46 protein-coding genes (1 of these 46 running past the window's edge) are annotated in these 52,735 nt (G+C 56.8%); 27 read left to right on the forward strand and 19 right to left on the reverse strand.

What is annotated here, in order from left to right; translation table 11 throughout:
- The 5 genes from astE to G565_RS0110830 all read right to left on the reverse strand — a co-directional run.
- Positions 1-276 carry the start of a succinylglutamate desuccinylase gene (gene astE / locus G565_RS0110810; protein ID WP_037338806.1) on the reverse strand. The gene continues 729 nt to the left of window position 1, outside the view, so the window shows 276 of its 1,005 coding nt (coding positions 1-276); it begins with the start codon at positions 274-276; the stop codon falls past the left edge of the window.
- A 78-nt stretch (positions 277-354) separates the two neighbouring features.
- A complete protein-coding gene (locus G565_RS0110815; protein WP_028670940.1) occupies positions 355-1,068 on the reverse strand; it encodes an ABC transporter permease in 714 nt (237 codons plus the stop codon).
- A gap of 2 nt (positions 1,069-1,070) precedes the next feature.
- The gene (locus tag G565_RS0110820; protein WP_028670941.1) at positions 1,071-1,781 is read right to left on the reverse strand and encodes an ABC transporter permease; all 711 of its coding nucleotides are present in this window, start codon (positions 1,779-1,781) and stop codon (positions 1,071-1,073) included.
- A gap of 208 nt (positions 1,782-1,989) precedes the next feature.
- Entirely contained in the window at positions 1,990-2,748 is a 759-nt protein-coding gene (locus G565_RS0110825) for a transporter substrate-binding domain-containing protein (protein WP_028670942.1), read from the reverse strand.
- Positions 2,749-3,006: 258 nt separating this feature from the next.
- On the reverse strand, positions 3,007-3,780 hold the full coding sequence (locus G565_RS0110830) for an ABC transporter ATP-binding protein (RefSeq protein WP_028670943.1): 774 nt from the start codon (positions 3,778-3,780) through the stop codon (positions 3,007-3,009).
- A 138-nt stretch (positions 3,781-3,918) separates the two neighbouring features.
- On the opposite strand from G565_RS0110830, the gene G565_RS26765 reads away from it, so the two are divergent.
- From G565_RS26765 to G565_RS0110855, 6 genes are all read left to right on the forward strand, one after another.
- Positions 3,919-4,221 (forward strand): hypothetical protein, encoded by a 303-nt coding sequence (locus tag G565_RS26765; protein WP_157600051.1) that lies wholly within the window; start codon positions 3,919-3,921, stop codon positions 4,219-4,221.
- Positions 4,222-4,871: 650 nt separating this feature from the next.
- Positions 4,872-6,467, forward strand: a complete 1,596-nt coding sequence (locus G565_RS0110835; protein WP_028670944.1) for an ABC transporter substrate-binding protein — start codon at positions 4,872-4,874, stop codon at positions 6,465-6,467.
- A gap of 245 nt (positions 6,468-6,712) precedes the next feature.
- Positions 6,713-7,723, forward strand: a complete 1,011-nt coding sequence (locus tag G565_RS0110840; protein ID WP_028670945.1) for an ABC transporter permease subunit — start codon at positions 6,713-6,715, stop codon at positions 7,721-7,723.
- Between the two features lie 17 nt (positions 7,724-7,740).
- Positions 7,741-8,634: a dipeptide ABC transporter permease DppC gene (gene dppC / locus G565_RS0110845; protein ID WP_028670946.1), complete on the forward strand. Its 894-nt coding sequence runs from the start codon at positions 7,741-7,743 to the stop codon at positions 8,632-8,634.
- Positions 8,635-8,643: 9 nt separating this feature from the next.
- Positions 8,644-9,639, forward strand: a complete 996-nt coding sequence (gene dppD / locus G565_RS0110850; RefSeq protein WP_028670947.1) for a dipeptide ABC transporter ATP-binding protein — start codon at positions 8,644-8,646, stop codon at positions 9,637-9,639.
- On the forward strand, positions 9,636-10,673 hold the full coding sequence (locus G565_RS0110855; RefSeq protein WP_425413974.1) for a peptide ABC transporter ATP-binding protein: 1,038 nt from the start codon (positions 9,636-9,638) through the stop codon (positions 10,671-10,673). Before dppD ends, G565_RS0110855 begins: the two co-directional genes overlap by 4 nt.
- Before the next feature lie 61 nt (positions 10,674-10,734).
- Here G565_RS0110855 and G565_RS0110860 read toward each other — a convergent pair whose 3' ends face one another.
- Positions 10,735-11,208: a tetratricopeptide repeat protein gene (locus G565_RS0110860; RefSeq protein ID WP_157600052.1), complete on the reverse strand. Its 474-nt coding sequence runs from the start codon at positions 11,206-11,208 to the stop codon at positions 10,735-10,737.
- Complete coding sequence (mrcB, locus tag G565_RS23825) at positions 11,187-13,553, reverse strand: penicillin-binding protein 1B (RefSeq protein WP_051207774.1); 2,367 nt, start codon at positions 13,551-13,553, stop codon at positions 11,187-11,189. Before mrcB ends, G565_RS0110860 begins: the two co-directional genes overlap by 22 nt.
- Positions 13,554-13,920: 367 nt before the next feature.
- Between mrcB and G565_RS0110870 the strand changes: the two genes are divergently transcribed.
- Both G565_RS0110870 and G565_RS0110875 read left to right on the forward strand, forming a co-directional pair.
- The gene (locus tag G565_RS0110870) at positions 13,921-14,922 is read left to right on the forward strand and encodes an adenosine kinase (RefSeq protein ID WP_028670950.1); all 1,002 of its coding nucleotides are present in this window, start codon (positions 13,921-13,923) and stop codon (positions 14,920-14,922) included.
- Positions 14,923-15,111: 189 nt separating this feature from the next.
- Positions 15,112-15,672 carry a DUF4124 domain-containing protein gene (locus tag G565_RS0110875; RefSeq protein WP_028670951.1) on the forward strand — a complete coding sequence of 187 codons (561 nt, stop codon included), beginning with the start codon at positions 15,112-15,114 and terminating at the stop codon, positions 15,670-15,672.
- Between the two features lie 59 nt (positions 15,673-15,731).
- Here G565_RS0110875 and G565_RS0110880 read toward each other — a convergent pair whose 3' ends face one another.
- Complete coding sequence (locus G565_RS0110880) at positions 15,732-18,056, reverse strand: DNA polymerase II (protein WP_028670952.1); 2,325 nt, start codon at positions 18,054-18,056, stop codon at positions 15,732-15,734.
- A 43-nt stretch (positions 18,057-18,099) separates the two neighbouring features.
- Here G565_RS0110880 and G565_RS0110885 point away from each other — a divergent pair, with 43 nt between their 5' ends.
- The 4 genes from G565_RS0110885 to G565_RS0110900 all read left to right on the forward strand — a co-directional run bounded on the left by G565_RS0110885 (position 18,100) and on the right by G565_RS0110900 (position 21,906).
- A complete protein-coding gene (locus tag G565_RS0110885) occupies positions 18,100-18,879 on the forward strand; it encodes a Crp/Fnr family transcriptional regulator (protein WP_028670953.1) in 780 nt (259 codons plus the stop codon).
- A gap of 642 nt (positions 18,880-19,521) precedes the next feature.
- A complete protein-coding gene (locus G565_RS0110890) occupies positions 19,522-20,967 on the forward strand; it encodes a protein adenylyltransferase SelO (RefSeq protein WP_028670954.1) in 1,446 nt (481 codons plus the stop codon).
- Between the two features lie 199 nt (positions 20,968-21,166).
- A complete protein-coding gene (locus G565_RS0110895; RefSeq protein ID WP_157600053.1) occupies positions 21,167-21,610 on the forward strand; it encodes a hypothetical protein in 444 nt (147 codons plus the stop codon).
- Positions 21,607-21,906, forward strand: coding sequence for a hypothetical protein (locus G565_RS0110900; protein WP_028670956.1), 300 nt, complete (start codon positions 21,607-21,609; stop codon positions 21,904-21,906). Before G565_RS0110895 ends, G565_RS0110900 begins: the two co-directional genes overlap by 4 nt.
- A gap of 143 nt (positions 21,907-22,049) precedes the next feature.
- Here the strand turns inward: G565_RS0110900 and G565_RS0110905 are convergent, their stop codons facing one another.
- From G565_RS0110905 to G565_RS0110915, 3 genes are all read right to left on the reverse strand, one after another.
- Entirely contained in the window at positions 22,050-23,660 is a 1,611-nt protein-coding gene (locus tag G565_RS0110905) for a methyl-accepting chemotaxis protein (protein WP_028670957.1), read from the reverse strand.
- Positions 23,661-23,946: 286 nt separating this feature from the next.
- Positions 23,947-25,713 (reverse strand): acyl-CoA dehydrogenase C-terminal domain-containing protein, encoded by a 1,767-nt coding sequence (locus G565_RS0110910; protein ID WP_028670958.1) that lies wholly within the window; start codon positions 25,711-25,713, stop codon positions 23,947-23,949.
- Positions 25,714-25,997: 284 nt separating this feature from the next.
- Complete coding sequence (locus tag G565_RS0110915; protein WP_028670959.1) at positions 25,998-27,779, reverse strand: acyl-CoA dehydrogenase C-terminal domain-containing protein; 1,782 nt, start codon at positions 27,777-27,779, stop codon at positions 25,998-26,000.
- Between the two features lie 499 nt (positions 27,780-28,278).
- On the opposite strand from G565_RS0110915, the gene G565_RS0110920 reads away from it, so the two are divergent.
- A complete protein-coding gene (locus tag G565_RS0110920; RefSeq protein ID WP_037338811.1) occupies positions 28,279-28,761 on the forward strand; it encodes a fasciclin domain-containing protein in 483 nt (160 codons plus the stop codon).
- 106 nt (positions 28,762-28,867) lie between these two features.
- Here the strand turns inward: G565_RS0110920 and G565_RS23830 are convergent, their stop codons facing one another.
- From G565_RS23830 to G565_RS0110945, 5 genes are all read right to left on the reverse strand, one after another.
- Positions 28,868-29,794 carry an NAD(P)-dependent oxidoreductase gene (locus tag G565_RS23830; RefSeq protein WP_051207775.1) on the reverse strand — a complete coding sequence of 309 codons (927 nt, stop codon included), beginning with the start codon at positions 29,792-29,794 and terminating at the stop codon, positions 28,868-28,870.
- A 64-nt stretch (positions 29,795-29,858) separates the two neighbouring features.
- Positions 29,859-30,644, reverse strand: a complete 786-nt coding sequence (gene nagB / locus G565_RS0110930) for a glucosamine-6-phosphate deaminase (RefSeq protein ID WP_028670961.1) — start codon at positions 30,642-30,644, stop codon at positions 29,859-29,861.
- Between the two features lie 242 nt (positions 30,645-30,886).
- Positions 30,887-32,119 (reverse strand): N-acetylglucosamine-6-phosphate deacetylase, encoded by a 1,233-nt coding sequence (gene nagA, locus G565_RS0110935; protein WP_051207776.1) that lies wholly within the window; start codon positions 32,117-32,119, stop codon positions 30,887-30,889.
- 40 nt (positions 32,120-32,159) lie between these two features.
- Positions 32,160-32,936 (reverse strand): GntR family transcriptional regulator, encoded by a 777-nt coding sequence (locus G565_RS0110940; protein WP_037338816.1) that lies wholly within the window; start codon positions 32,934-32,936, stop codon positions 32,160-32,162.
- Complete coding sequence (locus G565_RS0110945; RefSeq protein WP_028670964.1) at positions 32,936-33,817, reverse strand: glucosamine kinase nucleotide-binding domain-containing protein; 882 nt, start codon at positions 33,815-33,817, stop codon at positions 32,936-32,938. The genes G565_RS0110940 and G565_RS0110945 overlap by 1 nt, the downstream gene beginning before the upstream one ends.
- Positions 33,818-34,066: 249 nt before the next feature.
- Between G565_RS0110945 and G565_RS23835 the strand changes: the two genes are divergently transcribed.
- From G565_RS23835 to G565_RS0111000, 11 genes are all read left to right on the forward strand, one after another.
- Positions 34,067-35,944, forward strand: a complete 1,878-nt coding sequence (locus tag G565_RS23835; RefSeq protein WP_051207777.1) for a beta-N-acetylhexosaminidase — start codon at positions 34,067-34,069, stop codon at positions 35,942-35,944.
- Positions 35,945-36,111: 167 nt separating this feature from the next.
- Positions 36,112-37,365 (forward strand): ABC transporter substrate-binding protein, encoded by a 1,254-nt coding sequence (locus G565_RS0110955; protein WP_028670965.1) that lies wholly within the window; start codon positions 36,112-36,114, stop codon positions 37,363-37,365.
- A 252-nt stretch (positions 37,366-37,617) separates the two neighbouring features.
- Positions 37,618-38,607, forward strand: coding sequence for a carbohydrate ABC transporter permease (locus G565_RS0110960; protein WP_245584167.1), 990 nt, complete (start codon positions 37,618-37,620; stop codon positions 38,605-38,607).
- Positions 38,608-38,614: 7 nt separating this feature from the next.
- Positions 38,615-39,457: a carbohydrate ABC transporter permease gene (locus G565_RS0110965; protein WP_028670967.1), complete on the forward strand. Its 843-nt coding sequence runs from the start codon at positions 38,615-38,617 to the stop codon at positions 39,455-39,457.
- A gap of 511 nt (positions 39,458-39,968) precedes the next feature.
- The gene (locus G565_RS23840; protein ID WP_051207778.1) at positions 39,969-42,323 is read left to right on the forward strand and encodes an efflux RND transporter permease subunit; all 2,355 of its coding nucleotides are present in this window, start codon (positions 39,969-39,971) and stop codon (positions 42,321-42,323) included.
- Positions 42,323-43,135 (forward strand): outer membrane lipoprotein-sorting protein, encoded by an 813-nt coding sequence (locus tag G565_RS0110975; protein WP_084649335.1) that lies wholly within the window; start codon positions 42,323-42,325, stop codon positions 43,133-43,135. The genes G565_RS23840 and G565_RS0110975 overlap by 1 nt, the downstream gene beginning before the upstream one ends.
- The gene (locus G565_RS0110980; protein WP_028670969.1) at positions 43,135-44,490 is read left to right on the forward strand and encodes a DUF1302 family protein; all 1,356 of its coding nucleotides are present in this window, start codon (positions 43,135-43,137) and stop codon (positions 44,488-44,490) included. The genes G565_RS0110975 and G565_RS0110980 overlap by 1 nt, the downstream gene beginning before the upstream one ends.
- An 89-nt stretch (positions 44,491-44,579) precedes the next feature.
- The gene (locus G565_RS26015; protein WP_051207779.1) at positions 44,580-45,260 is read left to right on the forward strand and encodes a TetR/AcrR family transcriptional regulator; all 681 of its coding nucleotides are present in this window, start codon (positions 44,580-44,582) and stop codon (positions 45,258-45,260) included.
- A gap of 47 nt (positions 45,261-45,307) precedes the next feature.
- The gene (locus tag G565_RS0110990; RefSeq protein ID WP_051207781.1) at positions 45,308-45,604 is read left to right on the forward strand and encodes a 2Fe-2S iron-sulfur cluster-binding protein; all 297 of its coding nucleotides are present in this window, start codon (positions 45,308-45,310) and stop codon (positions 45,602-45,604) included.
- A gap of 336 nt (positions 45,605-45,940) precedes the next feature.
- Complete coding sequence (locus tag G565_RS0110995) at positions 45,941-47,338, forward strand: AlkA N-terminal domain-containing protein (RefSeq protein WP_028670971.1); 1,398 nt, start codon at positions 45,941-45,943, stop codon at positions 47,336-47,338.
- The gene (locus G565_RS0111000; RefSeq protein WP_028670972.1) at positions 47,335-47,814 is read left to right on the forward strand and encodes a methylated-DNA--[protein]-cysteine S-methyltransferase; all 480 of its coding nucleotides are present in this window, start codon (positions 47,335-47,337) and stop codon (positions 47,812-47,814) included. The genes G565_RS0110995 and G565_RS0111000 overlap by 4 nt, the downstream gene beginning before the upstream one ends.
- Here the strand turns inward: G565_RS0111000 and G565_RS0111005 are convergent.
- Entirely contained in the window at positions 47,773-48,234 is a 462-nt protein-coding gene (locus G565_RS0111005) for a GNAT family N-acetyltransferase (RefSeq protein ID WP_028670973.1), read from the reverse strand. The genes G565_RS0111000 and G565_RS0111005 overlap by 42 nt on opposite strands.
- A 260-nt stretch (positions 48,235-48,494) precedes the next feature.
- On the opposite strand from G565_RS0111005, the gene G565_RS0111010 reads away from it, so the two are divergent.
- Together G565_RS0111010 and G565_RS0111015 are read left to right on the forward strand one after the other, a co-directional pair.
- Positions 48,495-49,673, forward strand: coding sequence for a hypothetical protein (locus G565_RS0111010; protein WP_028670974.1), 1,179 nt, complete (start codon positions 48,495-48,497; stop codon positions 49,671-49,673).
- A gap of 70 nt (positions 49,674-49,743) precedes the next feature.
- Positions 49,744-50,643, forward strand: coding sequence for a DMT family transporter (locus tag G565_RS0111015; protein ID WP_211227162.1), 900 nt, complete (start codon positions 49,744-49,746; stop codon positions 50,641-50,643).
- Positions 50,644-50,884: 241 nt separating this feature from the next.
- Here G565_RS0111015 and G565_RS0111020 read toward each other — a convergent pair whose 3' ends face one another.
- Positions 50,885-51,403 carry a GNAT family N-acetyltransferase gene (locus G565_RS0111020; RefSeq protein WP_028670976.1) on the reverse strand — a complete coding sequence of 173 codons (519 nt, stop codon included), beginning with the start codon at positions 51,401-51,403 and terminating at the stop codon, positions 50,885-50,887.
- Entirely contained in the window at positions 51,400-51,879 is a 480-nt protein-coding gene (rraA, locus tag G565_RS0111025) for a ribonuclease E activity regulator RraA (RefSeq protein ID WP_037338821.1), read from the reverse strand. Before rraA ends, G565_RS0111020 begins: the two co-directional genes overlap by 4 nt.
- Before the next feature lie 173 nt (positions 51,880-52,052).
- Between rraA and G565_RS0111030 the strand changes: the two genes are divergently transcribed.
- Positions 52,053-52,589 carry a GNAT family N-acetyltransferase gene (locus G565_RS0111030; protein WP_028670978.1) on the forward strand — a complete coding sequence of 179 codons (537 nt, stop codon included), beginning with the start codon at positions 52,053-52,055 and terminating at the stop codon, positions 52,587-52,589.
- Positions 52,590-52,735 lie beyond the last annotated feature (146 nt).

A 52,735-nucleotide genomic window follows, 5' to 3' on the forward strand; every position in this document is an offset into this window, starting at 1 on the left:
CATGACAAACAATACCCTCTGCCCGGCCTTCTGCTCTTCATCCAGAATATCGCGCACCATATCCCGCACCAGTTCAATCGGTGCGGTCTCGTTGCCATGTACAGCGCAGGAAATAACCAGCGACGTATCGCAAGCCGTATTGGGTTCAACACGCAACACACCACAGTCGAGCAGGGTCACTTCAGTGCCTGCCGACAGCACTGAGAACTCCGGTGTGACGGCATCATCGGCCGTAGCCAGGGTGTGTTGCAAGAAATCGGCGTGGGGGCCAAACATGGGGTCAGTGCTCCGGTTCATTACCAAAAAAAGGCCGCTTAAGGCGGCCTGTACATACCATTCATTGTGCTTACAACGCTAGCGGGGGCGCAAGTGGCCCAGCAAGCGTTTTTCGAGTTGCTTGAATACACCCAAAATACCGAACGTCAGTATCAGATAGATACAAGCCACAAAAATAAACGCAGGGAATGGCGCATAGTACTGAGCGTAGATGTTTCGGGCTGCACCCAGCAAATCAATGATAGTGACCACTGACGCAATGGCGCTGGCATGCAACATGAAAATCACTTCATTACTGTAAGCCGGGATTGCACGGCGAAAGGCACTTGGCAAGACGATTCGGCGCATCCTTTGAGCCCAACTCATCCCGTAGGCTTTGGCCGCCTCAATCTCACCGCGTGACGTTGCCTCAATGGCACCACGAAAGATCTCGGTGGTATAGGCGGTGGTGTTGAGCACAAACGCGATCAGGGCCGGGTAAAACGCCCCTCTGAAAATCTCCCACCAAAAGGTATCCTGAATACCATCAATCAGGGTTACCCCGTAATAAATCATATAAAGTTGAACCAGCAGGGGGGTGCCGCGAAACACATAGGTATAGACCCACACCGGACGACTGAGCCAGGGGTTTTCCGAGGCACGCATGATCGCCAGTGGAATGGCGATCAAACCACCAATAATCAGTGACAGAAACACCAGTTGCACAGTCGTTACAAGGCCACCCCAGTATTGCATCAGCGTAGCCGGGGTAAAAATATCATTGCGTTCAAGCAAGGCAATAATGGCTTCCATAATCAGCTGCCTCCCTTAACAACGCCAGCGCTGTATTTGTTGTTCAACAGTTTGAAAATGATGTCTGACAACCCAGCGATAGCCAGGTACACGATGGCAACAGGTATGAAGAACTTGAACGGAGAGCCGGTCGACTTTGCCGCCTCGCTGGCCAACCTGACCATATCGGCCAGGCCGATCACACTGACCAGGGCTGTGGTTTTCAGCAACACCTGCCAGTTGTTGGCGATACCGGGAATGGCGTGGCGCATCATCTGCGGAAACATGATGCGTTTGAATACCTTCCAGCCACTCATTCCGTAGGCTTTACCCGCTTCAATCTGTCCGTTTTCAACGGCCATGAAGGCACCGCGAAATGTTTCAGACATGTAAGCGCCGAAAATAAAGCCGATGGTAAAGACCCCCGCCATAAACTCGTTGAACTGAGGGTAAGGCAAATCAAAACCGAGGTCGTAATTCAGATAGTCAAGAATGGTGTTCAGTGCGATCTGGCCACCGAAAAACAGCAGCATCATCCAGACCAGATCGGGGACACCCCGAATCAGCGTGGTGTAAAAAGTGGCCACGCCTTTGGCCAGTCGATTGCTGGACATTTTACCCCAGGCCCCCATTAACCCCAGAAATACAGCGAGGATTAATGAAAACACAGCCAGCTCTAACGTAATAATGGCACCGCCAAAAATGGACGGTCCATAGCCCTCGAAATCAAACACAGGCTCTACTCTCGTTATTGTTTAATTGACTGAGTTGCTTGGTCTGCCTACGCGACTGCACGGCAGACAACAAAGCGCAGTGTGAAGCAGGCCGAGTAACACAGAACCTAAGGAGCGGCTGAACAGTCCCCGGGGGCAATCATTCAGCAACACCTTAAGGGGCCGGACGAGTCCGGCCCCCGATCAAACGTTCAACGAATCGAATTCGTTACAGCTTGATGTCGATATCAAAGTACTTCTGCATGATGGTGTCGTAGGTTCCATCATTTTTCAGTTGCTCAAGCGCAGCACTGACCTGTTCTTCCAGAGCGGCGTCACGCTTGCGAAAAGCAGCGCCTACGCCTTCGCCGAAGATACGAGTCGGTTCTTTAATGAAGTCGCCTACCTGAGTGACGCTGTCGTTGCCATCCAGCATTTCAATGCCAACCGGAGCGTCGATGAACATGGCGTCCAGACGACCGCCTTGCAGATCTACAATCATGTCATCGGCAGTGGTGTAACGGACCACTTCAGCACCGGTCAGAAACTCGGTTACGTAAGTATCCTGAATGGTGGCACGCTGAACACCGACGCGCTTGCCATCGGCGCTGCCCGGCATAAAGCCATTACCGTTAGGTGCAAAGAATGCAGACGGGGTAGTGTAGTAAGGCTCTGAAAACAGAACGCGCTTCTGACGCTCTTCGTTGATCGACATAGAGGAGAAGATCATGTCGTATTTACGAGCCAGCAAACCCGGGATGATACCGTCCCAAGCCTGAACGACCCATTCACAGTCGCTTCCGGAAACGATCTGGCAGACTTCGTTGCCCAGTTCGATTTCGAAACCGGTCAGCTCACCATCGGGTGAACGGTATTCAAACGGTGGGTAGGGTGCGTCGACGCCTACACGAATGTTGTCCCAGCTCTCAGCGGTTACAGCAGAGGTCATTGCGAGCATACCCGCAACAGCAATTAACGTTTTTTTCATTATGGTTGACTCCAGTGTTGTCATTCGATCAGGTGGTTCCTGATTCCTAGTATGAGGGGGCTGATGCCACCCCTTTTTCATCATCCCGTCGTCCATAACGTTGGGCACAACCGGGTAGGTTGAATTGGTATCCGGCGCGATCGGATACCGGACACGTCCTGTGTCCATACCAGCTAACGCTGATCATACGGCTTGGCCGCCCCCGAATGCGGGGTCCGGCCAAGGGATTCCAGGGTCTGCAATGAGCGACGCCTGCAATCAATAGCTCGGTGCAATAAACTGTTTGAAGCGTTCCGACTTGGGGTTGTTAAACACCTCTTTCGGATCGCCGTATTCTTCAATTTTTCCCTGGTGCAGGTACATCACCTTATTGGAAACATCCTGGGCGAACGCCATTTCATGCGTCACCACCACCATGGTGCGCCCTTCTTCCGCCAGCGCCCGCATGACTTTCAGCACCTCACCGACCAGTTCAGGGTCCAGTGCCGAGGTTGGCTCATCAAAGAGCATCACCTCAGGGTTCATTGCCAGAGCCCGGGCAATGGCGGCCCGCTGCTGCTGCCCACCTGACATGTGTGCCGGGTAGTAATTGCGTCGATCGTACAACCCAACCCGGTTCAAATGCTCTTCGGCGCGCTCTATGGCTTCTTTTTTACTGATGCCGAGCACATGAACCGGCGCCTCGATGATGTTTTCCATCACCGTCATGTGGGCCCAGAGGTTGAACCCCTGGAACACCATGGACAACTGGGCACGCATCTTTTCAACCTGTCTAATGTCGGCAGGTTCCCGAACACCACGGCGATTGGTCTTGAACGCAACTTTCTCACCATGCACCTGAATGTCACCTGAAGTGGGGATCTCAAGCATATTGATGCAGCGTAGAAAGGTACTTTTACCCGACCCGGAAGAACCAATGACGGAGATAACATCGCCTTTATGTGCTTCCAGTGAAATGCCCTTGAGGACTTCAAGCTCACCAAAACACTTGTGTATGTCGGTGGCTATCAGCGGGGCTACTTGCTGACCCATTGTGGTCTCCTGATCCGTTCCTGCCTGCGGTACCTGCCGAATGTCCGTACACTGTTGCCACTGGACACCTGAGGCCGGCAGAACTGATTACTTTTTATGCGTTTTTGTTGCTGGCATTTTGAATAAGCCCGAGTGCATATGCAAAACATAATCGCACCCGGGGTTGTGGTTGTGCGACATGCGCTTGACTTCGGGGGATTCACCGGCCTGTTCAGCGACAGCCAGACCAGCGTAGACAAGGCTACTCGTTACACCATTCGCTCAGCGCATGCCGGGAGGCTGCGTAGAAGCCGCGCTGGCTGGTCCAGCCATCGGCCGTGGCGACGCCTGCATCAGGATAGCAGGACCGGGCCGACGCTTTATGCACTGATTGATGCCGCAATGGATTCGCCTCTTGAACGCTGTGCATTATCTTACAACACGATTATTCGGGCACTCTGACTGCAAAGTCACCCAAGCGTCGTTACCGACCGGGGATCACTATGGTCCCAACCACGGCGAGAAAGAGCAATGGCAGCCCAGTGTCTGTGGAGTCAGTACGCTGTAAACCCGGGTCAATCGAAATGAATATTTGACACTATGGCCAAAAATTCAACGCTGACGGTCTGCTACTGACCGACCCCGCCTCAGACAAAGCAAAGTGCGGACCACTTCCCAGACCTTTTAACCTTAGTCGAAAATTGGCCGCTAAAACACTGCACAGCCCCTTAACTTTTACAGCTTTGAGACATAAGGGCGGCAATCTGACGTGACGGCTATCGCAAAAATTTAGCATTTCCTGACTGGTTGCCCTATTTTAAACCCTGCTTTATGCTCAAGCACCACAGTTGACCATAAGTACGGTTATATCGGAGTCAGGGCACGGGTCAGGCTTTGAGGTGTTAGGTACACCTCAAAGCCTGACCCGTGCAGATTGCGGGGACCTGTACTGTGGCGGCAACGCCAACTGTCGGCCTGTGCCTCAGCGTGGTCTCATTCTTGCTGAAGCGATGGCTCCCCGCTGCTCTTCCTCACTGAGCATCGGGCCAAAGGCCTCTGATGAGCATTTTATGTACAACAGAGGCTTACATAATAAAAGGAGAGATATAACAATGAAGAAAAGTCTGTCACTTTTTGCTGGCGCAGCGCTTGCGACGGCAATGGCTTCAACCGCTGTTGCGGACACCTTTGTGTTTTGTTCGGAAGCGAGCCCTGAAGGCTTTAACCCCGCATTTTACACGTCTGGCACAACCTTTGATGCCTCTTCGCGCACCATGTTCAATCGACTGGTTGAATTTGAGCGCGGCGGCACCTCAGTTGTACCCGGACTGGCTGAAAGCTGGGAAATTTCCGAAGACGGCCTGACTTACACCTTCAACTTGCGTGAAGGCGTGAAATTCCACGCGCGGTCAGACTTCCGTCCAAGCCGTGAATTCAATGCCGAAGACGTTGTGTTCAGCTTTGAACGTCAAATGAATCCGGATCATCCGTTTCATGGCGTCAGCAACCAGGACTATGCCTACTTTGGTTACATGGGCATGGCCGACGCGATCGACTCGATCTCTGCGCCGGATGACTACACCATTGTCTTCAACCTGAGCGCTCCGAACGCCACCTTCCTGGCCAACCTGGCCATGGATTTCGCCTCCATTCACTCGGCTGAATACGCTGACGCCATGATGGATGCCGGCACGCCGAACCAGGTCGACATCACGCCTATCGGTACCGGCCCGTTCATTCTGGCTCAGTATCGCAAAGACTCTGTGATTCGCTATGTACGTCACAATGCGTACTGGGAAGGCGCTGCAGACATCGAACGTCTGGTGTTCTCAATCACGCCTGATGCCAGTGTGCGTTATGCAAAACTGCGCGCCGGTGAGTGTCACCACATGGTGTATCCGAACCCTTCCGATGTTGCAGCCATGCAAGACGACCCGAACATCAACGTGCTGTCTCAGCCCGGTCTGAACGTCGGTTACCTCGCGTTCAACACCAACAAAGCACCGTTCGACAATGATCTGGTACGTCAGGCGCTGAACATTGCGACCAACAAAGAAGCCATTCTGGATGCGGTTTACCAGGGCGCTGGTCAGGTTGCCAAGAACCCGATCCCACCGACAATGTGGTCTTACAACGAGAACGTGGTCGATTATGACTACGATCCCGAGTATGCCCGTCAGTTGTTGGCCGAAGCCGGCTTTGAAGATGGCTTTGAAACCGACATCTGGGCAATGCCGGTACAACGCCCTTACAACCCGAACGCTCGCCGCATGGCTGAGCTGATTCAGGCTGACTGGGCTGCGGTTGGCGTTGACGCTGAAATCGTTTCTTTCGAGTGGGGCGAGTACCTGGAACGCACCCAGAACGGTGAGCATGAAACCATGATGCTTGGCTGGACAGGCGACAACGGCGACCCGGACAACTTCCTGAACACCCTGCTGGGCTGTCAGGCGGCTGAAACCGGTGGTAACCGCGCTTTCTGGTGTGACGAAGAGTTCAACTCTCTGGTAGACCAGGCACTGCGTACGCCAGTCGTAGAAGAACGCACAGCTCTGTACGAAGAAGCTCAGGTTGTATTCAAGGCGGCAGCGCCCTGGATCACCATTGCGCACTCCGTCGTATTCGAGCCGGTACGTCCGGAAGTAGAGGGATACGTCATGAGCCCGTTCGGTTCGCACTCCTTCTACGGGGTTAGCCTCGCAGACTGAGTCAGAATCTGACCCTCCAAACGTCCCTATCAGGGCGGCAGACTATCTGCCGCCCTTTCTTGTTTATAAACCGCCGACATCATCGCTGGGTGATGCAGGCACCGGCGCCTATCCGGTACCGGCTCAAGCACTGCACCGGGCCGTGATCCCCGGTTCGATGCATTAGCAGAAACCAGGTCGCCTGACCCTACTGGTTTCAGTCCCGAAATGGCACATCAACCATTTCAGGTTGGAGAAAAGACTCAATGCTACAATTTTTAATACGCCGTCTGGGCATGGTGATTCCCACCTTTATCGGGGTCTCACTCTTCACCTTCGCGTTAATCTACCTCATCCCCGGTGACCCCATCACCATCATGGGGGGCGAACGCGGGTTTGGCGCTGAAGAGCGCGCTGAACTCGAGGCCATGCTGGGTCTGGACAAGCCCATCTGGCAGCAATATTTCATCTATCTGGGCAATGTACTTCAGGGTGATCTCGGTACATCCTATGTGACCCGTCAGCCGGTGATGTCTGAATTCATGACACTCTTCCCGGCCACCGTGGAATTGACAGTCTGTGCGGCTATCTTCGCGGTGATTACGGGCCTTACGCTGGGTATACTGGCCGCCATCAAACGGGGTGGCATACTCGATCACACGGTGATGACCATTTCGCTCGCCGGTTATTCAATGCCCATTTTCTGGTGGGCTCTACTGCTGATTCTGTTCTTTTCCGTCAACCTGGGCTGGACACCGGTCTCGGGGCGGCTCGACGTCATGTTCTGGGTAGATGAAGTCACCGGGTTCATGCTGATCGATACGCTACTGTCCGATGAAGACGGAGCCTTCCTGTCTGCGCTGAGCCACCTGGTACTGCCCTCTATTGTTCTGGGCACTATTCCGATGGCCGTCATCGCACGGATGACCCGATCTTCCATGCTGGAAGTGCTCGGTGAAGACTACATTCGCACCGCCCGTGCCAAAGGCCTTTCCAAGCGGCGCATCATCGTTAAACACGCCTTGCGTAACGCCCTGATTCCGGTGATTACCGTGATGGGCCTGCAGGTCGGTTTGCTGCTCAGCGGCGCCATTCTGACCGAAACCATCTTTGCCTGGCCGGGTATCGGCAAATGGCTGGTTGAATCGATTGGCCGGCGCGACTACCCCGTGGTTCAGGGTGGGCTGTTGCTGATTGCCACCATCATCATTCTGGTCAACCTGCTGGTCGACCTCATGTACGGCGTGGTTAACCCGCGCGTACGTCACAGCAAGTAAGGAGCCAGCACATGACAATGACTTCCGAAACCCAGACGACGGTGCGCATGCCACAAACACCGCTTGCCGAATTCTGGTCGTACTTCATTCAAAACCGGGGCGCGCTGATCGGCTTCTGTTTTATCGTCTTTATCGTCCTACTGGCGATTTTTGCCAATTTCGTTGCACCGCATCACCCGCACGAACAGTTCCGGGACTTTATTCTGGTGCCACCGGCCTGGGCCGAGGGTGGCAATGCCCAGTTCTGGTTGGGTACCGACGGCGTTGGCCGGGACATCCTGTCGCGTCTGATTCATGGTGCGCGCCTGTCACTGCTGATTGGCCTGGTGATTGTGTCGGTATCGCTGGTACTTGGCATTTGCCTGGGGCTGATCGCTGGCTACTTTGGTGGCTTTGCAGACGTCGCTATCATGCGCTTTTCCGACATTCTGCTGTCGATGCCGGCCCTGTTGCTGGCCATCGCCATTGTCGCCATTCTCGGCCCCAGCATCGTTAATTCGGGGCTAGCGCTGTCGCTGGTGTACTTACCGCACTATGTGCGACTAACGCGTGCTTCGGTGCTCACCGAGATCAATAAGGACTATGTGATTTCCTCACGGGTAGCCGGTGCAGGTGCCTTACGTCTGATGTTTATCGTCATTCTGCCGAACTGTCTGGCACCGCTGATCGTTCAGGCAACGCTTGGTTTCTCCAACGCCATTCTCGACATGGCAGCACTCGGTTTCCTCGGTCTCGGCGCCCAGCCACCTTTGCCAGAATGGGGCTCCATGCTGGCGACAGCACGGGAATTCATTCAGAGCGCCTGGTGGGTAGTGACCTTTCCCGGCCTGATCATTCTGGTAACAGTACTGGCCTTCAACCTGATGGGTGATGGCTTGCGCGATGCCCTCGACCCGAAACTGAAACAATAGGAGACCGACATGACAGAGACTGATAAGAGCCTCCTGGTCGTACATAACCTGTCGGTGGCCTTTGGTACCAAAGACAATCCGTTCAAGGCGGTCGACCGCGTTAGCTTCCATGTTGAAGAAGGCGAAGTGCTGGGCATTGTTGGTGAATCCGGCTCGGGCAAAAGCGTCTCCTCGCTGGCACTGATGGGGCTGATTGATTTCCCCGGTCGGGTAACCGCCGATGAACTGCGCTTCAAAACCACCGATTTGCAGACACTGAACGAGAAAGCCCGGCGCAAGATCACCGGTGACGAAATTTCGATGATCTTTCAGGACCCGATGACCTCACTGAACCCCAGTTACACCGTGGGCAATCAGATAATGGAGGCTATTGAAGTCCACCAGGGCGGCAGCAAAAAAGAGCGCATGACTAAGGCCATCGACTTACTTCGCCAGGTCGGCATCCCTGCGCCGGAAAGCCGCATCAACAGTTACCCGCATCAGCTCTCCGGTGGCATGAGCCAACGGGTGATGATCGCCATGGCGATTGCCTGTGACCCAAGACTGCTGATTGCCGATGAACCGACCACGGCACTCGATGTCACCATCCAGGCCCAGATCATCGAGTTACTGCTCAAGCTGCAACGCGAAAAGCAAATGGGCCTGGTGCTGATCACCCACGACCTGGCGCTGGTTGCCGAAGCCGCCGACCGGGTGGTGGTGATGTATGCGGGACAAATCGTTGAAACCGGGCCGGCCAGCGAGATTTTCAAGGCACCCAAGCACCCCTACACCCAGGCTCTAATGAACTCCCTTCCCGAGTCGTCCGAAGGTAAAGACCGGCTCAATGCGCTGCCCGGTGTTGTACCTGGCGCCAACGATCGGCCACAGGGCTGCCTGCTGAACCCGCGCTGCCCATATGCGACTGATCGCTGCCGGGTTGAAGAACCTGAGCAATATGGCCCGCGGGGTCGTCAGGTGAAATGTTTCTACCCGCTGGATGAATCCGGGAGACCGACGGTATGAGTGAACCGATAATGAACCAGACTGCTTCCGCTGAATCGACCAAAAAAGCACCGATCATGAGCGGCGTTGGCCTCAAGCAACACTATCCAGTTAAACAGGGGTTTATGAAGCCCCCTGGCCTGGTTAAGGCTTTGGATGGTGTCAACTTCTCGGTGGAAGCAGGGAAAACACTCGCCGTTGTTGGTGAATCCGGTTGTGGCAAATCAACTCTGGCGCGCTTGCTGACCATGATTGAGCTGCCCACCGAAGGCGAACTGAACTTCGAAGGCAAAAACCTGCTGACTCTGGACCGGGAAACCCGCAAGGAACTGCGCCAGCGTATTCAGATTATTTTCCAGAACCCTTACGGGTCACTGAACCCGCGCAAAAAAGTCGGGTCCATTCTGGAAGAGCCTCTGGTGATCAATGGCAAGCTGACCAAAGCAGAGCGCAAAGAGCGCGCACTGAATTTGCTGCAGAAAGTGGGGCTGAAGCCTGAGCACTACGATCGCTACCCGCACATGTTCTCGGGCGGCCAACGTCAGCGCATCGCCATTGCCCGCGGCCTGATGATGAACCCCAAGGTTGTGGTTGCCGACGAGCCGGTATCGGCGCTGGATGTTTCAGTTCAGGCCCAGGTGTTGAACCTGATGATGGACCTGCAGCAGGAGCTGGATCTGGCCTATGTGTTCATCTCACACGATCTGTCGGTGGTCGAGCACATCGCCGACAAGGTCATGGTGATGTACCTGGGCAAAGTGGTGGAATACGGCGCGACCGAAGACATCTTCACGCACCCGCAGCACCCCTACACCCGGGCACTGCTGTCGTCGACGCCGCGCATTGATCCGGAACACCGAATCGAGAAAATTCAGCTAACCGGTGAACTGCCCTCGCCCCTGAACCCGCCCAGTGGCTGTGCATTCCATGGCCGGTGCGAATTCGCCAATGAGCGTTGCAAAGTTGAAACTCCGGCCCTGAAGGACAAGACGGGAGAATCATCCGTCGCCTGCTTCGGTATCGATGAGAACCGACTTCCATACATCGATCGTTGATCCGACGGGCCGCAGTCTCATGGCTGCGGCCCGCTTTACTCCTCACGGCTGTTCAATAACACTATTGGGTAAGGACAGCACCGGATTGCACATACCGTTGCAACTCTTCAACAACGCGACTGCCCGACTCCGCGTAGGTTAACCCCTTGCGAGCGATCGCTTCAGCACCGGCCGTATTCCCCTGGCGAGTTCTGAGTTCCGCCAATTGCAAATACAGGTCAGGCGCTTGAGGCTCAATTCGCAGTGCCCTCAACACCAATTCCCCGGCCTGGTCCCACTGGCCAACCGCGGCTCGCTCCCGAGCAGACCGCTGTAATGAATCCACCAGGCTGCTTCGGCTGGGCGGCGCCATATCCGGCGAACTTCCGAGTTGCTCTTCCTGTCGCTCCCAAGTGCTCAGACGAGTATCGTTCGGCTGATCGACCGGCACCGATACACAGCCAGCGAACCCAAGCACCGATGCCAGCACACAAGCCAGTCGTCGGTTACGCACGGCTGCCCTGCCGACACCCATTAATTGAACAGTCGCTGCCACCAGCCACCTCCGTCTTCGCTATCGGTTGTGCCAGGCTGAGCATCACAGCCTCGACGCTGCGGAGGTTCAGATCCGGTAATAAAGGGTAATTCGCGCGCACCGTCACATCGCACGCTGACCTGAGCACCCCCGGCGTTCACCGGGACTCTGACCACCGCCGCTGGCTGCCCGCGTCGCTCCTGGTTCGGATTCAACCCGGCCATGATGTCTGCCCAGATAGGCAATGCGCCGGTCGATCCAGTCAGTGGCGTAGGCTCGTTACCATCACGGCCGACCCAGACAACCGCCTGTCGATCGCTGCTATAGCCTGCGAACCAGGCATCCCGGCTGTCATCTGTCGTACCGGTCTTGCCCGCTAACCACCAGCTCCCGGGCAGTCGCCACTGTAGGCTGCGCGCGGTGCCTTCCAGCGTAACCCGGTGCAGCGCTTCCTGAACCAGATACATTTGCTCGGGGGCAAAACGCTGCTCAACCCGCAAATCAAACCGCTGCAGCACACCATTGTCGGGGTGTACCACCGCTCGAATGGCGTTCAAGGGGCTGTAAAAGCCGTTGCCGGCGATGGTTTGATACATCTGCGCAATGTGAAACGGCGACAAATCCACCGCACCCAGCATGACCGAGGGCACCCTCGGCAAGCGTTCATCCACACCGAGACGATCGATCACGCCGAATACCTCGGGCAGCCCGACTTCCATACCCAGGCGCGCAGTAGCCTGGTTATAGCTGTTGGCAAAAGCGTCCAGGAGTATCGGTGTGCCGTGGCTTTCCTTGTCGTAGTTTTTGGGTTCCCAAAGATCGCCATCAGCCGAGGCCACCTGCACCGGTGCGTCACTGATTGGCGTCGCCAGGGTGTAGCCTGCTTCCAGTGCAGCCAGATAGACGGCCGGTTTCATCAGAGAACCCACCTGACGACGCGCATCCAATGCCCGGTTGAACCCGGCCAGTTCAGGTCGTCGGCCACCGGTGATGGCCAGTACATCGCCGGTGGAGGGGCGTGTAACCACGGCGGCGCCTTCCAGGGTGTTATCCGCCAGGCTATGGTTCCGCTCCAGCTCGGCCAGGCCTTGCGGCAGTACTTTCTCCAGGTGATTTTGAGCCAATGGGTCCAGCGTGGTGAACACGGTTAACCCTTCGGCCAACAGATCCTGCCGCCGGTATCCCTGATCGAGCTGCCTGCGCACCAGGTCCATAAAGGTCGGGTAGCTGGCATCGCCCGGTACATTGCTGATATCCAGACCGGCCGCCACTGCGCGATCGTACTCGGCCTGGGTTATGACGCCGGCATCACGCCAGACCGATAACACCACGTTGCGCCGGGTCATGGCCTGCTCCGGGTTGCGTCGCGGGTTGTAATAGGAGGGCCCTTTGATCAAACCCACCAACAACGCTTGCTGGTGAATGTTGAGTGACCTCAGCGGGCTGCCAAAGAAGAACTGGGCGCCCAGCCCAAAACCGTTGATCGACCGGCGCCCTTGCTGGCCAATGTAGATTTCGTTGACATAGGCCTCGAGGATCTCTTCCTTGCTGTAATGCCACTCCATCAGCAGCGCCATCAGGGCTTCGTTCCCTTTGCGCCAGAGTGTCTGATCGGCGGTCAGGAACATATTCTTAACCAGCTGTTGCGTCAGGGTACTGCCGCCCTGGGCGATGGACCCGGAACTGACATTGGCCCACAAGGCACGGGCGATGCCGACCGGTGAGATGCCCCAGTGCTGAAAAAACCGGCGATCTTCAACGGCAATCAGTCCTTCAAGAAGCGAAGCGGGCACTTCAGTCAATGGCAGCAGCAAACGGTCTTCACCACTGCCCGGGTAGATCTGGCCAATGTAGAGCGGGTCGAGCCGGGCCACCATAACCGACTGCCCGGCCGGGGTGACCATATTCACCAGGCTGCCCTGGCTGAAGTCCAGCTCCAGTCGACGGGCGGGTTCGGGGTTGTCCCAGAAATCAAAACCGCGCGTGTGCACCGAGAGCGTCTGCCCCCGGCGCAGGTACCGGCCCGACTGGCCCAACTGACCGGTTTGGCGGTACCCCAGCGCCTGCAGCAATGATTCCACCTGATCGGCACTGACCGGCGCGCCGGCATAGAGCTCCTGAGCTTCGCTGTAGACCCGGGCGGGTACGGTAAACCGCTGACCTTCGAAGCGCTCACGCACGACGGCATTCAGATAAAACATCCAGGCGATCAGCACAGCAGCGCCAATTGTGCTTAACTGAAACAGTCGCCAGCGCCATAGGGCACCGCGGCTTTGCTTGCGAGCCTTGCTGCGGCGGCTGGAACGGGATTTGGGTGCTGCACGGCGGGTAGTGCCGGCGCGGGATCGAGTTGGTTTCTTTGCCATGGCGCGGGAGTATAAAGGGCGAAACGGTCGCTGTCTTTGGCCGTGTTGGCAGAATGAACAACTCAGGTTTCGGGGTTCGTTGCCATCTTATTGGCAGGAGTCCGTACCAGGCACCGGGTATGCCTAGCAGGGGTCGGCGTGAACCCATCCGTGGGGCCTAGACCGCAACATCCATGTTGCGGACTTCCCCTGCTAGGCATACCCGGCACCTGGCACTCAGCTGGTCGGCAAACTTTGGGTCTGTCAATTGACTGAATGATCAGGATCAGTACACTGCCCCGCCCCACCCGGTCGCCGACGTTGTCTGACAGACGCTGGCCGTTCGTCAGTCTTCCGGCATCTGCCGGACTAACAGGTAGTTATGCGAATGAGTCATCTGGATATTTACGCCGTCGGCCAGGCGCTGGTAGATGAAGAATACAGTGTCGATGAAGCCTTTCTTGCCACCCTGGGTGTCGCTAAGGCGCACCGGACTCTGATCGATTTCGAGCGCAGCCAGACTCTGCGCGCTGCCGCATCGCAAGAGGGCACGCTGCTCAAACGCATGAATGGTGGTAGTGGCGCGAACAGCCTGACCGCCAGTGCCCAGCTGGGTGCAAAGTGCCACTTTTCCTGCCGGCTGGGGGATGACGCAGACGGCGATTTCTACATTCAGCAACTGACTGAATCCGGCGTGGCTACCGACCCGCACGATCGGGTTAAAGATGGCCATACGGGCGTCTGCCTGATCATGGTGACGCCGGATGCCGAGCGCACCATGAACACCTACATTGGCATTACCGACGACATTGGCATCGACAACGTCAATTTCGAGGCCCTGGCAGCGGCCGACTGGCTGTTTCTGGAAGGCCACCTGTCTATTTCCAGCCTGGGGCACCAGGCGGCGCTGGCCTGTCGCAACCGGGCACGCAAATTGGGCAAAAAGATTGCCGTCAATTTCTGCGACCCGGCGGTAGTACGTCTGTGTCGCGAGGAAATGACCGAACTGCTCAGCGACCGCTGCGACTTGCTGTTCTGCAACGAGGAAGAAGCCCGAATCTGGAGCCACAAACCGGATCTCGAGGACGCACTGTCCAGCCTCGACGACCTGGCCGATACCTGGGTCATGACGCGGGGCGACCAGGGTGCCATAGCCTTCGATGGCCACACCCGCTTTGAAATTCCCGCCCACAAAGTCCGGGCGATCAACACCACAGGCGCCGGCGATACCTTTGCCGGTGCCTTCATGTATGGCTTGTCGCAGGGGCACAGTTACCAGACATCCGGGGCGCTGGCGAGTCTCGCCTCGGCCGTGAAGGTTCAACATTCCGGTGCCCGGCTCGACCAGGCTCAATTACTCGACTGCCGGAAACGCATTCTGGGCCATTGAACAGTGGTTCAACCGCACCGGACAGTCGTTTTTCGTCGTCTGTTAGGAGAAGTGTCGAGCGGGTCACAGCAAAACATTCACTTTCTGGAAGCCACAGGGTTACACTAGCTTTCACAGATGTTGCACTCGCTGTTGAGCGCCTATTCACAGGCGCCGGTGTAGCCAATGATCAAAGTGTAAGGATGTCCCATGAAACAAGGTTTCCTGTTCTCTGCCACTCAACAGGTGGCTTCCAAAATAGCACGTCCGACGGTGTCATTAACGCTGGCTGTTCTGCTGTCTCTGTCGGCCGGCTCCACTCTGGCTGAGAGCAAGATCTACACCTGGACCGATGCCGAAGGCACTGTTCACTACGGTGACCGCCCCCCACGAGACACCCAGTCCGAAGAAGTCAGTATTCGCGGTCAGCGCCAGGCAGCGGTTGAAGTCAGTGCCGCCCAGTTGAATGGCACCTGGTTTGGCCGTGGCCCGAACGGCGGTGAAACCCGCATTCGCATTCAGGAAAACGGCGCCATCCGCTTCACCCAGACCCGCCCGGACCAGTCAATCTATACCTATCAGGGCATCTGGCGCCTGGAAGACCGAACGCTCAGCGTCATCACCGAGTTTATTGAAGAAGGCGGCGGTGGCACCGGCATGCAGCGGTCAGTAGAACCGGTGCAGCTCACCTATACCTTCACCTCGTTCAACCCGGAAAGCTTTACCCTGCGCAGCCAGGGCGAAGACATCAACGTAAGCCTGGTGAACTGATCCGCAGCACACACCAAAACCACACACGCCGGCTCAACGGCGTGTGTGGTTTTGGGCGTTTAAAACAACGTCATTTGTTCATCCACCAGGGCTGCGAAGTCCATTCCCAGAAAATGCAGAATGCCGTCGGCAATGGGGGCCAGCTGCTTGTCGAGGTAATGCTCGTAATCCAGCGGTGACTCAATAAACGGCTCGGGCTCTACGCCATTCAACGTCACACGATACCGGATTTCTCGCCCGCTCCACTGTGGCTGTCGTTCCTTGCGTTTCAACGCTGCCTGAACATGCGGCGGTTTCTGTTTCTCGTAGGAGGCCAGCGAGCGGCGCAACCGTCGGCGATAGGTAAGGTCGTCATCGCGCTCACCCGCCAGCAGGGCAGCGACTTCGGCTTTAACGTAACCGGTTACGTCTTCATGCATGAACACCCGGCGGTAGAGTTCCCGCTGAAAAGTCTTGGCCAGCGGCGTCCAGTCGGATCGCACGACCTCCAGCCCCTTGAATACCAGCTCAGGCTCCCCGTCACGCACGATCATCCCCGCATAGCGCTTTTTCGAGCCTGTTTCCTGACCACGGATCGTGGGCATCAAAAAGCGGTGGTAATGGGTCTCGTATTCCATCTCAAGATGGGATTCCAGATCAAATTCATCGCGCAAGCGGGCCTGCCACCAGGTGTTCAACTGGCTGGCCAGACCCTTGCCCAGCGCGGCCGGATCCTGATGCCGGTCAACCCAGACAAACACCGAGTCGGTGTCGCCGTATATAACCTGGTGCCCCTGTCGTTCAATGTAATCCCGGCTCTCATTGAGAATCTGGTGACCTCGCAGAGTGATTGAGCTGGCCAGGCGTGGATCAAAAAACCGGCACAAATTGCTGCCAAGTACGCCATAGAAGGAATTCATCAGAATCTTGATCGCTTGCGACAGCGGCGCGTTGCGGGCTTTTTTGGCCTCGTCCCTGGCAATCCATAGCTGGTCAATGACGCCCGGCAGCAAGTGACCGGTGCGATGAAAACGCGCGCCCAGAAAACCTGGCACTGAATCCGGTTCGGGCCCCTCAAGACCCAGGTGCAACCCAAGGGGATCGATCAGAAAGGTGCGAATGATGCTGGGGTACAGGCTCTTGAAGTCGAGCACCAGCACGTTGTCGTAAAGGCCTGGCTTGCTGTCCATGACAAACCCGCCCGGACTGTGCTCAGTCAGTTGTTGATCACCCACGGAAGGCGCCACACGGCCGGCGCGGTGCAGCCTGGGCAGATACACATAACTGAAAGCGGCGGCAGAAGCACCGATACGATCCAGCGAAAGCCCCGTCAGGTGCGCCCGTTCGACCAAGAAACCCCAGAGGTCTGCGGTTCTAAAAATGTCGAGCACCAGTTGGGCGTCTTCCCGGTTGTAGGTGTAGAGCGCAACCGGGTCGTCACGGTAGAGTCGCTCAATTTCACCGACACGATCATCGCTGTTGGCAATGGCTTTACCCCGGCCCAGCAAGGCGCGCGCGACCGCCTCCAGCGAATAACTCTCAAGTGACCAGGCCGCCGAGCGCAACGTGCCGGGGCCATCCACAACCTGGCGACCCTCCAGCTCTATGCGCTGACGGCCCGATTCGCGTCCCTGCCAGCGAGCAGCTTGGCGGTCACGACCGATCGCCATGGGTATCCCCAGTTGGTCACAATGTTGCTGCAACACCCACAGATCAAAGTCGACCACCGCCCAGCCCACCAGCACGTCGGGGTCGGTGCGCTGTACGAAATCGAAGAAAGCTTCCAGTGCTGCTCGCGGCGTGGCAACCCAGTGAAAATCATCCGCCGTCTGCAGGGGTTTATCCTGCCCCCGGTCGACCACCCAGACGGCGCTGGCAGAGTCGGTAACCGCCGCAATGCTGTACAAATCCGGGGCTTTTCCGGGAACAAACCAGGCGGTTTCGATGTCCAGGGACAGGACACTCAGCACCGGTCTGGCCCGGGCCGGACGTGGGCGCTGACCATCCAGTTGCACGCCAGCCGTAATCAGCCGTTCCATCAAAAAGCGATCGGCCGGCAGTATATCGTCTTCCCAGACACGCAACTGCTGATCCCGGCCACGGCGAACCCATTGCCGCTGAGCACTGAACTGGTGAGAGTAAACGGGCACAACGGGCTCGCCACTGAGCAGTTTCAGCTCAGCATAACCGACCTCGGGCACTGACCCGACGGCAGACCAGACCCGGCCCCAGGCAGCGCGTTCGGCGACCGGTATAAAACAGACTGAACGCTGGTTAGCAACTTGCCAGCACTGAACCTGATCACCGGTTTTCAGCCAGTAACGCAGCTGTATACCCTGATCGTTTTCCGACCAGTGTCGGCTGAGCACAAATGCCGACGGTAATGACTGGCTGTTCTGAGGCATGGCAATTGCTATACTAACGGAAGTGACTTCGAAGGAATTGTATATGCTTTTACTGGGTGAGCGGTCGCCTGTTACCGATCAATTGCAGGAACGCCTGAAAATTCTGGCGGACAAGCTGTTTGAAGACCGACCGGAAGGCCAGTTATTGTCGCTGGATTCCGTCAACGACCTCTACGCCAGCCACACCCGTGAGACCTTGTTCATTCTGCGCAGTGGCACACTGCAAGGGCATCAGGATGAGCGTCACTGCCTCTACTACGAGCCCGGTGATGTCGTCGGGCTGTCCGACTGTTACCAACTGCCTTCGTTTCGAATCAGCAGCGATGGGCCGGTCGAGCTTGAAGCGTACGCCGCCGACACTCTGCTCCAACACTGCCTCGAGAGTCGTCAGCGGCAATCGATCTGGACCAGCTATCTGATCTCACTGTCTGCCCTGTTCATGCACGCCTTTGGCCGCTACCTGAGCGAGGCCGAACAACAGCCGCTAACCGGGTTTTTAAATTTTACCGCCGGTGAAACCATCATCGCCGAAGGCGACCCGGCCCACGAGGTATTTACCATACTGACCGGCCGGGCGAAGGTCACCGTCGCCGGCGCCCCGGTCGGGGAAGTACTCAAGGACGAGATATTTGGCGCCATGGCCGTGTTTACCGGCGAGCCCCGCTCAGCCACCGTAACCGCCGCAGAGCCCTGCACCGTGCTGGCCGTGCCCAAAGACCAGTTCATCTCCCTGATCAAATCTCACCCCGATACCGTACTGACTCTGATAGAAAACATGGCGCGCAACATTCAATCGCTGAACACTCAGTTGACCGACAAGTGACCTCTTGGCGGTGAGCCCTCCTGGGCCAAGAGGTGCAAACCCAGGAAGCCACTGACACCAACCTCCGTCAATCGCTTGATTCACCGGCCAGGTGTCTCCTCTGCGTCGCCCACAGATGACCTCACAGACACAACTCAATAGAGCCAGTTGCAAACGCAGAGGTGACCTGTGTAGTCAATTTCCTACACAGGGTGTCACTGATGACGCCTTTCTCTCACACCCTGGCCTCTGCATAATGCACTCATTGCTCAGGACGAGCTAGGGTACATCGGATGCACCCGGTGCAGGACGCCAAGACCACATACTGGTTTTCAGAACCTGTTTCCGGTTTTTAAAACCTGAAGTAAGGTTTTACAGACCTGAATGCAGTACCCAAAGGACTCCTCAGTGGGCAGCTGAGTCGGCCAAGGCAGGCTGTTTCCCTACCCGGTTACCCTTCATCCGAGATGGGAACGGTTTTGCCTCCAGGCTGGTGAAGCCGCGACTTGTCGCATCGGCTGGCCACCGACCTGTTGCCCGCAACCCGACCTGAACTTAGCACCCTTTCTCAACCTACTCAGACTCAGGGCCTTAGAACCGCTGGCTTGACTTCCTTCCCGTGTGCCCCATCCTCATACGATCATCTGCACACATCGAGCACTCATGTCTGACGACGTTGCAACCACCGCTCATTTTGAGAACCGCTATCAGCGAGAACTGCCCGACACCTATGCCCGGGTTTCACCGACTCCCTTGAAGAACCCTCGCTGGGTGGCCTGGAACAGTGCCCTGGCGCATGATCTGAATTGGCCACACCCGCCGGATAACGATTTACTGCACGCCTTTGCTGGCCATGGCCTGCTCGAAGGTACCAAGCCCATCGCCCAAAAATACGCCGGCCACCAGTTTGGTGCCTTCAACCCCGATCTCGGTGACGGTCGTGGACTCCTGCTGGGCGAGTGGAACGATGGCCAGGGCCAGCACTGGGATTTTCACCTGAAAGGCGCCGGTAAAACTCCGTTCAGCCGGTTTGGTGATGGCCGGGCGGTATTGCGGTCGTCCATCCGCGAATATCTGGGCAGTGAAGCCCTGCATGGGCTGGGTATTCCGACCACCCGGGCACTGGCGCTGGTGGGGTCTGATGAACCGGTCATGCGCGAACGACTTGAACACGGAGCCATGCTGCTGCGCATCGCCAAAACACACATCCGATTCGGCCATTTCGAATGGTTTGCCTTCAGCGGCCAAACCGGGAAACTGGAGCAATTGCTGAATTTTTGCGTGACACACCTGTTTACCGACTGCAGCCGTCAACCAGACCCGGCCGCGGCTCTGTTTGACGCCGTTACCGTGCGCACGGCGCACCTGATCGCCCATTGGATGAGTACCGGTTTTTGTCATGGGGTGATGAACACCGACAACATGAGCATCATCGGCGATACCTTCGATTACGGCCCCTACGCCTTCCTCGATGCCATGCAGCCTGGCTTTATCTGCAACCACACCGACACCAGCGGTCGTTATGCCTACAACAGGCAACCCGATGTCGCGTTCTGGAACCTGCAATGCCTGGCTCAGGCACTGGCCGGTATTGCCGATCAATCGGCCTTGCGTGACAGCCTGAGCCGCTTTGCCAAACACTATAACGAACGGTTTCTGGAATTAATGGGCGCCCGCCTGGGTCTGGCAACAGTCATGGACGAAGACCAGTCACTGATTCGCGACTGGATGCAACTGGCCAGCGATGAAACGGTAGACTTTCACCGGCCGCTGCGCGCCCTGGCGGAGACGGAAGCGTCCGACTGGGCCACCCTCGACGACGACTACGTCGACCGCGACCGTTTCCGCCGTTTTCGCCAGGCCCTGGCTGAACGCCGACAGCAAGAGCCCGGCGGCCAAACCCTGGCGCTGGCCAGCAACCCTGTCTCAATACTGCGCACTCACCATGTACAAGCCGTCATCGACGCCTGCGAGCAAGGCGATGATTCACTGCTGCACAGTTACCTCGCGGCCCTGCAGTCTCCGTTTGACGCACGGGTAGAATGGCAGCGCTGGCGTCAATTGCCGCCGCCAGACTATCAGGCGCAACCGCTCAGTTGTAGCAGTTAGGAGGCCATACTCACGGCAGGGTGCTACTTGCCCGCCTGTACCAGCGTGAAGTTCATCACAAAGCCAGTAATTCTTGGCCAACAAAAAGACCTGCCTGTATGGAAATCACCGTGCCATCGCATTATGGTTGCCGCGATTGAGCCGATTGCGGCTCAACCGATTATCAATGGATACCCACCACACCGATAAGGAGATCGTCGTGACCAATACTCATGATGTCATCGCATTTAACTATGGCCCAAAAGTAGGTAGCGGAGCCAGAATTCAGCTTGGTCTGAGCCTGAGTCTATGCTTCATACTGCTCATAATGTTGTTGTTTCGTATACCGGTATACCCGCTGCTTGCAGCCGCCATCATACTAATGACAAAGGCACTGCTCATCCTCGGTCAGGAAAACACCCCCATTTGCTCCATTGGAAACAAGGCGCTTGAATTCAAGAACCCGAACCCTTTGGGTATTTTACAGCTCATCCCCCTGGACAGCATTCTCTCGGTCGATCGGGGAAAAAGACGAATCGCCGTGAAATCTACTTACCAGCCTAATCCAATCTACTTGCCACTTCGATTATTCAAACCAGAACAAATCGACGACCTACAGGCCACGCTCAATCAATATGCAGTGACAAAGGAGGGCCTTATATGAAACCTGGTATCAGCTTGGTGTTTGTTTCATTTGCTCTGGAACTGGTTTCGGCCTATTTCATTCTGTTCTACCGAGTGTTGCCATCTGACTTTGAGCTCATCTTGCTATTTTTGATTATGGTGAGATTACTCGGCTTGCTTATGATGCTTACACCATTGAAAGAGACAGGCGCATACATGACATTTCTATTGTCCATTCCCTTTGTTCCACTCGGGTTTATTGGCATGCTGGGTGCGCGACATTCGTTGAATTACCTTAAACGGAAAGAGTTCGAGCAGATATTATATGACCGCTAACCTCACAGGCTAACCAATCCGGGCCTGAGCCGAACGATTTGACGAGTCAAAGGAGCCAACACCTACACGCCAACAGACCCATTGGCGTGTGGTGAACCGGAGCATACAACCAGCCGTTGTCGCTACATCTCTGTAGCAACCCACTAAACTTTGAACCGACCCACGACATCACTCAGTTCATCGGTACGGTGCTTGAGGTTTTCGGCCAGCTCACTCAAGTTACGCGATTGATCGGAACTGCGGCTTGAGTAATCGGAGATCATCTGGAGGTTCTTATTGATTTCCTCAACCACGTGGGTTTGCTCTTCCGTCGCCGTGGCAATCTGCATCGACATATCAGTGATTTGAGAAATAGCCCCTTCGATCGAACTGAACGAGTCGGCAGCTCCGGCAACATCCGTTACTGTTTTGTCGAGCACTTCAATGCCACTTTTCATGGCCCCTACCGCATCATCGACTCCGCTTTGCAGAGTTTCAATTCGTTTTTGAATGTCTTCCGTCGATTGCTGGGTCTTGCTTGCCAGTGCCCGAACCTCATCCGCTACCACGGCAAAGCCGCGGCCCTGTTCACCGGCACGTGCCGCTTCAATAGCCGCATTCAGTGCCAACAGGTTTGTTTGCTCGGCGATGCCACGAATGACATCCAACACAGACGCAATGCTGACCGCTTCGTCTGCCAGTCGACCGACTGCCTCCGATGACCGGTTCAAGCGTTCCGATAGCTCTGCCACCCGTTCATTTGCCTTCTGCGATACCTTGGTGCCCTGGCCCACCGATTGCTGTGCATCATTCGCCGCATCAGCTCCGGAGTTCGAGTTATTGGCAATTTCACGCGCCGCACCGTGCATCTCTTCGACCGCCGTAACCACCTGATCCACCGTCTGGTGCTGTTCATCCGCCAATTGAATGTTACCGGATGCAGCCTCTCGCAGCGATGCAGCACCTTGTTCAAGGTGGACATTGACCTCCTTAACCACCGAAATCGATTTTTGCAGTTTTTCGATCACGGCATTAAAGGCATCAGCAAGTTGCCCGAGTTCATCCTGTGAACGCGCTGTTAGGCGAGCGGTCAAGTCACCTTCTCCCTGGGCGATATCGTTCATTTTGTCGCGCAGCAGTTCAATGGGTCGCACCAGCATCATGGGTAAAGTAATACCGATCACCACAAAAAAAACGACCAGTATGCCTACCTGAACGAGCTGAAAGCTGGTTTGTTGAGTCAAGGTTTCAGAGGCGTCTGACGCAGCATCTTTGGCCAATTGATCAAGGCGCTCTCCCAGTGCATTCAACGAATCTCTGGGTGCATCAAACAATGCAAGATCATCCTGCATATTAGCGCTGGCGATCACCTGATCAGAATGAGCCAGCCAAGCCTGCATTTGCGCGCGGTATCGCGATGCGGTATTCGGTTCAAGCAATTCACCCATCATCTGAATCGCATTGAGACCGCGATCCAGTGCTTGCTGATAGTTGTCGAGCCTGTCCGTATTTAACGATTCCAACGTCTCAGGATCACTGTTAGCAGCCAATTCCACGTAACTGCGCATGGCAACCAGCGCCTGGTAAAGATCCCTGTCAGCATTCAAGGCCGCTGATATGGCCGGAAAATACTGCTGATCGAACGATGCCACTTCAGACTCTATAGAGTTCATAGCCCGGTAGGACTGAATCGACATCCAGAAAATGAACAATGCAAGAACTAACAGGGGCAGGCGGATTTTATTCTTTAGTGACCAATGCTTAAACGATTTCATGCAACGCTCTCTCATCCAGATAGAATCAAGCGTCTCGTGCTTATCCATAAACACGGCCCAACGCATACTCATACGCCGACTAACGCAAGCATCGTCCACACAACCCCTACCCTGGGGCGGTATCAGGTAATAGTCTAGTTCAGGATATCGGACAGATTAGAGAAGACTAAAGAAAAGAACGTAAAAAAGAATTGGGCCACTGCGTTCGTTAATGTAAAACGAAAGCCGGTTTACCGGCGGGGAAAGCATAGCGAGCCCGCCGGAAGCGGGCTCGGGCAGTACAACGTCAAAAAGCCTCGGCTGGGGTAGCCATCAGGGTGTCACTGCCAGCCACGACTTTGGCATGGTAACCGAGCGTCTCGGGCAACAGTCGCTGCATAAAGAACCGGGCCGTCTCCAGCTTGGTGCGATGAAACTCAGATTCATGCTCCGCGGCGGCTTTGGCCATCATCGACCACATATAAGCGTATGCAGTCAGGCCAAAGAGGTTCAGGTAATCGCAACTGGCTGCGCCAATCGCATTCGGGTCCGCTTTAACCTGGTTCAACACGGTTTCAGTCGCGTCCTTTAATCGAGCAAGAGCGTCCGCCAGAGGCCCAGTGAATTCAGCCAGAGTCGGGTTGGCGTCAATAAAGGCCTGAACTTCTCCATGAAAGCTCTGAAAGAACGCCCCCTGATTGGCGGCGACTTTACGACCCATCAGATCGAGTGCCTGAATGCCGTTAGTGCCTTCGTAAATCTGGGCAATCCGGGCATCACGTACAAACTGCTCCAACCCCCATTCACGAATATAGCCATGCCCACCCAGCACCTGCTGTCCAAGAATGGTCGCATCCAGGCCACGGTCGGTGAAATAGGCTTTAGCCACCGGGGTCAGCAAAGCAACCAGACCTTCGGCTTTGGTTCGGGTCGCATCGTCCGGATGGCCCTTGGCCATATCCAGCCACATGCCCACGTAGGCGGCAAAAGCACGGCCCCCCTCATTGTAGGCCCGCTGCGTCAGCAACATGCGTCGAACGTCGGGATGTACAATAATCGGGTCGGCAACCTGGTCTGGCTGCACTTTACCCGCCGGTGACCGGCTTTGAATGCGTTCACGCGCATAGTCCCGTGCCAGTTGATACGACACATCGCCAAGCCCAACACCCTGCAAACCAATCGACAGTCGCTCGTAGTTCATCATCGTGAACATCGCCGCCAGGCCGCGGTTTTCTTCACCGACCAGATACCCCTCCGCGCCGTCGAAATTCATCACACACGTAGCCGAGCCCTTGATACCCATCTTGTGTTCAATGGACCCACAAGCGAGCAGATTGCGTTCGCCCAGAGTTCCGTCGGCATTCACCTTGAACTTGGGTACCACAAACAGGGAAATGCCCTTCGGCCCGGCTGGGGCATCCGGCAACTTGGCCAGCACAAGATGAATGATGTTCTCGTTCAGGTCGTGCTCGCCACCGGTGATGAAAATCTTGGTGCCGGAAATTTGATAGGTACCATCATCACCAGGCACCGCCTTGGTTTTCATAATGCCCAGATCGGTACCGCAATGCGGTTCAGTCAGGCACATTGAACCCGACCAGCGGCCTTCATACATGGGGGGCAGATAGGTTTGTTTCAGTTCGTCACTGGCATGATGCAGCAAACACAGGCAGGCACCTGCCGTCAGTGCCGGGTACAGAGCAAAGGAGGTATTGGACGCATAGACCATCTCTTCAAACATCACCGTGAGCATCTTCGGCATGCCCTGACCGCCAAATTCCGGGTCACCGCCCAGGCTCAGCCAGCCGCTCTCGGCGTAGGTTGCATAAGCCTCTTTAAAACCGGTCGGTGTCGTGACCTCGCCGTCGTTCCAGGTGCAGCCTTCTTCATCGCCCTGACGGTTGATGGGGAACAATTCGTTCTCGCAAACACGCGCGCCCTCTTCGAGAATCGCCGACACCAGATCCGGCGTCACTTCAGACGTGGTGGGCATACTGGCCCAGAGTTCGTCGGCTTTGAACACGTCGTGCAGTACGAACTGCATGTCCTGAATCGGTGCTTTGTAGTTTGCCATGATCGGTTACCTGGTTTCTGAGCTTTGTATTTGTTAAGTCGAAACAATACCTGACGTTACCCAATTTTCGGAATTGGCTACTGGCCAGTATCAGGTGCCGGGTGTGCCTAGCCGGGGTAGTTCGCAACAAGGATGTTGCGACCTAGGCCCCATGGATGGGTTCACGCCGACCCCGGGTAGGCATACCCGGTGCCTGATACGAACTCGTGGCACTAAAGTAGACCAAGCCACATAGGTGCCACCTCATAAAGCGGGCTCACCAGAGCCCGCTTAAAGGCAGATTATTAAAACGCGAAGTGCGCTTCATCCATTGCCATGGTGCTGTCCACACCGGCCAGCATGCAGCCTTTGTGTCCCGCAGTGCGCGGCAAAATCCGGTCGAAGTAGAACTTCGCGGTGGTCACCTTCGACTGGTAGAAATCCACTTCATCAGTGCCTGCGTCCAGGGTTGCCTGAGCTTTTTCAGCCATCAGCGCCCAGTAGTAAGCCAGCACAGCGTAGCCCGAGTACATCAGGTAATCGACCGCTGCACCACCGACTTCTTCCCGGTTCTGCATGGCTTTCATACCGATCTGCATGGTCAGGTCGCCCCACTCTTTATTCAGGGTGGCCAACTGAGTCACCATCGGTTTAATGGCTTCGTTTTCGGCATTGGCTTTGCAGAACTTGTGCACAATTTTGGTGAAATTCTTCAGCGACTCGCCCTGAGTCATCAGCACCTTGCGGCCCAGCAAGTCGAGAGCCTGAATGCCCGTTGTGCCTTCGTACAACTGGGCGATCCGGTTATCGCGAACGATTTGCTCCATGCCCCATTCCTGAATGTAACCATGGCCGCCATATACCTGAACGCCGTGGTTCGCCGCTTCCGTACCCACCTCAGTCAGGAACGCCTTGGCAATTGGCGTCAGGAAGCCGAGCAGATCATCCGCTTCTTTCTTTTGAGCCTCGTCTTTGCTGTATTTGACCTGATCAACCATTTGGCTGGCGTGCATCATCATCATGCGGCCGCCTTCGGCAAAGGCTTTCTGAGTCAGCAGCATGCGCCGTACATCGGGGTGAACGATGATCGGGTCGGCCGCCTTTTCTGGCGCTTTCGGGCCAGTCAGGCTGCGCATCGCCAAACGATCACGGGCATAAGTCAAGGCGCCCTGGAACGACAGTTCAGCCGAGGCAACGCCCTGCATCGCCGTTCCCAGACGCGCAAAGTTCATAAAAGTAAACATGCACTTCAGGCCCTGGTTCGGTGGCCCAATCAAAAAGCCTTTGGCGCCATCGAAGTTCATCACACAGGTCGCGTTACCGTGAATGCCCATTTTGTGCTCAATGGAGCCACACTTCACGTCATTGCGAGTACCGTCTGGCAAAACCTTGGGCACGATGAACAACGAAATGCCTTTGGTGCCTTCAGGGGCACCCGGCAGGCGAGCCAGTACGATGTGGACGATGTTCTCGGCCATATCGTGTTCGCCTGAAGAAATAAAAATCTTGGTGCCGCTGATCGCGTAGCTGCCATCGGCATTTTCTTCGGCCTTGGATTTCAACGTACCCAGATCAGAGCCACAGTGAGGCTCGGTCAGGCACATGGTGCCGGTCCATTCACCGGAAACCAGCTTCGACAGATACACTTCTTTTTGCTCATCGGTACCGTGCAATTCAATCGTGTTCATCGCGCCGTGCGACAGACCCGGGTACATGCCCCAAGCCCAGTTCGCGGTTGATACCATTTCCGACACGACGTTACCGATCGAATCCGGCAAGCCCTGCCCACCAAACTCAGTGGGTTGTGCCAGCGACGGCCAGCCGTTATCGACCCATTGCTTATAGGCTTCTTTAAAGCCGGTAGGCGTGGTGACTTCACCGTCATTCCAGGTGCAGCCTTCCTGATCACCCACCTGGTTCAAAGGCGACAGCACTTCTTCACAGAACTTGGCCGCCTCGCCCATGATCGCATCGACCATATCGCGGGAGGCGTCTTCGGCACCAATGGCCTGGTAGTGTGCTTCTGCGTTCAGCATCTCATGCATGACAAACTGCAGATCGCGCAGGGGGGCTTTATAAGCTGGCATTGTCTTCACCTCAATAGGGCCCGAAGGCGGTAATCAGTCGGCTCAGCTTTACCACAACGTTAGCACGGTGGATCTGACCTGACTTCAGTGTTCAAACGATCGTTTGAAACATACGTTCGCATTCGGGGTCTGTCAAGCGCCATCCATCCTGTGATCACAGGTGAGTGCCCGGCCCATGGCATTGCTTCCATCCCGGCATAAACTGTCTCATTAGTGTCGAGTTTGGCGCAAAAAACAAGGGGATTTGCGCAGACGAAAACCGCGCAGACTCTTTACCGATTACCGACATCCGCGAGCGCACCTTCCCGTATACGAAGGCCTGCAGAAACCGGTTTGGCGGAGTTATTTGCGGGAAACACCCAGTTTTGCTCAACAAACCGGTTACGTGACCCGAGGCGTATAAAGGGGGCAGTTAGATCTGACGCGTTCAGATCCTAATTTTCAAACCACTGGCATCGTTATCGCCAGATATCCGACACTATACGATAGGAGTTCCACCATGACATTGATCAAACGTGCCTCGATGACCCTTGCCTCTGTTCTGTTTGCAGCAACCGCCTTCGCTGGTGCTCACGTGGCCGATAAAGACATCGTTGAAACAGCCATTGAAGCCGATGACTTCAACACCCTGGTCGCGGCTGTTCAGGCTGCCGGGCTAGTTGAAACGCTGCAAGGGGATGGACCTTTCACAGTATTCGCCCCCAACGATGCAGCCTTTGCCAAGATCCCAAGTGATACCCTGAACGGCCTGCTCGAAGACCCGGAAGCCCTGGGTGCGATCCTCGGCCTGCATGTGGTATCCGGTAAGGTCATGGCCGAAGATGTGGTGGGCATGAGCAGCGCTCAGACCATCACCGGTGAAACCCTGAACATTTCCGTAATGGGTGGCAACGTCATGGTCAACGGTGCGACGGTCATCGCGACTGACATCGAAACCTCAAACGGTGTGATTCACGTGATCGACACCGTCATTACCGAGTAAGCCAGCACTTGGTACATCACTTTTCAGCGTGATGCGTTAACGGGCTTCGGCCCGTTTTTTTTGCCTGGCAGATCTGGTTTCACTTCCCCAGATAAAAGCGGTTGGCTCAATACTCCCGGCTCAAATCAACCGGGTAACGCGGTTGCTGACCCGCTTCGACACGCTGCTGATTCTCGATCGCCAGCCGAATCACGTCGGACGGATCGCTGATCGAGGCGATATGAGGGGTTATCCAGATATCCGGATGTCGCCACAACGGGCTGTCATCGGCCAACGGCTCAGGGTCAAACACATCCAGAATGGCACCGCCGATCAACCCCACATCCAGAGCCGGTATCAGGTCGTCTTCAGCCAGCGATGCACCCCGACCCACATTCATGATGACCGGTTTGCGTTCGCACCGTGCCCATAGCTGGCTGTCCAGCAAGCCACGCGTTTCAGACGTGAGTGGCAACAGGTTGATCAGATAATCGGCCTTGGCAAGCCCCGCCCGCAGACCCTGCTTGCCGGTCAGTGAGACTACCGACTCAATGGTTTTGGGACTCTGGCTCCAGCCACTGACCTGGTAGCCCTGCTGAACCAGTGCCTCAGCAACCGACTGACCCAGCTCGCCCAGGCCCAACACCAGCACATTGTCGCCCCAGCGACCATCGTGCCAGTCCCAGCGCTGCTCGGATTGCGCTGCATACAGCCGTGGCATGTCCAACTGCCAGTTACTCAGTTGCGCACAGACATAGCGCACCATGCGATCTTTCAACGACTGCCCCATAAAACGCGCCACCGTCCAGTCTGCCGGAAAACCCGCATCGAGCAAGTGATCAACACCCGCTCCCCAGCTCTGCACCAAGTGCACGTTGGGAAAGGCTGCCCAGTCCCGGGTTTGCGGTTTCCAGGCGAGTACCAATCGGATAGTGGCCGGGTCAAAATCGTCACCAACAACCCAGACAGGATCGTTCACGCCCAGTCGTTTAAAATCGGTCTTGATTGCATCCAGCCGGCTTTCGCTGCCCGTCATATCCACCAGAATGGCCATACTGCGTCTCTGTGTTCGGATTGAACCCATTACCCTATCACAGAGTGCAAAAGCGGGGCATGCGCTAACGTGATCCGGGCAGTCGCTGGTTTTCCTGCTCGATGTACTGATAGAAAGCGACATCGTCGAGTTGACTGGCCGCTGCACGATCCAGCACCAGGGTGGCGCTCGGATGCATCTGCAGAATCGACGCCGGGCAACGCGCTGCCAGCGGGCCTTCCACCGTCGCACGTACCGCCATGGCTTTGCTCTCGCCTGTGGCTAACAACAGGATGTGCCGGGCTTCCATGATGGTGCCAATGCCCATGGTGAGCGATAAATGCGGCTGGAATTCGCCTTCATCGAAAAAGCGCTGATTGGCTTTCACCGTATCCGGTGTCAGCGTTTTGACCCGGGTGCGCGATGCCAGACTGGAACTGGGTTCATTGAACCCAATATGACCATTGCGACCGATGCCCAGCAATTGCAAATCAATACCACCCGCCTGCTGAATGGCGTGTTCGTATGCCTCGCAAGCCACCATCGGATCCCGGGCAGCACCATCAGGCACCGCCGTGTTGGCCAGATCAATATCCAGATGTCTGAATAAATGCTCATTCATGAAATAGCGATAACTTTGTGGGTGGGTACTCTCCAGGCCCAGGTACTCATCGAGGTTAAAGGTACTGGCCAGGGCAAAACTCAACACACCGCGTTGCACACGGCTGATCAGCTCTTCATACAAAGCAATGGGCGTTGAGCCCGTTGCCAGTCCCAGTATGGAGCCTGGTTTATGGCGTAGCTGATCCGCGAACCGGTCTGCACCATAGCTAGCAACCTGTTCGGGTGTGTCCAGAATAACGATCTTCATAAATAAAACTCAGTCTAATGGTCAGAAATAGCCAGTTTTCTAATTGCTTAGGGAGCATCAGCCAGCTGTAATTTCGGTTCAACCAGCGAGTTGCGAAAGAGGAGTGTCGGGGGTGTCTATTGGTGGCCGTTAGACCGCATGGATGCGGTCTTCGAGCCTACATGGACGTATTTACGGCGTGCCACCGATAGACACCCCCGGCAGTCCGACTAGCAAGAGAGCAGAAGCAGCCACCGGCGCAGTCATGAAACCAACTTGCGTCCTGCCCGCCAAAGCCCCTTTACATTCAGGGACTCATCAAACCAGGTAACGTCGGCCACGCGCCCGGGTCGCAAGCTACCAAAGCGGTCGTCTATGCCCAGATACTCGGCCGGGTAGCGGCTGGCCATCGCAATGGCTTCGTCTGCGGGTACCTGCAGGTGCTCGCAGCAATACCGGACCGCATCGACCAGAGAAATAGCGCTGCCGGCCAGACGTCCCGCCGAATTGATCAAACGGCCATCAACTTCCGAAATCCATTCTCCATAGAGCCTGAACTGCTTGTCCACCGCGCCAATGGTCGCCATCGCATCACTGACCAGATACACCTTGCCCCGCGGTTTAGCGGTAAGCGCCAACCGCAACGAAGCCGGGTGCACATGAATGCCATCGGCGATGACACCGCACCAGGTCTCATCGCTGGTCAGGGCGGCGCCCACAACTCCGGGCTCTCGACCGGTTTGTGGGCGCATCGCATTGAACAAGTGGGTAAAACCGGAAAGCCCGGCACGGATCGCCGGCATCACCTGATCATAAACAGCGTTGGTGTGACCGGCACTGACGCGTAACCCCAGCGACGCCATGCGTTCTATGTCACTGGTGAGTACTTGCTCCGGCGCCAGAGTCACAATACCCGGAATGGTTGCGGCCCGTTCCAGCCACTGCCAGTCCGCTGCTTCCAGTTTGCGCAACTGATCTTGCTGGTGCACGCCGTTGCGCTCATTGCTGAAAAACGGGCCTTCGACGTGAATGCCCAATATGCCGGAATGCAGGTCTGAACTGGCCAACACTGCGGCGTCCACCGCCTGCTCAGTCACAATTCGGGTATCGGAGATCACCGTCGCCAGAATACGTGCCACGCCCTTACGCGCATGGCCTTCGGCCATGGTCAGCAGCGTTGCCAGAGTCGGGTCATTGTTGAGCAGGGCGCCACCGCCACCGTTGGCCTGTAAATCCAGTAAGCCTGGCGCCAGCAGGCCGTTGTCGAGGGTCTCGCGTTCATAATGAGAGGGCACATCCGCCGGCGACACACACCCGACAATGCGTTCGTTCTCTATCAGCAGCGCACCCGAATCGTGACGTTCATACCCATCAAACACAGCGGGGGCTATTAACGCTGTATGCATTGTTGTTCCTTCCTGGCCGTACCCGGCACCCTTCCCGTTTTGCATCCCGACAACCGGAATCGATTCACGCGGGTTGGGTGCGTGGGTCATTGACTGCCTGAGCGGTCACGTGTCGGCCAGTCCAGACGGCTCAGGCCGGTACGGTAGACAACTCAGTCACAAAATCGTAAATGTCACCCCGGTACCAGGACCGGGTAAATTCCACCGGGCGATGGGTGCTGTCGAAGCCCTGGCGTTCGATGTACAACACCGCATCACCGGGTGCGACGTTCAGAAACCGGGCGACTTCAGCATCGGCGTTATGCGCGGTCATGGTTTGCAGTGCGCGAACCGGACGGGCATTGGCAACATCAAGCGCCTGATACAGGGAATCGGTTACTTCAGCCGAGTCAGCAATGATGCTGCCCGGAACCGAGGCAATTTCATAAGCCATCGGCGTGTCACTGGCAAACCGCACCCGGGTATAGCGGCCCACGCGGCTGCCTGGCGACAAATTCAGAGCCATCGCTTCGCGCGGTGAAGACTGAACCGTAACCCGGCTCACCCACTCTGAAGAGGGCTTCAAACCCCGGGTGATCATGTCTTCGGTAAAACTGTTCAGTACCGACAGATTCTTGTGGATCGACTTGCGCTCACCCGAGGTCACCAGAGTTCCGGCGCCCTGGCGCTGGCGCAACAAGCCTTCGTTAACCAATGCCTCGATGGCCTTGCGCACCGTGACTCTCGATACGCCCAGCGCCATCGCGAGCTCTCGCTGGGGCAGCAGATAGTCGCCATCCTTCAGCAAGCCCTCATGAATCGCCTGACTCAGGGAGCGGGACAATTGCGTGTAAAGCGAACCCGGGCGCTCCGGATTCGGCGTTAAAAAGGTGATCAGATCCTGATCGGTCGTGGGGGTGCTGGCCATCAGTCGGGGCTCCTCGCCAGTGCCAATCGAAGTGCCCCGTCCAGTGCATCGCCCTGCGCGGTGCGCAGGTGCGAACGATGCCGCTCTGCCAGCAGCGGACTGACCCGGGCTGCAAGCCCGCCCATCACTGCCAGTGGCTGTGGCATGGGCATCAGGACGTCCAACAATCGATTCAGAATATCGAGCTGGGCAGAGACGATCTGGCGGGCAATGGGATCGGCCTGGTCATACCAATTCATTACCAAAGGCGCCAGCTTACCATAATCTACCGATTGGGCCTGTTGGGCCCAACCAATAAGCCCACTGACTGAATCATCGTGCAAGGCCCAGACTGCCTGCGTCAGGTCACTGGCATCGACCAAACCATCCCGCTGCCAGAGTGCATGGCGAACAGCCTGCAAGCCAAGCCAGGCGCCGCTGCCGCCGTCATCCAGTGGGAACCCCCAGCCAGAGACCTGACGCCACTGGCCTTGCTGGCTTGAAACACCCACCACACCCGTGCCAACAATCAGCAATACGCCATCGCTGCCACCGTGGGCGCCCAAACAGGCAATTTGCCCATCGTTAAGCAATTCGAACTGTGCAAAACCGTGTGGACGCTGCAAGAACCCGGCAGCAGCCGAGTCTATTTCTGAACCTGCCAACCCGGCCACAACGATCACATGAGACCGGTCCTGTGGCTGAAAGCCCGCGGCATGAAGTGCTTCGGCCGTGGCCTGGTCGATGGATCTCCAACTGGTTTCAACACTCTGATAGACATTGGCACTGCCCGCTCTGGCCTCGGCCAATATATGACCCTGCCGATCCGCCAGCCGAACCCGACAGGAGGTGCCACCGCCATCGATGCCCATAAAAAGAGGCGCGCTATCTGCAGTTTTCATCGGTTGTCGCCTCCTTCGCTGGGTAGATATTCAGGCAATTTGACGCGAGCTTGGTGGTTCGTGAACGGGCGTTTATCGGCACTCGTGCCCGGCATAACCGTCGTTCTGCGTCATTGTTATTGATACCCTCCGGGCAAACCGGGTCTGCTTCGGGGGTCACGGTCAATTGGCGCTAGAATACGACCTTTCACTGGCCATGACAATACCAATATAATACCTTTAAAGAAATGCACACCAGGAGAGTCGAACATGATGCTGACCGCCGAGCTGGCCATCACCACCCGGGAGGGCCACTACCACCTGCAGATAACACTGCCCAAAACCGGGACAGCGACGTCCGCCGCTACCGAATTGTGTTTCTGCATGGCTCACCCGCCCACCGCAGAGAGTGTGTCGGGCGCTCAGTTACTGGATGCCCAGGGAGACTGGCATCGCCTGGCACTGGCAACCCCCTGGACCGGTGAACACCCCGTTACTCTGAGTTTTTCGGGCAAGGGTGAGCTTAAGAAACTGACTGACCGCCCCTACGGCGTATATCTGGTTCAAGGGCAGCAACGGCTACCGGTCCAATTTCCGGGCGAACCCGCGCGGCACTTCATTCAGCCCGCTGAGGTTAAGTCCAATACGCTGTCGTTCCTACCCCGCCCCAGACAATCAGACATTGGCCAGGGCCGTATGCACTGCCCCTCGACGCTACAATTTCTCGATTCAACTACCGGGCCGGCCTGGAATACTGGCTGGTTTCAGCGCCTGTCGAGTCGACTCAGCGTACCTGCGCCCACCCTGTCGGAGCAGGGATACCTGATACACGCAAGGTGCGAACCCGGCCTGCCGGAACGATTCCAACTGCATATCAGTGAGCAAAACGCTGAGCTTCGCTACCGGGATGACGCTGGTTTTTACGCGGGCCAGGCATACCTGATGCAGTACCTGTTGCAGTGGCCCCTGGCCGGCACCCTACCCGAGCTGACCATCGCCGATACACCGGATTTCGACTACCGCGGCGTGCATCTGGATGTGGTGCGGCACTTTTTTGAAGCCGACACTGTGCAACACTGGCTCGACATCATAGCCCTGTTCCAGTTCAACCACTTTCACTGGCACCTGACTGACGACGACGGCTGGCGTGTGCCCAGCGCCCGATATCCGGAGCTAGAACGCGTGGCCGCCTGGCGCGGACACGACCTGCCGGTGTGTCCTCAAATGGGCTCAGGCTCTGCCCCTTACGGGGGTGTTTACACAGAGTCCGAGATTCGCAGCACAGTGGCTCGCGCTCAGGAGCTGGGTATAACAATCGTTCCGGAACTGGATATCCCCGGCCATGCCCGCGCTCTGTTGATCGCCCTGCCCGAGCTGGATGAACCGGACGATACGTCTCTCTACCACAGCGTTCAGCACCACAAGCGCAACGTCATCAACCCGGCTCTGAGCAGCACCACCAAGGTCATGCAGACTCTGCTCGATGAGTGGTGCGCGCTATTTCCCGGGCCATTGCTGCACCTGGGTTCCGATGAAGTCCCCGACGGCGTCTGGCGGGGGTCGCCGGCCGCTCAAGCCTGGTCTGCCAACACCGGTCTGCCAATCGATACCTTGCATGGCCATTTCATGGCACAGATGGAAAGTGAAGTTCAAAGACGCGGAAAAACCGCCGTCGGGTGGGAAGAGATGCGCACCGGGGAGGCTATCTCCACCGACACCTGGATCATGTCCTGGCAGGGCATAGAAGCCGGCCAGGCAGCGGCCGAGGCTGGCCACCCGGTAGTCATGACCCCCGCCTCCCATTGTTATTTTGATCTGGCAGTGACCGACCAGGCAGACGACCCCGGCTATTACTGGGCCGGCACGGTCTCACTGCAACAGGCCTGGCACTATGATCCCACTGCCGGCTTGTCCGAACCCGCCAAAGCCCGCGTTAAAGGGGTGCAGGCCTGCCTCTGGACAGAGCTCGTCGAGACGCCTGAACACGCCGAATACATGTGGTTTCCACGACTGCTCGCAACGGCCGAAGTGGCCTGGGGCGCAACACCCGGCCGGCAGTTCTCCGACTTTGAAAGCGATGCCCGGGTCATCATGAACCTGTTGGCTCACCTTGGCATTACCGGGCGCGATGAACAGGCAGGCTGGTAAACCATTGATATTTATAAATTTTATGACAGGCAACTGAAAAAACGATAAGAAAATAACAGCTGGTCATTGCTTGGTACTATTATTGGTATTATATTGGGCTTGCCCTTATCAAAGCATTCACTAAAAAAGATCACAGGCTGTGATCGGCTAACAATAAAGAGGTTCATATGAAACTCATCAAGAAGTCACTGGTTCTGGCAACTGCCGCGGCCGCCCTGGTAACCAGTCATCAGGCTATGGCTGAAAGCACAACCGTAGAAATGTACAGCTGGCGTATTCAGGATGAAGCGTTGATCGATTACATCAACGACAAAAACCTGATTCCGGGCGTTCAGATCAACCTGAACGTCTACACCGAAGACATCGAATCCAAACTGCGCATCGACATGCAGACCAACCGGCCTGATCTTTATCACGCCAAAGCGGGTTCCGCCTGGATACAACCCTGGATCGACGCCGGCGTCGCCGCCCCGGTCAGTGACCTGGACATCGACTTGTCGGCCTTCGGTGATGCCGCACTCGCCGGCGCCACTGGCAGCGACGGGCAGGTTTACGGCGTTCCCTTCGTGATGCAGATGGAATCGATTCTGTACAACAAAGCCGTCATGACCACCGAGCCAACCACACTGGACGAACTGGAAGCCACCTTTGCCGACCTTAAAGCGCAGGGCATTGTGCCGCTGCACGTTGACGGACGTGATGGCTGGTACCTCAACCAGGTGCTTCACGAAACCCTGCTCGCCGGTCTGACCAGTGACGAATGGGCTCAGGGGGTGGTAGACGGCACTGCCTGTTTCACCGACGACATCTATGTCGACGCCATGGCCCGCTTTAAATCCTGGCAGGACAAAGGCTATCTGAACCCGAACCCGATGGCCGACGACTATGGCGCTATGCGCACCGGTGTCGCACTGGGTTCCTCTGCGATGATGATCGACGGCATCTGGTCAGCGACGCCAGCGTCTCCGGTTTACCAGATCGACCCGGATCTGCAACTGGGCTTCATGGCCATTCCCGGTTCGGCAAACAAGGTCTATGGATTTACCGACGCTCACCTGGCTTATAACCCACAGTCCGACGACATCGAAGCGGTTGAAAAGGTGCTGGAATTCTACGCATCGCCTATGTTCGCCCAGTTGTTCGCCGATATGGTTGAAGCGGTCCCGGCCTCCAACTACCCGGTAGATGTTGATAACGAACGGGTACAAATGGCCTCGCAAATGATTGCCAACAACTCCCTGGTCGCGCAGCCGTTTTTTGCCGATTCGCTGATCAGTACAGACCCCGGGTATCGCCCGCTCGTCTCGGAAGGCATGCAGGAACTGTTGGCTGGCAAAATCACGCCACGCGGGCTTGCCGAGAAAATCCAGTCTGGTCTGAATCAGGCGGGTTATGTGGGCGCGGCTAACTGCACACTGTAATAGGCAGTAGTGACCCTGGTTCCAGGGTTTGCACCATGAGAGCGGCGAATGCCGGTGGTGCCTCTGCGGGGAAGTCCGCAACATGGATGTTGCGGTCTAGGCTCCATGGATGGATTCACGCCGACCCCGCAGAGGCACCACCGGTAGTCGCCGCGGACCAATACCACTGCAATTCAAGCAGCCGACGCCTTAATAGGAAGCCTCCCTAGGGCTCCCGTTACTTCTTCTCTACCGCCAGCAAATGTGACTATCATGACCCGACATGCCCCTGCAGAGCCTATGGCCCCACTGAGCACCGCCGACATGCCTGATGCCAAACAAGCCAGCCGTTTTAGGCTGAGCTATCGAATGATTGAAAAGATTCAGCGAACACTGCTGCTTACGCCCGGCGTTTTACTGTACAGCGTGTTCAACTTTATTCCTCTGCTGATGCTGTTTTACCTCAGTCTGGTCAGTTGGCCCGGCATTGGCCCCAAAGAATTTGTTGGCCTGGAAAACTTTGCCAAAGTACTGACCCAACCTTATTACCGCGATCAAATGATCAACGCCCTGCTGCAAAACGTGATCTTTTTTGTCGTCATCATCGGTTGTTTTCTCATCATCGGAACCGGGCTTGCGTTGCTGCTCAGTTTCCGTACGCACGGCCGGAAAATCTATCAGACGTTGTTTTTTCTGCCCTACCCGATGGCCGGTGCCGCCGTCGCCTATTTGCTCGATTTATTTGTCCACCCGCGTGGCCCGCTGAACGCGGCACTGACCCAGTGGGGGCTGGTCGATGCGCCCATTCCGTTTCTGGGTTCGGAAGATACCTCGCTGATTACCATGGCTTTGTTTTACTCATGGCACCGCATGGGGTTTGCGATCATTCTAATCCTGTCCGGCATTCTGGCAGTGCGCACCGATTTGCTCGAAGCCTCAATGCTCGATGGCGCCAATCGCTGGCAATCGATCCGGCACATCGTGTTTCCGGTACTGGGCCCCGCGTTCATTCTGATCACCGTGATTGTAATGGTTGATGTGTTCAACAACGCCGATTACATACTATTAATCATGGGTCCCGAGGCCGGGCCATTGCGCTCGACGGACATCATGGGCACCTTTTTATTCCGAACGGCTTTTGGCGGCAGTGCCGACACCACCGACACCAATTTCGGTTTGGCGGCAGCCATCGGTTTGCTGACAGCGCTGATGATTTTGCCCGCCGCTGTGTTCCTTGCGCTGCGCAACCTACGGAAAACCTGAGGCTGTTATGGATAAGATATTCAAACTGAGTAAACGTGAACAATTGCTGGTTCAATTCATCATGCTCGCCTGGGTCGCCGTGGTGCTGATTCCGTTCGGCGCTGCACTGATCAATGCGCTCAAGCCCAATGTCGGCCAGGTGTTTCGTGACCCCTTCGGTTTACCGGATCCCTGGACCTGGAGCAACTTCGCCAAGGCCTGGGTCAACGCCAATTTTGCCCAGTACTTTGCCAACTCAACCATCATCGCCGTCAGTTGCGTAGTGCTGGTAACCTTCTGCGCCAGCACCACCGCTTTTGTCCTGGCGAGAATGCCATTCAAGGGCAGCACCTTCATTTTTATCTGCTTTTTGTTTGGCGTCATCATCCCGATTCGCCTCGCACTGGCACCGCTGTTTGATATCGTGCGGTCACTGGGTCTGCTGGATTCGCTGCTCGGGGTCATTCTGGTGCAGAGCGCAAGCATGATGCCGGTATCGGTGTTTATTCTGGTCAGTTTCATGAAGAATATTTCTTCCGAACTGGAAGAAGCGGCGAAAATGGATGGCGCCCTGCCATTCACCATCTACTGGCGCATTATTTTCCCGCTGATGCGCCCGGCAATTGCCACCATTGCCCTGCTCACTTTCGTGCAAGCCTGGAACGAATACTTCCTGCCGCTGATCTTCCTGCAGTCCGAAGCCAACTACCCATTGACCCTCGGCCTGCAACGCTTCAATCAGCAATTTGCCATTCAATGGCACATGATGTTTGCTGGCATCCTGATCATGATGGGACCGACCATTCTGGCGTTCATGCTGGCTTCCAAGCAGTTCATTGCCGGGCTGACTCAGGGTGGTGTGAAGGAGTGAGGGTTGATTCCGGATTTTAGCGCATTCTCAATCTCAACCATTGACCCCACGGCTGCGCCGCCCCCCTCTCTCTAGCTCTTTCCCCAGTGGTGGAGAGAGGACTGGGATGTGCAGCGTCGCGAGCGACTGGCGCGGGTCATATTCCAACCAACTAATCGCTCCCTCTCCCGTCCCACGGGAGAGGGCTGGGGAGAGGGTTTACTCCCGGTTTTTCCGCACTCCAATCGACACCACAGCAGTAACGGCTGCGCCGTCCCCCTCTCTCTAGCTCTCTCCCCCAGTGGTGGAGAGAGGACTGGGAAGTGCCGTGCCGCGAGTACCCATTTCAGCCAACCCACTTTCTGACCAAAACCTCATTTTACGCTATTGACCTTCCCTCCGCCGCAAGCTCCAGACTCTCGCTGACACAAATATTTACACTGTTATATTTACACCATATATTTCTAGTGATAAGTTTGCATCGTTAACTTAACACCATGAACATACCCGTGAACACTACAGGAGCACGACGATGAACGGATTAATAAAGGGATGGGCCCGATGGGTGGTGCGCGGCCGGTGGGCTGTGCTGGCGCTGGTCGCCGCCGCCATTGGTGCGTCTTTCCTACCGATGAGCAATCTGTATTACGACAACTCAAACGAGCGGTTTTTCCTGGAAGGTGACCCGAACCTGGCCACATTCAACGACCTGCTGTACCGCTTTGGCGATGTTGAATACCTGTCGGTCGGGGTCGATGCCCCGATGGGCGATGTCGACCTGTTCACCCCGGAAACACTGGGTGTGATCAGCGAACTGACCCGGTTTCTCGAAGACCAGCCCGAGGTTACCCAGGTCCGGTCACTGAGTAAGTACCAGTACACCCACTCGGGCGGAGGCATGCTCAGTACCGACACCGTCTTTGAGGAGATTGACAACTCAGCGGCCCTCGCCGAAGGCCGCGACATCATGGTCAATGAAGAGATGGCGCTGGGCAGCCTGCTGACCGAAGACCTGCGCCATACCCGCATTGCGGCGCGCGTGCAGTATGAATCCGGCAGCAGCGAACTGAAGATGTCCCTGATGGCATCGGTTCGTGAGTTTATTGAGACCCAGGATTATGAAGCTCGCGGCTACCCGCTGCGCTTAAGCGGTCAACCCGTCTTTACCGAGCAGTTCGAAGTACTGTCCAAGAACGACCAGGCGTGGATCAACCCGGCCATGGCCCTGGTCATGATCATCATTCTGGCGTTCAGCTTTCGCTCGGTCACCGGCACCCTGGTGCCCTGGGTACTGATCGGTACGGCCATCACCCTGGTCACCGGTATTCAGGGGCTGATGCGCTGGCCACATTCGGTCGTTGAATCGGCATTGGTGCCTGCGCTGATCATCATTGGAGTCGGGGTCTCGGTGCATGTTCTGGTCGAGTTCTATCGATTCCGGGCCGAAGGACAAACGCCCAAAGCCGCCGCGCAAAGCACCATTGAACACCTTTGGGTGCCCGCATTTTTTACCGCCTTCACCACGGCCGCAGGCTTTATGGCGTTGAGTGTCACCCAACTGTTGCCCGTGCAGCAATTCGCCTGGCTGGGCGCCATTGGTGCCATGACGCTGTTCCTGCTGGCGATGACGTTATTGCCCGCGGTATTGAGTTTTATCCCCTGGTTTTCCGATCGCACGCGTCACAGTGTCGACACCGGTCTGGTCGCGCGCATTACCACCGCGGTTCCGGGCTTCACCTATCGCAACCGCCGCTTGCTGACGTTGCTGGGGGCAACCCTGCTCGCGATCAGCCTCGCGTTGATTCCGCGCATTGAGGTGGACTCGAATTTCATCACCTATTTTAAAAAATCCAACCCGACCCGGGCCGACCTGAATTATTTCGACGACAAGTACAACGGCATTCAGAACGTTGATCTGATGATCGACAGCGGCGAAGTCCGCGGCATTCATGACCCGGCATTTCTGAGCGAGGTAGACAGCCTGCAGCAGTGGCTTGAAACCCAGCCTGAAACCGGTGAAATCAATTCGCTGATCGACTTTCACAAACGCATCAATCAATCGCTGAACTTTGACGACCCGGCCTATGCCCGCCTGCCCGATTCACGGGAAATGGCGGCTCAGTTTCTGTTGCTGTACGACAACAGCGGCAGCGATGAAGACCTGACCGACGCCAAGGATTTCGACGAACGCTGGCTGCGGATGTCGGTACCGGTTCGCAACATGGCTGCCACCGAAACCACTGCGTTTCTGGACCGGATGAAGCAATACATGCAAGACAACCACCCGACCCTGACGACCGAAATCAGCGGCAGCATGGTGATGTACAACGCTCAGGATCAATACATCAACAAGGGCATGTTCCAGTCGTTTCTGGTCGCACTGGTGATCATGGCCGCCAGCTTTATGGTGTTGTTCCGGTCGCTGAAATACGGGCTGATCGCCCTGGTGCCAAGCATCGTCCCCATCCTGATGACCGGCGCCTTGCTGGTGATTCTCGGCATTCCGTTGAACCTCGGCACCATGGTGGTTGGCGCCATGACCATGGGCATCGCCGTCGACGATGCCATTCACATGATGAACCGGTATTTACGAGCTCGCGGGCGCGGCATGAACGCGGCGCAAGCCATTGAATCAGCCAGCAATCAGGCCGGTCGCGCTGTGATATTCACCTCCATCGTGCTGGTGCTGGGTTTCAGCATGATGCTGTTTGGCTCCTTCATCCCCTACATCTACACCGGCTTGTTTGCCGCCAGCATTATGGCGCTCGCGTTGTTGGGCGACCTGATTTTCCTGCCCGCTTTGCTGCACCTGATCGATGGCCGCAAGGCGGTTGAGGCCGACCACACTCCCACTCTGACTCCCTCATCCACCGGAGGCGCACTCTAATGTCTGTTTTCAAATTCGTTACCCTGGGTTCACTGACTCTGGCTGCCCTGTTCAATGTTGCTCAGGCAGAGACCCTCAGTGCAAGAGACATCATGGAGCGGGTCGACAACCGCTACACCGGCGACTCGTCCGTCTCAGATGCCAACCTGATTCTGATCGACCGGAACAACCGCGAACGGGTCCGTGACCTGAGGTTGTTTTCATTGGAAGAAGACGGCGTTACCAAAGCCGTCACTTACTTTCTGGCACCGACAGACGTTGCCGGCACCTCGTACCTGAGTTACGACCACGACCAACAGGAAGATGAGGCCTGGCTGTATTTGCCCGCGTTAAAGCAAGTGCGCCGGGTCGCCGCCGGTGATCGTTCCAACTCGTTTATGGGCAGTGACTTCACCTATTCCGACTTAAACGGCACCACACTCGACTGGTACCAGTACGAGATGCTGAGCGACAGCGAAACGGTAGATGGTCAGGAGGTCTGGTTGATCGAATCGCGGCCCAAGCCCGAATTCGCCGAACAGGTCTTAAGCGAAACCGGCTACGAGCGGTCTCACCTGTGGATCCGCAAAGACAACTTTATGCAGGTACAGGGGCAGATCTGGGTTGAGCGGGGCGGCCGGGTGAAGTATTTCAGCGCACGCGATATCGAACAGATTGACGGCATCTGGACCGCGCACCGCATTCAGATGATCACCACCCGCAATGGCGAACGGGAACACGGCAGTGTGTTCCAGATCAACCGGGTGCAATACAACGACCACACCGATCCCGGTTTGTTCACCACTCAGGCCATGCTACGGGGGCTGAACTGATGGCATTGCATTCTGCACGGCTCAGTGCAATAAGCCTGGCGCTGGTGTTGCCATGCCTGGCACTGGCTGAAGACGATTTTTTCAGCGCGCTCGACACCCAGGCTGAGCCCGAAACACCGGCGCCCCCGGGCCCGGTGCAGTGGCTGGGCTGGGCCCAGCAAAAAGTGGCCTATGGCTACCGCGCCCCGGAACCGGGCCCCAGTCGCGACCGGGCGGCACTGACCCGGGTTGAAAGCCAGCTTTATGGCCAGATGAACGCGAGGCACGAGGCCTGGTCTATGCGCCTCGCGGGCTCGGTTACCTACGATGCCTTACCGGATCTGAGTGACGCCGACGCCTGGGAAACCCACAATTTTACCGACAAACAGGCCGAAGAACGACGCTGGCATGGCCAGTGGGCCGACAGCTATGTTGGCTGGCAGGACGGAAACTGGTGGCTCAAAGCCGGCTACCAGACACTGGCCTGGGGCGAGGCCGAATCACTCATCGTGACCGATGTGCTGGCCCGGCGCGACCAGCGCTGGCCTGGCCAGCAGGATCTGGAGCAAACGCGTTTGCCGGTACCGGCGATTACCCTGAACTGGGCCGGAAAACTGGACCTGGCCGTGCTTGGCTGGGCCGAAACGGATCTGCGCCCGGCACCCTTTGACGACTTCGATCAGCTCGCTGGCCTGCGTGCCAATGGCATCGACATCCGCCACAACGACGCCGACAACCCGGTGGGCGTAGCGCTGCGCTGGCAACAACGCTGGCCCGGCCTCGACCTGACCTGGATAGCCGCCGACGTCAATGCCTTCGAATCGACCCTGAGCGATGTCAGCTTCAACGGTGCGGTGCCTGAAACAGCCACCTTCACACCAGAACGGCGCCGCGTACTCGGAGCAAACGCCCAGCTTGCCCGTGGCAGTTGGTTGCTCAAAACCGAACAGGGCTGGCATCAGGGTGTGCGTCACGCGACCAACAACACCCTGTCTCCCTGGGTCGAATCTGATCAGTGGCGGGCCATGCTGGGGGCCGACTACAGCGGGTTTCGCAACCTGACGCTGACGCTGGAACTGGGCAGCCAGTTGCTGCTCAACCCGGATGCCGCGATTGAAGACGATGAAGTTCGACTGTCGCAGTCCGTTCGGGCCCGGTACACCACCTGGAACAACCGGCTCGAACTCACGGCTCAGGGGGTGAATTTACCCGGCGAGTCCGGCCAGGTGGTCAGGCTGGCCGCCGACTGGCAGGTCAGCGACCCATTCTCGATGGGCATCAGCCTGGTCGATTACCTGGCGCAGGACAGTGACCAGGCGCTCTATACCGTGCGTCACCAGGACGCGGCGATCCTAAACCTGCGTTACGGCTTTTAATTGACCCTCGGGTTGCTGACGAAGCTCAACGGGCGAAACACCGGCTACTTTCTGGTAAACTATCCGGTGTTTCGGTTTTGGGGATTCCAATGAGTCAGCAAAAGAAGTCCGGTTATCACCATGGCAATCTGCGGGTCGCGTTACTGGATGCCGGTTTCCGGTCGCTTGAAACCGGGCACCTGGAAGACCTGAGTTTGCGCGCCCTGGCAAAAGAGGTCGGTGTAACGCCGACAGCAGCCTATAACCACTTTGCCGACAAGATGGCATTGATGGTGGAAATGAAAACCGAAGGCTTCCGGCGTTTTGATGATTATCTGACCGCTCGTCTCGATACCGTCAAAGAGGCTTGTCCGGAAGACAAAGTACGCTGCCTCGGCCGTGCTTACATGGCCTTTGCCTTCGAACACCCCGGCATCTTCAACCTGATCTTCTTCTGGACGCCCGAACAGAAATACCTGACCGACGCCCTCGCCCAGGCGGCAGCTTGCGGCGAAACCCTGCTAAAAGACATTGTGGCCGAGATGCTGCAAGTCGACAGCGTCGAGCTGAATGATTACCAGAAATCGGTTGCCTCGTTCAGCGCATGGTCAATGGTGCACGGCACAACTTTGCTGCTGAAAACCGGTGTGGTTGATGCCGTGACCTATTGTGGTAACTGGCCAGCGGAGTTCTCCAGCCAGAACCGCGAGTCTCAGTCCCACATACTTGAGCACCTGCTGGAAATTCAGATCGAGGGTCTCAAACGGGTGCTGCCCAGCGTTAAACCCTGATTGCACGCCCACTCAAACAGACTCACCCAGGGAGCAGAGCGACAGCAATGACGACCGTCTCCATTCAATGGCAACACGCCCCGGTAGGCTACATTCAGGGTGACCCCAATCTCACCCTGCTACAGAATCTGGATGCCGACGGCATCACACTGCGCAACGCCTGTGACAACGGCGCCTGCGGCGTTTGCCGGTGTCGCCTGACATCGGGTGCCATCGACTACCGTGGCCGACACCCTTACGGTCTGAATTCCGGCCTGCAAGCCGACGGCTGGATTCTACCCTGCATCGCCTACCCCAAAACACATGTCAAACTGGCAGACTTGCGGTTTTCGGATGGAGCCTGAGGCTCGTTAACTGAGTTAGATATTCGCCAGACAAATACTGTTCCATGATTCCCACCCCTTACGGTGCAAAGCGGACTGCCGGGTATCCCTATCCGGGGTCGGCGTGAATCCATCCATGGAGCCTAGACCGCAACATCCATGTTGCGGACTACCCCGGATAGGGATACCCGGCAGTCCTTCGTCATGTCTGTGGTTATGTTTGGCGAATTTCTAACTCAGTTAACCAAGAAACCGCTGTGTTAACCCAATTTGGTATTGATCACATTCAGTTCCGTTTCCGGCCAGTTTATTATGGCTCCCGGGTTACACTAGGGGTCATGAGATGAGGAAACTCCTGTGACCGACCGCCGATACCAACAAGCCCGACTCGCCCGCGACCATCGCTTCGACGGGCGCTTTTTCGTGGCGGTTAAAACCACCGGTATTTACTGTCGGCCTATCTGCCCGGCGCCGGCCCCTAAAGAACAAAATGTCCGCTATTTCGAGACGGCCATTGCAGCGGCCAACGCTGGCTTTCGGCCCTGCCTGCGCTGCCGGCCCGACAGCGCCCCGGCTTCCTGTGCCTGGAAAGGCACCGATACCACCCTGGAGCGGGCCTTGCGGTTAATTGATGACGGCGCCCTGTTAACCGGCAGCGTGACCAGCCTTGCCGACCGGTTGGGGATTACCAGCCGGTATCTCGGTCAGTTGTTTCAGCGCTCCGTCGGCACCAGCCCCAAACAATATGGCCTCTACCAGCAGGTGCTGTTCGCCAAAAGCCTGCTGCAACAAACGAACCTGCCGATCACCGAGGTGGCATTGGCGTCTGGCTTTAACAGCGTGCGTCGCTTCAACGATTGTTTTGCCAGAGTGCTTCGAATGACGCCGCGCTCGTTACGACGCCCGGGTGTCAAACCGGCTCCTGAACCCGGTATACGACTGTTTTTAAGCTACCGCCCGCCTTACGACTGGGCGGCATTGCGCGACTTCCTGCAGACCCGGTTAATCGACACTCTGGAATGGTGTGGCGACGACTTTTATGGCCGAACCTTTCGCCTGGCCAGCGGCGCATCGGGCCGTTTTACCGCCTGGCACCGGCCCGAACGCTGTGGCTTTGAAGTCGCCCTTGAGTTCAATCAGCCATCGGCGCCGCTGCCGGTGGTACGCACCATTCGTCGTTTGCTGGATCTCGATGCCGACAGCAGCATCATCGATGCACACCTGGCGCCGATTCAGGCACAGGTGGGAATCGAGCGTCCGGGCTTGCGCCTGCCAGGAACCTGGGATGCGTTCGAAGCCGGCATTCGTGCCATTCTCGGTCAACAAATCAGTGTGGTGGCAGCGCGCAATCTGGTCCGCCAACTGGTGGCAGAATACGGGGGCACCTTACCCGGTTCGGATGACGCGGTTCGCTTGTTTCCCACCCCGGCGACCCTTGCAGCGAGCCGCCTGGATTCACTGAAAATACCGGGCCGCCGACGCCAGACCCTGATCGACCTCGCCCGGCTGTTCAACACCCGGCCGGACTGGGCGGCCGATCCGGAGCACTGGCTCGCACTCAGCGGCATCGGCCCCTGGACGATCCATTACGCGCGCATGCGCGGGCTGGGTGACAGCGATGTCTGGCTTGGCTCCGATCTGGGTGTGAAAAAAGCCCTGGGTCAGGCGAACGGAGCATCGGGCAAAGCATGGCAACCCGCTGATGCCTCCCCCTGGCAAAGTTATCTAACCTTTTATATGTGGAGTCTGCTATGAACCCGGTGTACCAGAGCGTACTGACAACCCCGATTGGCACCGTGCGCATTCTCGCCAACGACACCGCCATCACCCGCATCGATTTTGTCGACGACGACGGGCCATCGACGCTGGCAGAGAACGCGGTAACGCTTCAGGCTGAAACTCAGCTGCGCGAGTACTTTGCCGGCCAGCGCCAGACATTCGAGTTGCCGTTGGTGCCGGCAGGTACGGCATTTCAGCAACGCTGCTGGCAGGCATTGGTGCAGATCCCCTACGGTGAGACGCGTTACTACGCCGAACAGGCGCAACTGATTCAGCGCCCGAGCGCGGTGCGTGCAGTCGGCGCTGCCAACGGCGCCAACCCGATCTCCATTGTGGTGCCCTGCCATCGCGTCATCGGGAAAAGCGGTCAGTTAACCGGTTATGCCGGCGGTCTGGACAGAAAGGCCTGGCTACTGGCCCTGGAGCGGGACGCTGTAACCGCTGGTCAGTGACTCCGGCAACGACACGGCGCCAACCGCCCGTTGATAGAACTCAACCGGCCCCGGGTCGCCAATAAACCCATACACATAGCCCCGGGCTCGCAAACGGTGCAGTGCATCAAGCAGCAGCGCCTTACCCAACCCCAGACCACGGGCCGACTCTGCCACGCCTGTGGGCCCGAAAAAGCCGGGGAAGGTGACATCGAAACAGGCAAACCCAAGAATCTCGCTGCCGCGCCGGGCAATCAACACTCTGCTTGGCTGATGACTCAGACCGTTAGCAACCTCGCTCGACCAGAGCGTCCCGAAATGGTCCCGGACCCAGTCAACAATTACCTCCCGGTCCCAGGCCCGGGCCGGAGCCAGTTCATACCCTTCAGCCATGGGCGGAATCACGGGTAAATCGGATAATGCAACGATCATGTCGGCCATGCTGAGATCCTGTATGTATTGAACGTCGACAATTTAACAGCCAGACCGCCCGGTTTGGAAATCCGGACCTGTGAGCATGCGAATGAACTCAAAGTGAACGCAAGACGCAAAACATCAAAAAGATGACCAGTTGCACTCGCGCCTCAGGTTGCCCTGCCGGATAATAGAGACATTGACGCAGCACCCGGCCCTTTCTATCTCTGTGACACGCTAACGCTGTCGCAACGTTGAGCAAGACCGGACGACAAGGAGACATCACCATGCGCGCCATCGCTTTCGTTTTCATGCTGGCTATTGCCCCCTGGGCCTGGAGTGAAACCCGGGCCGAGCCGGTCAGTGTCAGCACCATCGCGTTTGCTGACACCCAGTCCGGCGCCTGCAACCTCGCTTTTGAGCGGGCAGAAGATGACGCCCGATCAAAACTGGGCACCAGCGACGAGGTGCGCCTGGAACTGGTCAGCCGAACCGATGAACGGCTTGGCACCACTGACGATGGTCGCTTTGAATGCCAGGTAGAGACCCTTTGGCTTGAACGACAGTCGATCACGACCGAGCCACCCGCACCACAGAGCCCCGTCAACGACCCGCTTCGTTTGGGTGGCCTGGAGTCCATTGAGGGTCGTTACCAGGCGGATTGCCGGGCCAGTCGCCGCGGTGAAGCGTGCCGCGAGCAAATTGAAGCAGAAGCCGCCGATGCACTGCTCAACCGCCTGCTACAACGCGAAGGCCTGAGCAGAGCAGACCTGGCGCTGGAAGCCGACGGGTTTGAGGGCAGCCAGACATTCGATTACGACCAGTCCGACCTGACGCTGACGATGAACGGCTCCTTTTACTTTATTCGGGTTGCCCCGGCGGCTGAAGCGGCCAGCCCATCAACCGATGCGCCGAAACCGGTTGGTACCCAGGGCGAGCTCACCCGGGCCAAGCCAGCGGAGCCAGGCCCGATGGATAACCTCGACGTCACCCTGTTTTATGTCTGGGACGGCAACGACAGCGCCAGCCAGGACGACCTGGCACTCAGCGCACGTCGCTGGGGCGTGGGGCTCTGGGTCGACAACCGCATTGGTGTTTCAGCCTTCTGGGGCGATGAACGGGCCGGTATCGCGGATTCGCGCGGCAAGGTCTACAACACTGGGGACCGCTACGATATTCGCGGTGTTGGCATCGGCTACCGGTTGTTCGATAACCGGTCTGTCACGGTCGAGAACATGCTGCATTACGTGGATGCCCAACCCTATTCAGTGGCAAACCTCGACCCGGATTGTGCTGGCTGCACGCCACGCGCGTACGAAGCGGACGACTACTTCCAAGCTAGCATCAACCTGAAAACCAACAACGAAGGGCTCAACCTCGGCTGGATGCTTACCTGGAAACTGCGCGACGATGTCACCGAGTTCGACAGCCTCTCTGGCGGCTGGTATGTCGAGCTGCAATTTTAGACGAGGGCTTTACTCCCCCGTCCCCAGTCGCTAGCCTTGCCCGCTCATTTTGGTTGTCGGCGAGCGTTTGATGTCATCAGAATCCCGGGCTCTTTGCTATGCGCTCGCTGCCGTGCTGTTGTGGTCAACCGTGGCCACAGCCTTCAAAGTGGCGCTGGATTTTGTCACCGTCAGCCAATTGATGTTTGGCGCCTCGGTGTTTTCTGTGGCCGCCCTGGCGGCGACGCTGCGCGTTCGGGGCGAATTGCGTCAGGCCTTACAGCGGTTCTGGTCTGATCGCGGCTCTGCTTTTCGACTGGGGCTGGTTAACCCGGTGTTGTATTACGCGGTTCTGTTTGAAGCCTACGACCGTCTGCCCGCCCAGGTAGCCCAGCCAGTCAACTACACCTGGGCCATCACTCTCGGGCTGCTCTCGGTACCCTTTCTCGGCCACAAACTGACCCGCTGGGATTTGATCGGCATGTTGCTTGGTTATTCCGGCGTGGTGTTCATTTCGCTGGCGGGTAAAAACATCTCAGGCACGCTCGACGGCTTTGGCCTCTTTCTGGCGCTGTTCTCAACCATACTCTGGGCCGGCTACTGGCTGCTGAACGCCCGTGACCCGCGCCCACCGATCGTCGGCCTGTTCCAGAACTTCACCTACGCCCTGCCCTTGCTGCTGATCTGGATGCTGGCCACCGATGGCTGGCCCAGCCTGAACAGCTGGCAACCCTGGGCGGCCCTGGCTTACGTCGGTGTATTCGAAATGGGCATTACCTTCGTGTTCTGGCAACTGGCGATGCATTACACCAACAACGCCAGCCGCATCGGCACACTGATTTTCCTGTCGCCTTTCATCAGTCTGTTCCTGATCCACTTCGTGCTCGGCGAACCGCTGCAACTGATGACGTTTGGTGGGCTGGGTCTGATCATCGCCGGACTCTGGTTGCAGCAACAGATGGCTCGGCGGGAACGCGGCATTAAATCCTGAAGCCTGTTTAGTTAATCTTAGTGATTTCTCTGCAGCCAGTAATACATACTATTCACTCAGGCTTCGGAGTTCGCTGCGAATACAAGCGGCGGCTGCCGGGTGAGCCCCTGTGGGGTAGTCCGCAGCAGGGATGCTGCGGCCTAGGCTCCATGGACGGATTTACGCCGACCCCACAGGGGTTCACCCGGCAGCTGACGCGGGCCAATACCACACAGCCAACTCAAACTTCGAAATTTAACCTCTAACCTTCATCAACCGTCTTAAACAACTGAAACCCGCGCGCTTCATAATTGGCGCGCGCATTGGGGTGATCCCCCGAACAGGTATGCAGCCAGATGCGTTTGGGCAGGTTGCCCTGCTCATCAGCGAACGCCCAGGCCAGGTGCAACGCCTCGGTTAGAAAACCGCTGCCCAGGCCCTGGCCGATAAACGGCCGCGCCAGCCCGAAGTTCTCAATTTCAATCTGGTGTCCCTCGCCATCAATGAGTGGCTGACGCACCATCTCCACATAACCGGCCGGGCTGCCCTTCACATACAACACCCAGGTGCGGACTTCCGGGCGCTCGACCTGGGCTTGCCATTGTTCCAGCGACCAACGGTTCTTTTCATTCCAGTCCCAGTCTTCGCCCACCAGCTGGTACAAAAACCGGTTAAACGCGGCCTGACGAATCTCCGCTTCGACCAGCACCGCATCGGGATGGTCCAGCCGCTTACCCGTCACCGCCTCGGGCGACCGCATCTCCAGATGCCAGACAATCATCCGAACAGCTGCCTTTTGCTGACGACGATGCCGGTTTCATCGGCATAAAGGTACATACCCGGTTCAATGGTCTGGCCGGCAAAGGTGACCGGCACGTCCACATCACCGAGGCCTTTTTTCTCGGTCTTAACCGGAATGCTAGCCAGCGCTCTTACGCCAATGGGCATGCGCTGCAGTTCGTGGATGTCCCGCGCGCAGCCATTGATGACCACGCCTTGCCAGCCATGGTTAACGGCATCCAGCGCGATTTGGTCGCCAATCAGGGCTTTCGACAGCGATGCACCGCCATCGACCACCATGACTTTGCCATCGCCATCGGTACCGGCCAATTCCTTCACACGGGAATTGTCTTCATAGCACTTAACCGTCACCACCTCGCCAAAAAACGCCGGCTTGCCACCAAAGTTCTGAAACAGGGGCTCCAGAACGAGAACATCGTTTGGGTTGTCATCACATAAATCGGGTGTATTCCACATTGGCTCTTGACTCGCTTTCCTGGGCAATGAATGATCGCTAACGTTCAGTCCGGGATGCCAGACAGGCAAAAAACAACCCCGGGCCAAGTTAACAAAAGAATGAGTGCCGTCGTGACGTTCCATGCCACCGTGATACCCGAATCCCATACTGCGTCAACCCGCAGGACTGCGCCATGCTGACTACAGAGCGACTGGTTCTGGTCAGCCCGGAAGTCATCAAGGCCTCCGTCCTGCTCGAATACCACCAACAAAACATGACCCATTTTGCCCAAGCAGGCGGCACTTTGCCAGAGTCACTCCGAATCTGCCGGCAACGCCTGAAAGCGGAAACCACCCTGTGGAAGAACGACCGCTCTTATCGGTTCTACGGCTTGCTCGATGGCGATCTGATACTGGATGTCAGCCTCAGCAACCTGGTTCGCGGGGTGTTTCAGGGTGCCCACCTGGGCTACAAAGTAGCAAGCCAGCACACCGGACAGGGCTTAATGACCGAAGCTGTCGACGCTGTGGTCACCCATGCGTTCACCCGATTGCGTCTACACAGGGTGATGGCCAACTACCAGCCATGGAACCTTGCCAGCGGTCGCATACTGGACAAGCTCGGGTTCGAACGGGAAGGGTTTGCCAAAGACTACCTGTTCATTAATGGTCAGTGGCGGGATCACATTCTCACCTCGAAAACCAACACAGCCTTCCGGTTCAAACAATGATTTGCAGCCACACTGACGATTCAGGAGCCCATTATTCAGGTGGTTAATAAACATGGCTCTTCGTAGTTTCCTGTGGAAATCCAGTATAATCAGGACTTGATCATACCGAATTTACGGGGAGTCTTTCTGTGGAAATCGAAGAGCAT

The organism is Saccharospirillum impatiens DSM 12546, assembly GCF_000423605.1.
Lineage (GTDB): Bacteria > Pseudomonadota > Gammaproteobacteria > Pseudomonadales > Natronospirillaceae > Saccharospirillum > Saccharospirillum impatiens.

What these genes read in the sequence shown, in the direction of transcription:
- G565_RS0111000 (WP_028670972.1), top strand. Translation starts at nt 47,335, where the DNA reads ATGAACCCGGTGTACCAGAGCGTACTGACAACCCCGATTGGCACCGTG.
- G565_RS23840 (WP_051207778.1), top strand. Translation starts at nt 39,969, where the DNA reads ATGAACGGATTAATAAAGGGATGGGCCCGATGGGTGGTGCGCGGCCGG.
- G565_RS0111015 (WP_211227162.1), top strand. Translation starts at nt 49,744, where the DNA reads ATGTCATCAGAATCCCGGGCTCTTTGCTATGCGCTCGCTGCCGTGCTG.
- G565_RS0110825 (WP_028670942.1), bottom strand. Translation starts at nt 2,748, where the DNA reads ATGAAAAAAACGTTAATTGCTGTTGCGGGTATGCTCGCAATGACCTCT.
- G565_RS0110830 (WP_028670943.1), bottom strand. Translation starts at nt 3,780, where the DNA reads ATGGGTCAGCAAGTAGCCCCGCTGATAGCCACCGACATACACAAGTGT.
- G565_RS0110870 (WP_028670950.1), top strand. Translation starts at nt 13,921, where the DNA reads ATGAGTCATCTGGATATTTACGCCGTCGGCCAGGCGCTGGTAGATGAA.
- G565_RS0110965 (WP_028670967.1), top strand. Translation starts at nt 38,615, where the DNA reads ATGGATAAGATATTCAAACTGAGTAAACGTGAACAATTGCTGGTTCAA.
- G565_RS0110940 (WP_037338816.1), bottom strand. Translation starts at nt 32,936, where the DNA reads ATGGCCAGCACCCCCACGACCGATCAGGATCTGATCACCTTTTTAACG.
- rraA (WP_037338821.1), bottom strand. Translation starts at nt 51,879, where the DNA reads ATGTGGAATACACCCGATTTATGTGATGACAACCCAAACGATGTTCTC.
- G565_RS0111020 (WP_028670976.1), bottom strand. Translation starts at nt 51,403, where the DNA reads ATGATTGTCTGGCATCTGGAGATGCGGTCGCCCGAGGCGGTGACGGGT.
- G565_RS23830 (WP_051207775.1), bottom strand. Translation starts at nt 29,794, where the DNA reads ATGGCCATTCTGGTGGATATGACGGGCAGCGAAAGCCGGCTGGATGCA.
- G565_RS26015 (WP_051207779.1), top strand. Translation starts at nt 44,580, where the DNA reads ATGAGTCAGCAAAAGAAGTCCGGTTATCACCATGGCAATCTGCGGGTC.
- G565_RS26765 (WP_157600051.1), top strand. Translation starts at nt 3,919, where the DNA reads ATGCAAAACATAATCGCACCCGGGGTTGTGGTTGTGCGACATGCGCTT.
- G565_RS0110975 (WP_084649335.1), top strand. Translation starts at nt 42,323, where the DNA reads ATGTCTGTTTTCAAATTCGTTACCCTGGGTTCACTGACTCTGGCTGCC.
- G565_RS0110875 (WP_028670951.1), top strand. Translation starts at nt 15,112, where the DNA reads ATGAAACAAGGTTTCCTGTTCTCTGCCACTCAACAGGTGGCTTCCAAA.
- G565_RS0110990 (WP_051207781.1), top strand. Translation starts at nt 45,308, where the DNA reads ATGACGACCGTCTCCATTCAATGGCAACACGCCCCGGTAGGCTACATT.
- G565_RS0110835 (WP_028670944.1), top strand. Translation starts at nt 4,872, where the DNA reads ATGAAGAAAAGTCTGTCACTTTTTGCTGGCGCAGCGCTTGCGACGGCA.
- G565_RS0110855 (WP_425413974.1), top strand. Translation starts at nt 9,636, where the DNA reads ATGAGTGAACCGATAATGAACCAGACTGCTTCCGCTGAATCGACCAAA.
- G565_RS0110960 (WP_245584167.1), top strand. Translation starts at nt 37,618, where the DNA reads ATGACCCGACATGCCCCTGCAGAGCCTATGGCCCCACTGAGCACCGCC.
- G565_RS0110880 (WP_028670952.1), bottom strand. Translation starts at nt 18,056, where the DNA reads ATGCCTCAGAACAGCCAGTCATTACCGTCGGCATTTGTGCTCAGCCGA.
- nagA (WP_051207776.1), bottom strand. Translation starts at nt 32,119, where the DNA reads ATGACCCACGCACCCAACCCGCGTGAATCGATTCCGGTTGTCGGGATG.
- G565_RS0110815 (WP_028670940.1), bottom strand. Translation starts at nt 1,068, where the DNA reads ATGGAAGCCATTATTGCCTTGCTTGAACGCAATGATATTTTTACCCCG.
- G565_RS23835 (WP_051207777.1), top strand. Translation starts at nt 34,067, where the DNA reads ATGATGCTGACCGCCGAGCTGGCCATCACCACCCGGGAGGGCCACTAC.
- G565_RS0110890 (WP_028670954.1), top strand. Translation starts at nt 19,522, where the DNA reads ATGTCTGACGACGTTGCAACCACCGCTCATTTTGAGAACCGCTATCAG.
- nagB (WP_028670961.1), bottom strand. Translation starts at nt 30,644, where the DNA reads ATGAAGATCGTTATTCTGGACACACCCGAACAGGTTGCTAGCTATGGT.
- G565_RS0110920 (WP_037338811.1), top strand. Translation starts at nt 28,279, where the DNA reads ATGACATTGATCAAACGTGCCTCGATGACCCTTGCCTCTGTTCTGTTT.
- G565_RS0110900 (WP_028670956.1), top strand. Translation starts at nt 21,607, where the DNA reads ATGAAACCTGGTATCAGCTTGGTGTTTGTTTCATTTGCTCTGGAACTG.
- G565_RS0111030 (WP_028670978.1), top strand. Translation starts at nt 52,053, where the DNA reads ATGCTGACTACAGAGCGACTGGTTCTGGTCAGCCCGGAAGTCATCAAG.
- G565_RS0110980 (WP_028670969.1), top strand. Translation starts at nt 43,135, where the DNA reads ATGGCATTGCATTCTGCACGGCTCAGTGCAATAAGCCTGGCGCTGGTG.
- G565_RS0110840 (WP_028670945.1), top strand. Translation starts at nt 6,713, where the DNA reads ATGCTACAATTTTTAATACGCCGTCTGGGCATGGTGATTCCCACCTTT.
- G565_RS0110910 (WP_028670958.1), bottom strand. Translation starts at nt 25,713, where the DNA reads ATGGCAAACTACAAAGCACCGATTCAGGACATGCAGTTCGTACTGCAC.
- G565_RS0110905 (WP_028670957.1), bottom strand. Translation starts at nt 23,660, where the DNA reads ATGAAATCGTTTAAGCATTGGTCACTAAAGAATAAAATCCGCCTGCCC.
- G565_RS0110955 (WP_028670965.1), top strand. Translation starts at nt 36,112, where the DNA reads ATGAAACTCATCAAGAAGTCACTGGTTCTGGCAACTGCCGCGGCCGCC.
- mrcB (WP_051207774.1), bottom strand. Translation starts at nt 13,553, where the DNA reads ATGGCAAAGAAACCAACTCGATCCCGCGCCGGCACTACCCGCCGTGCA.
- G565_RS0110885 (WP_028670953.1), top strand. Translation starts at nt 18,100, where the DNA reads ATGCTTTTACTGGGTGAGCGGTCGCCTGTTACCGATCAATTGCAGGAA.
- G565_RS0111005 (WP_028670973.1), bottom strand. Translation starts at nt 48,234, where the DNA reads ATGGCCGACATGATCGTTGCATTATCCGATTTACCCGTGATTCCGCCC.
- G565_RS0110915 (WP_028670959.1), bottom strand. Translation starts at nt 27,779, where the DNA reads ATGCCAGCTTATAAAGCCCCCCTGCGCGATCTGCAGTTTGTCATGCAT.
- G565_RS0111010 (WP_028670974.1), top strand. Translation starts at nt 48,495, where the DNA reads ATGCGCGCCATCGCTTTCGTTTTCATGCTGGCTATTGCCCCCTGGGCC.
- dppC (WP_028670946.1), top strand. Translation starts at nt 7,741, where the DNA reads ATGACTTCCGAAACCCAGACGACGGTGCGCATGCCACAAACACCGCTT.
- G565_RS0110945 (WP_028670964.1), bottom strand. Translation starts at nt 33,817, where the DNA reads ATGAAAACTGCAGATAGCGCGCCTCTTTTTATGGGCATCGATGGCGGT.
- dppD (WP_028670947.1), top strand. Translation starts at nt 8,644, where the DNA reads ATGACAGAGACTGATAAGAGCCTCCTGGTCGTACATAACCTGTCGGTG.